This is a genomic window from Rhodanobacter sp. Root561 (assembly GCF_001427365.1).
Classification (GTDB): Bacteria; Pseudomonadota; Gammaproteobacteria; order Xanthomonadales; family Rhodanobacteraceae; genus Rhodanobacter.
Window position 1 is genome coordinate 284,596 of record NZ_LMGH01000001.1, and the last position, 57,671, is coordinate 342,266.

44 protein-coding genes (1 of these 44 running past the window's edge) are annotated in these 57,671 nt (G+C 67.0%); 30 read left to right on the plus strand and 14 right to left on the minus strand.

The window, feature by feature from the left end; genetic code table 11:
• Nucleotides 1-23 precede the first annotated feature (23 nt).
• Both ASD55_RS01210 and ASD55_RS01215 read left to right on the plus strand, forming a co-directional pair.
• Nucleotides 24-2,300, plus strand: coding sequence for a family 20 glycosylhydrolase (locus ASD55_RS01210; protein ID WP_056764400.1), 2,277 nt, complete (start codon nt 24-26; stop codon nt 2,298-2,300).
• A gap of 244 nt (nt 2,301-2,544) precedes the next feature.
• Nucleotides 2,545-3,603: a heparan-alpha-glucosaminide N-acetyltransferase domain-containing protein gene (locus ASD55_RS01215; protein WP_056763151.1), complete on the plus strand. Its 1,059-nt coding sequence runs from the start codon at nt 2,545-2,547 to the stop codon at nt 3,601-3,603.
• On the opposite strand, the gene ASD55_RS18675 is transcribed toward ASD55_RS01215, so the two are convergent.
• Nucleotides 3,600-3,758 (minus strand): hypothetical protein, encoded by a 159-nt coding sequence (locus ASD55_RS18675; protein ID WP_200946047.1) that lies wholly within the window; start codon nt 3,756-3,758, stop codon nt 3,600-3,602. The genes ASD55_RS01215 and ASD55_RS18675 overlap by 4 nt on opposite strands.
• A gap of 4 nt (nt 3,759-3,762) precedes the next feature.
• Nucleotides 3,763-8,436 (minus strand): DEAD/DEAH box helicase, encoded by a 4,674-nt coding sequence (locus tag ASD55_RS01220; RefSeq protein ID WP_056763153.1) that lies wholly within the window; start codon nt 8,434-8,436, stop codon nt 3,763-3,765.
• Between the two features lie 239 nt (nt 8,437-8,675).
• Here ASD55_RS01220 and ASD55_RS01225 point away from each other — a divergent pair, with 239 nt between their 5' ends.
• From ASD55_RS01225 to pbpC, 4 genes are all read left to right on the plus strand, one after another.
• On the plus strand, nt 8,676-10,691 hold the full coding sequence (locus ASD55_RS01225; protein ID WP_235577691.1) for a serine protease: 2,016 nt from the start codon (nt 8,676-8,678) through the stop codon (nt 10,689-10,691).
• Nucleotides 10,692-10,772: 81 nt separating this feature from the next.
• The gene (locus tag ASD55_RS01230) at nt 10,773-11,663 is read left to right on the plus strand and encodes an alpha/beta hydrolase (protein WP_200946048.1); all 891 of its coding nucleotides are present in this window, start codon (nt 10,773-10,775) and stop codon (nt 11,661-11,663) included.
• Nucleotides 11,664-11,819: 156 nt separating this feature from the next.
• Nucleotides 11,820-16,826 carry an alpha-2-macroglobulin gene (locus ASD55_RS01235; protein ID WP_056763155.1) on the plus strand — a complete coding sequence of 1,669 codons (5,007 nt, stop codon included), beginning with the start codon at nt 11,820-11,822 and terminating at the stop codon, nt 16,824-16,826.
• A 203-nt stretch (nt 16,827-17,029) separates the two neighbouring features.
• Nucleotides 17,030-19,381, plus strand: coding sequence for a penicillin-binding protein 1C (gene pbpC, locus ASD55_RS01240; RefSeq protein ID WP_200946049.1), 2,352 nt, complete (start codon nt 17,030-17,032; stop codon nt 19,379-19,381).
• A gap of 29 nt (nt 19,382-19,410) precedes the next feature.
• On the opposite strand, the gene ASD55_RS01245 is transcribed toward pbpC, so the two are convergent.
• Nucleotides 19,411-20,271 (minus strand): hypothetical protein, encoded by an 861-nt coding sequence (locus ASD55_RS01245; protein ID WP_235577692.1) that lies wholly within the window; start codon nt 20,269-20,271, stop codon nt 19,411-19,413.
• A 3-nt stretch (nt 20,272-20,274) separates the two neighbouring features.
• Nucleotides 20,275-21,513, minus strand: a complete 1,239-nt coding sequence (locus ASD55_RS01250; RefSeq protein ID WP_056717648.1) for a hypothetical protein — start codon at nt 21,511-21,513, stop codon at nt 20,275-20,277.
• Between the two features lie 512 nt (nt 21,514-22,025).
• Here ASD55_RS01250 and ASD55_RS18240 point away from each other — a divergent pair.
• The gene (locus tag ASD55_RS18240; RefSeq protein WP_157598730.1) at nt 22,026-26,549 is read left to right on the plus strand and encodes a YadA-like family protein; all 4,524 of its coding nucleotides are present in this window, start codon (nt 22,026-22,028) and stop codon (nt 26,547-26,549) included.
• A complete protein-coding gene (locus ASD55_RS01260) occupies nt 26,543-27,400 on the plus strand; it encodes an OmpA family protein (protein WP_157598732.1) in 858 nt (285 codons plus the stop codon). Before ASD55_RS18240 ends, ASD55_RS01260 begins: the two co-directional genes overlap by 7 nt.
• Before the next feature lie 151 nt (nt 27,401-27,551).
• Here the strand turns inward: ASD55_RS01260 and ASD55_RS01265 are convergent, their stop codons facing one another.
• The 3 genes from ASD55_RS01265 to ASD55_RS01275 all read right to left on the minus strand — a co-directional run bounded on the left by ASD55_RS01265 (nt 27,552) and on the right by ASD55_RS01275 (nt 29,955).
• Nucleotides 27,552-28,472: a helix-turn-helix domain-containing protein gene (locus tag ASD55_RS01265; protein WP_235577693.1), complete on the minus strand. Its 921-nt coding sequence runs from the start codon at nt 28,470-28,472 to the stop codon at nt 27,552-27,554.
• 209 nt (nt 28,473-28,681) lie between these two features.
• On the minus strand, nt 28,682-29,293 hold the full coding sequence (locus ASD55_RS01270; RefSeq protein ID WP_056717645.1) for an acyl-homoserine-lactone synthase: 612 nt from the start codon (nt 29,291-29,293) through the stop codon (nt 28,682-28,684).
• 236 nt (nt 29,294-29,529) lie between these two features.
• On the minus strand, nt 29,530-29,955 hold the full coding sequence (locus ASD55_RS01275; protein ID WP_056763158.1) for a DUF4902 domain-containing protein: 426 nt from the start codon (nt 29,953-29,955) through the stop codon (nt 29,530-29,532).
• Between the two features lie 98 nt (nt 29,956-30,053).
• On the opposite strand from ASD55_RS01275, the gene ASD55_RS01280 reads away from it, so the two are divergent.
• The 14 genes from ASD55_RS01280 to ASD55_RS01345 all read left to right on the plus strand — a co-directional run bounded on the left by ASD55_RS01280 (nt 30,054) and on the right by ASD55_RS01345 (nt 43,641).
• Nucleotides 30,054-30,764 (plus strand): autoinducer binding domain-containing protein, encoded by a 711-nt coding sequence (locus ASD55_RS01280; RefSeq protein WP_157598734.1) that lies wholly within the window; start codon nt 30,054-30,056, stop codon nt 30,762-30,764.
• A gap of 567 nt (nt 30,765-31,331) precedes the next feature.
• Nucleotides 31,332-31,511, plus strand: a complete 180-nt coding sequence (locus ASD55_RS01285; protein ID WP_056717685.1) for a Flp family type IVb pilin — start codon at nt 31,332-31,334, stop codon at nt 31,509-31,511.
• 121 nt (nt 31,512-31,632) lie between these two features.
• A complete protein-coding gene (locus ASD55_RS01290; RefSeq protein WP_082542608.1) occupies nt 31,633-32,166 on the plus strand; it encodes a prepilin peptidase in 534 nt (177 codons plus the stop codon).
• Between the two features lie 95 nt (nt 32,167-32,261).
• Nucleotides 32,262-32,705: a TadE/TadG family type IV pilus assembly protein gene (locus tag ASD55_RS01295; protein WP_056717642.1), complete on the plus strand. Its 444-nt coding sequence runs from the start codon at nt 32,262-32,264 to the stop codon at nt 32,703-32,705.
• Nucleotides 32,706-32,735: 30 nt separating this feature from the next.
• Nucleotides 32,736-33,776 carry a Flp pilus assembly protein CpaB gene (gene cpaB / locus ASD55_RS01300; protein ID WP_056763161.1) on the plus strand — a complete coding sequence of 347 codons (1,041 nt, stop codon included), beginning with the start codon at nt 32,736-32,738 and terminating at the stop codon, nt 33,774-33,776.
• Nucleotides 33,777-33,904: 128 nt separating this feature from the next.
• Nucleotides 33,905-35,113 carry a type II and III secretion system protein family protein gene (locus tag ASD55_RS01305; RefSeq protein ID WP_235577725.1) on the plus strand — a complete coding sequence of 403 codons (1,209 nt, stop codon included), beginning with the start codon at nt 33,905-33,907 and terminating at the stop codon, nt 35,111-35,113.
• A gap of 63 nt (nt 35,114-35,176) precedes the next feature.
• A complete protein-coding gene (locus tag ASD55_RS01310) occupies nt 35,177-36,427 on the plus strand; it encodes a hypothetical protein (protein WP_082542610.1) in 1,251 nt (416 codons plus the stop codon).
• Nucleotides 36,412-37,725, plus strand: coding sequence for a CpaF family protein (locus ASD55_RS01315; RefSeq protein ID WP_056717638.1), 1,314 nt, complete (start codon nt 36,412-36,414; stop codon nt 37,723-37,725). Before ASD55_RS01310 ends, ASD55_RS01315 begins: the two co-directional genes overlap by 16 nt.
• On the plus strand, nt 37,722-38,648 hold the full coding sequence (locus ASD55_RS01320; RefSeq protein ID WP_056764405.1) for a type II secretion system F family protein: 927 nt from the start codon (nt 37,722-37,724) through the stop codon (nt 38,646-38,648). The genes ASD55_RS01315 and ASD55_RS01320 overlap by 4 nt, the downstream gene beginning before the upstream one ends.
• Before the next feature lie 19 nt (nt 38,649-38,667).
• Nucleotides 38,668-39,624, plus strand: coding sequence for a type II secretion system F family protein (locus tag ASD55_RS01325; protein ID WP_056717637.1), 957 nt, complete (start codon nt 38,668-38,670; stop codon nt 39,622-39,624).
• A gap of 5 nt (nt 39,625-39,629) precedes the next feature.
• Nucleotides 39,630-40,508: a hypothetical protein gene (locus tag ASD55_RS01330; RefSeq protein ID WP_082542658.1), complete on the plus strand. Its 879-nt coding sequence runs from the start codon at nt 39,630-39,632 to the stop codon at nt 40,506-40,508.
• Between the two features lie 8 nt (nt 40,509-40,516).
• Nucleotides 40,517-40,966 (plus strand): DUF3613 domain-containing protein, encoded by a 450-nt coding sequence (locus tag ASD55_RS01335; RefSeq protein ID WP_056763168.1) that lies wholly within the window; start codon nt 40,517-40,519, stop codon nt 40,964-40,966.
• 93 nt (nt 40,967-41,059) lie between these two features.
• Nucleotides 41,060-42,763: a TadG family pilus assembly protein gene (locus ASD55_RS01340; protein WP_056763170.1), complete on the plus strand. Its 1,704-nt coding sequence runs from the start codon at nt 41,060-41,062 to the stop codon at nt 42,761-42,763.
• A 131-nt stretch (nt 42,764-42,894) separates the two neighbouring features.
• Nucleotides 42,895-43,641: a DUF2968 domain-containing protein gene (locus tag ASD55_RS01345; RefSeq protein WP_235577694.1), complete on the plus strand. Its 747-nt coding sequence runs from the start codon at nt 42,895-42,897 to the stop codon at nt 43,639-43,641.
• 96 nt (nt 43,642-43,737) lie between these two features.
• Here the strand turns inward: ASD55_RS01345 and ASD55_RS01350 are convergent, their stop codons facing one another.
• Both ASD55_RS01350 and ASD55_RS01355 read right to left on the minus strand, forming a co-directional pair.
• The gene (locus tag ASD55_RS01350) at nt 43,738-44,580 is read right to left on the minus strand and encodes an autotransporter outer membrane beta-barrel domain-containing protein (RefSeq protein ID WP_056763172.1); all 843 of its coding nucleotides are present in this window, start codon (nt 44,578-44,580) and stop codon (nt 43,738-43,740) included.
• A 136-nt stretch (nt 44,581-44,716) separates the two neighbouring features.
• Nucleotides 44,717-45,607 (minus strand): universal stress protein, encoded by an 891-nt coding sequence (locus ASD55_RS01355; protein ID WP_056763174.1) that lies wholly within the window; start codon nt 45,605-45,607, stop codon nt 44,717-44,719.
• Nucleotides 45,608-45,955: 348 nt separating this feature from the next.
• Between ASD55_RS01355 and ASD55_RS01360 the strand changes: the two genes are divergently transcribed.
• The 6 genes from ASD55_RS01360 to mnhG are packed head-to-tail and all read left to right on the plus strand — an operon-like array spanning nt 45,956 to nt 51,896.
• On the plus strand, nt 45,956-48,853 hold the full coding sequence (locus ASD55_RS01360; protein ID WP_056763175.1) for a monovalent cation/H+ antiporter subunit A: 2,898 nt from the start codon (nt 45,956-45,958) through the stop codon (nt 48,851-48,853).
• Entirely contained in the window at nt 48,853-49,188 is a 336-nt protein-coding gene (locus tag ASD55_RS01365; protein WP_007808590.1) for a Na+/H+ antiporter subunit C, read from the plus strand. Before ASD55_RS01360 ends, ASD55_RS01365 begins: the two co-directional genes overlap by 1 nt.
• Nucleotides 49,185-50,783, plus strand: coding sequence for a monovalent cation/H+ antiporter subunit D (locus tag ASD55_RS01370; protein ID WP_056763177.1), 1,599 nt, complete (start codon nt 49,185-49,187; stop codon nt 50,781-50,783). Before ASD55_RS01365 ends, ASD55_RS01370 begins: the two co-directional genes overlap by 4 nt.
• Nucleotides 50,780-51,268, plus strand: a complete 489-nt coding sequence (locus tag ASD55_RS01375; protein WP_056763178.1) for a Na+/H+ antiporter subunit E — start codon at nt 50,780-50,782, stop codon at nt 51,266-51,268. Before ASD55_RS01370 ends, ASD55_RS01375 begins: the two co-directional genes overlap by 4 nt.
• On the plus strand, nt 51,265-51,546 hold the full coding sequence (locus tag ASD55_RS01380; protein WP_056717628.1) for a K+/H+ antiporter subunit F: 282 nt from the start codon (nt 51,265-51,267) through the stop codon (nt 51,544-51,546). Before ASD55_RS01375 ends, ASD55_RS01380 begins: the two co-directional genes overlap by 4 nt.
• Entirely contained in the window at nt 51,543-51,896 is a 354-nt protein-coding gene (mnhG, locus tag ASD55_RS01385; protein ID WP_056763180.1) for a monovalent cation/H(+) antiporter subunit G, read from the plus strand. The genes ASD55_RS01380 and mnhG overlap by 4 nt, the downstream gene beginning before the upstream one ends.
• A gap of 31 nt (nt 51,897-51,927) precedes the next feature.
• On the opposite strand, the gene ASD55_RS01390 is transcribed toward mnhG, so the two are convergent.
• The 3 genes from ASD55_RS01390 to ASD55_RS01400 form a co-directional block, all read right to left on the minus strand.
• Complete coding sequence (locus ASD55_RS01390) at nt 51,928-52,125, minus strand: CsbD family protein (protein ID WP_056763182.1); 198 nt, start codon at nt 52,123-52,125, stop codon at nt 51,928-51,930.
• Nucleotides 52,126-52,389: 264 nt separating this feature from the next.
• Entirely contained in the window at nt 52,390-53,202 is an 813-nt protein-coding gene (locus tag ASD55_RS01395) for a DUF2182 domain-containing protein (RefSeq protein ID WP_235577695.1), read from the minus strand.
• A gap of 9 nt (nt 53,203-53,211) precedes the next feature.
• Nucleotides 53,212-53,976 (minus strand): DUF899 domain-containing protein, encoded by a 765-nt coding sequence (locus tag ASD55_RS01400; RefSeq protein ID WP_056763184.1) that lies wholly within the window; start codon nt 53,974-53,976, stop codon nt 53,212-53,214.
• A gap of 129 nt (nt 53,977-54,105) precedes the next feature.
• On the opposite strand from ASD55_RS01400, the gene ASD55_RS01405 reads away from it, so the two are divergent.
• Nucleotides 54,106-55,326 carry a hypothetical protein gene (locus ASD55_RS01405; RefSeq protein ID WP_056764411.1) on the plus strand — a complete coding sequence of 407 codons (1,221 nt, stop codon included), beginning with the start codon at nt 54,106-54,108 and terminating at the stop codon, nt 55,324-55,326.
• A gap of 211 nt (nt 55,327-55,537) precedes the next feature.
• Complete coding sequence (locus ASD55_RS01410) at nt 55,538-56,170, plus strand: PQQ-binding-like beta-propeller repeat protein (RefSeq protein WP_056763186.1); 633 nt, start codon at nt 55,538-55,540, stop codon at nt 56,168-56,170.
• A gap of 11 nt (nt 56,171-56,181) precedes the next feature.
• Here the strand turns inward: ASD55_RS01410 and ASD55_RS01415 are convergent, their stop codons facing one another.
• Together ASD55_RS01415 and ASD55_RS01420 are read right to left on the minus strand one after the other, a co-directional pair.
• Complete coding sequence (locus ASD55_RS01415; RefSeq protein WP_056763188.1) at nt 56,182-56,811, minus strand: cytochrome b; 630 nt, start codon at nt 56,809-56,811, stop codon at nt 56,182-56,184.
• Nucleotides 56,808-57,671: the 3' portion of a catalase family peroxidase gene (locus tag ASD55_RS01420; protein ID WP_056763190.1), read on the minus strand. It continues 246 nt past the right edge of the window; the window shows 864 of its 1,110 coding nt (coding positions 247-1,110); the start codon falls outside the window, past its right edge — the gene reads right to left on this strand; the stop codon is at nt 56,808-56,810. Before ASD55_RS01420 ends, ASD55_RS01415 begins: the two co-directional genes overlap by 4 nt.

Sequence of the window (57,671 nt, forward strand, 5' to 3'; positions counted from 1 at the left end):
GCCCGACCGTCCTGTTGCGCTGCATGCTGTTCGCCGCGACCTGGCTGCTGGCCAATCCGCTGCTGGCCCGGCCACCCGTCAACTCCCTGATTCCCCAGCCGGTCCAAGTCGACCCGGCAGAGGGACATTTCACCGTAGGCCCGGCCACGCCGATCGTGGTTGCCGACAAAAGCGCGGCAAGCCTGCGCACCGCGCAATGGCTGGCCGACCTCACCGGGCGCACGCGTGGCCTGAAACTCGCCGTGCACCAGCACGCCGCCGTCACTGGCGAGATCGTGCTTCGGCTCGACCCCGGGCTTGCGCCGGCGAATGACGAAGCCTATGTGCTCGACGTGACGCCGCAAGGCATCAGGCTCGCAGCACGCACCGACGCCGGACTGTTCCGTGGCGCGACCACGCTGTGGCAATTACTCACGCCCGATGCGAAACACGGCGCGGTGCAGGTGCCGGCCTTGCACATCGCCGACCAGCCCCGCTTCGCCTGGCGCGGCCTGATGCTGGATTCGGTGCGCCACTTCCAGAGCGTGGACGAGGTGAAACGCCTGCTCGACCAGATGGCCCAGCACAAGCTCAACGTGTTCCATTGGCATCTCACCGACGACCAGGGCTGGCGGATCCAGATCAAACGCTATCCCGAGCTCACCCGCATCGGTGCGTGGCGCACGCCGCCGGACGCCGGCAAGGAGGGCGAGCCGAAACGCTACGGCGGCTTCTACACGCAGGCGCAGATCCGCGAGGTGGTCGCCTATGCCACCGCGCGCCACATCACCATCGTGCCGGAGCTGGACATGCCCGGTCATGCACAGGCCGCGGTGGCCGCGTACCCGCAGCTCGGCGTCACCGGAAAGCGGCCGGAAGTGTCGGTCGACTGGGGCGTCAATCCGTATCTGTACAACGTGGACGATGCCACCTTCGACTTCATCGACAACGTGCTCGATGAAGTGCTGGCGCTGTTCCCCTCCAGATACATCCACGTCGGCGGCGACGAGGCGATCAAGGACCAGTGGCAGGCCTCGCCCGCCGTGCAGGCGAAGATGCGCGCGCTGGGCATCACCAGCGAAGACGCGCTGCAGGGCTGGTTCATCGACCGCATCGGCCAGTACCTCGACCGGCATGGCCGCAAGCTGATCGGCTGGGACGAGATCCTCGAAGGCGAGCACCTGCCGGCCGACGCCACGGTGATGTCCTGGCGCGGCACCGACGGCGCGATCAAGGCGACGATGATGGGCCACGACGTGGTGATGTCGCCCGCGCCTGCGCTGTACTTCGATCACGTGCAGGGCGACCTCGCCGACGAATACGCCGGGCGCATGGGCGTGGAATCGCTGCGCAGCGTCTACGCATTCCAGGTGGTGCCTGCCGTGCTGGGCCCGAAGCAAGCCGCGCATGTGCTCGGCGTGCAGGCCAACGTGTGGGCCGAGCACATTCCCACCTTCGCGCATGTGGAACACGCCGTGTTCCCGCGGCTGGATGCGCTCAGTGAAGTGGCGTGGTCGCCGGCCGGCTCCATCAACTGGCCGCATTTCCTCGCCCGCTTGCCGGCGCAACTTGCACGCTACCGGGCGCAACACGTCGCCTACGCCGACAGCGCGTTCGCGGTGGACATCGCCATTGATCGCACGCTTGCCCTGGCCACCGGCAAGGCCACCGTTACGCTGTCGAACCAGACGGATTTCGGCACCATCCGCTACACGCTGGACGGCAGCGCGCCCACGCAGGCTTCGCCGCGCTACGACGCACCGTTCAACGTGACCCTGCCGACCACCGTGCGCGCGGCCAGCTTCGCCGCCGATGGCAGCGTGCTGGCCACCTCGCGCCAGCGTGTGCTGGATCGCGCCAGCCTGCTCGGCCTCGACGGCAACGACTTGCCGAACTGCCCCGGCAGCGATTTCCGCCTGCGCGTGCAACCGCTGCCCGATGCCGCCTCGGCGTCGCCGGTCTACAGCATCAACGTGTTCAACAGCTGCCAGCTGTATCCCGCCACGCCGCTGGATGGACTGCGCCGCATCCATGTCGAGGCGGTACGGCTCGAACGCAACTTCGCGCTGGCGCACGAGCAGAAGCTGGTGATGTCGCACCCGAACAGGACGCCGTTCGGCGAAATGGTGGTGCACCTGGACACCTGCGCCGGCCCGGTGCTGGCCAGCATGGCCTTGCCCGATCCCACGCACAGCGCCCGCAACTTCACCCTGGACGCGGCGCTGCCCGCGCAGCAGGGCGAACGCGCGTTGTGCCTGATCTACACCGCGCCGACCGACGGGCCGCTGTACGCGCTGGGCCGCGTGGCGTTGAGTCCGTGAGATCGATCGTGCACGCGCGCTGCCTGTCTCCCTCCCCTGCGCAGCAGGGGAGGGTTGGGGTGGGGTTCGCTTTTGATTTTCCCGGCGACCCTGAGCCACCCCCTCCCTTCCTGCATTCGGGCCATCCATGGCCCTCACCCTTCGGGCGGCTGGCGCCGTGCAAATCGGCAGTCCTGCCGATTTGTCCCCTGGAAGGGAGAGGTATCCCGGTGCTTTTGCGCTTTCGCTTTTGCTTGCGCTCCCCATGAAACGCCTCGCCTCACTCGACGCGCTGCGCGGCTGCACCGTGGCCGCGATGCTGCTGGTCAATGACCCCGGTGACTGGGGCCACGTCTACTGGCCGCTGGAACATTCGACGTGGGACGGCTGCACGCCGACCGATCTGGTGTTTCCATTCTTCCTGTTCGTGGTTGGCGTGTCGGTGGCGTTCTCGATCCTGCCGCGACTGGAGCAGGGCGCAGCGCCCGAGGCGCTGATCCGCGGCGCGATGTGGCGTGCGCTGCGCATCCTGCTGCTGGGCGTGGCGATCAATGTGCTGGCGGCGCTGGTCATGCCGCAGGCCCACCTGCGTTTTCCCGGCGTGCTGCAACGCATCGGGCTGTGCTTCGCGGGGGTGGCGCTGTTCGCGGTGTACACGCGGCCGCGCACGCAGTGGACCGCCATCGCCGGCCTGCTGCTGGGCTATTGGGGTCTGCTGGTGCTCGGCGGTTCGCTGGAGCCGTGGACGAACATCGTCAGCCGTTTCGACAGCGCGCTGTTCGGCCGCTTCGTCTACCAGATCGATCCGGTGACCGGCCGCGGCCACGACCCGGAAGGTCTGCTCGGCAGCTTGCCGTCCCTGGCCAGCACCTTGCTGGGTTTGCGCGCAGGCTGCTGGCTGCGCCGCGGGAAAATCCGGACGCTGTTGCTGGCCGGTGTCGCCTGCCTTCTGCTTGGCGCGCTGTGGTCGCTGTGGTTGCCGCTGAACAAGAACCTGTGGACGCCGTCGTTCGTGCTGTGGACGGCAGGCTGGGCCACGCTGGCGCTGCTGGCGTTCCACTGGCTGATCGACCGTCGCGGCTGGCCCGCCCTGGGTCGCAGCTTCGGGGTCAACGCGATCGCCGCCTATGCCGGTTCGGAGCTGATGCAGATCGTGCTGCCCACGCTGGGCCAGGCGTCGTGGTACCGCACGTTGTTCGCCGACTGGATGACACCGCGCTTCGGTCCGTACGTGCCATCGCTGGCGTTCGCGGTGGTGTTCGTGGCGGTGTGGTGGTTGATCGTTCGGGCGATGGATCGCCGGCACATCCATCTCAAGCTCTAGCGCCGCCGCCGCATCGCCCGGACCAGCAGGATCATCAACGCCAGGCCAAGCGTCAGGCCGATGCCGCCGCCCCAGATGCCGCCGACGTCGCCGCCCACCAGATAGCCAAGCCCGAAACCCAGCGGGAACAGCAGCAGCACCGGCAGGCAGCCCATCGCGTCAGCGCGCCGCGGCCACGGCTTCCGGCTGCGAGGGGGGATGGCGCAGCAACACCTGCTTCGCCAGCCGGGCATCGGCTGCCGACAACTCGATCAATGGCACGACCTTGCCGCCGACCAGCGCGGCGATCGGCATGCCGTCGCGATACAGCACGCGCGAGCCGGCCAGCGCCGGTACCTTGTCGCCGACCAGCACGGTGCCGACCAGGTTCAGCGGATCGCTGCCGCTGACGCAGACCAGCTCGCCGTCGTCCGCGCGCTGGCGAATCGCCCGCAGCGGCGCAATCGCCTCGGGCAGGGCGAACTGCTCACCGACCAGGCCTTCGACGAAGCGCCCGCCGCGGATTTCGCCGCGCGCCTCCAGCCGGTGATAGACGCGCAGCAGTTCGCGCCACGACGGCAGCCACGGCGCCTCGCGTTCCAGCAGCTTCCAGAACACCACGCCGTAGCGGCGAAGCAGAGCACGTGCAACGTGCTCTGCTTCATCCGAATCAAGCCGGCGCGAAGCGCCACGTTCGCTTCCTCTCCCCTCCGGGGAGAGGATTGAGGTGAGGGGCTGCTCTCCTCGCGAACCTTCTGACCTCTCCGCGAGCACCCGCCCCTCATCCGACCCCTTCGGGGCCACCTTCTCCCCGGTGGGGAGAAGGGAGGCGCCCCGCGCCAATGCCCAGCGTCCTGCATCCTCGATTCCGCCGAACGCATGCCGGCGCATGCGCCGCTGCCGTGCGCCGTCGCGCTTCGCCGCCGGCAGCAGCAGGGCGCGCAGGCCGGCGAAGCTGTCGGCGCTGATCCGGCCGGCGGCGACCAGTTCACCCAGTGCGTCTTCCAGCTCCGTCCGCAGCAGGCGGGTGTCGGCCAGCAGTTCGTCGAAGAACAGCGCGCCATGTTCGCGCAGCGCGTCGGCCACGGCCTGGGCGCGCGAGGACAGCAGGATGTCCTGCGCGTCGTCGCTGCAGGCGACGGCCGTCCAGACGGCCACCTCGCGCCGCGGCAGCAGCACGATCGGCGTGCTGCGCACCGGGCCGCCGCCACCGCCGCTGCCGGTGCGCAAACGGCTCCACGTGATGCGGCCGGCACGGCACAGTTCGTCCAGCCAGCTGATCGAGTAATCGCTCACGCGCGCTGGCAGGATCTCCGCTTCCCACGCGCCAGCCGCAGCCTCGTAACCTTCCAGCTGTGCCAGTGTGGCAACCAGCGCATCGGGGCCGTTCAAGCGGGTGGCCGCCGACACGTGCTGCCAGTCGAACAGGAAACGCATCAGCGCGCGCCGGCTGACCGGCTCGATCTCGCGGCGCAACCGGCCGATGGTGTAGCGGTGGATGCGCGCCAGCAGATGCCGCTCGCACCATTCGGTGTCGCTCGCATCGGCGGTGAAGCGGCCCTGCATCACGTAGCCTTCGGACTGCAGCCGCAACAGCGCCTGCTCGATCTCGCCCGCGTCGACGTTCATCGACTGCGCCAGCTCGCGCACGGTGACCGGGCCGAGCCCGCCGAGACGGTGGCGCACCAGTTCCAGCAGTGCGTCCTCGCGCGTCCACGCCTGCGCGGCGTATTCGGCCGGTGCCGCGATCGGCGGTTGCATGCTGGCGGCGGGGTGCAGCGCCAGCCACAGTGGCAATTGTTCCGCAGTGGTCCACACGTCGGTGAGGCGTGTCGCGCGCTTCACCCCGGCGAGCGCCTGCAGTCGTTCGGCCCAGCCCGTGTTGGCGTCAACCTCCGCGGCGGTGACGAAACCCAGCAAGGTCAGCGCCTCGTGCATCTCGTCGGCATCGCGCACCTGCGGCCACGCCTCCTCGCGCACCGCGGCGATCGCGTCGGGATCGAGCCGGCCCAGGTCGTCGGCGCTGTCGGCGTTCCAGCGACGGTTCTGCACGGCCTGGGTGCGGCGCTCTTCCAGCGGCGCATCGTCGAGGAAGGCATACGGTGCCGCGTTCAACACTTCGGCGGCGAGCGGGCTGGGTGCGGTGAGATCGCGCGCCACGATGGCGATTTCGCCGGCTTCGAGCTGGCGCAGGATCGCCAGCAGCCCGTCCACGTCCATCGCCTCGCGCAGGCAGTCGTGCATGGTCTGGTTGACCAGCGGGTGGTCGGGCACCTCGCGCTCGCCCACGATGTTTTCCAGGCAGGCGACCTGGTCGGGGAATACCGCGGCGAGCAGGTCCTCGCTCTTCATCCGCTGCAGCGGCGGCGGCGTCTTCTTGCCGCCGGTGAAGCGCGGCAGCGCCAGCGCGGTCACTGCGTTCCAGCGCCAGCGCGCGGGGAACAGCGGGGCGTCGAGCAGGGCCTGTACCAGCACGTGCTCGGCGGTGTTCGAGCGCAGGTAATGCGCCACTTCCTCCAGCGGAAAGCTGTGGCTGGTGGACAGCGAAAGCACGATCGCGTCCTCGGTCGCCGCCGCCTGCAGCTCGAAATTGAACTGGCGGCAGAAGCGCTTGCGCAGCGCCAACCCCCACGCGCGGTTGATGCGGCTGCCCCACGGCGTGTGGATCACCAGCTGGGTGCCGCCGGACTCGTCGAAGAAGCGCTCCAGCACCAGGGTGTGCTGGCTGGGGAGGACGCCGAGCGCGGCCTTGGCGCGGGCGAGGTAGTCGACGAGTTGCCGGGCGGCTGCTTCGCCGAGACCCAGTGTTTCCTGCAGCCACGCGACCGCCGCCGGCACGCCGCCGGCATCGAGTTGTACGGAGATTTCCTCGCGCAATCGCGACACGCCGAACGACAGCTCGTTGCTGCGCCCGGGCGCCTCGCCCAGCCAGAACGGAATGCTCGGCGGTGCGCCGTGCGCATCCTCCACCCGCAAGCGGTCGCGCTCGACGCGCTGGATGCGGTAGCTGGCGTTGCCCAGCTGGAAGATGTCGCCGGCCATGCTCTCGACCGCGAAATCCTCGTTCACCGTGCCCACGATGATCGCCTGCGGTTCCAGCACCACCTTGTAGTCGGCGGTCTCGGGAATGGTGCCACCGGAGGTCAACGCGGTGAGCCGCGCACTGCGCCGCGGGCGCAGTTGCCGGTTCACCGCGTCGCGATGGATGTACGCCGCGCGGGGGCCCTGCCGCGTGGTGAAGCCTTCGGCCAGCATGCGCACCACGGCGTCGAAATCCGCGCGCGAAAGATCGCGATACGGATACGCGCGGCGCACCAGTGCGTACAGCGCGTCCTCGTCCCACTCGGCGCAGGCGACTTCGGCCACGATCTGCTGGGCCAGCACGTCCAGCGGCTGCGGTGGCAGGATCAGCGCGTCCAGCTCGCCGCGGCGCACGCAGTCGAGCAGGGCGGTGCATTCGATCAGGTCGTCGCGGGTGGCCGGGAACAGCCGTGCCTTCGGCGTGCCGTCGATGCTGTGGCCGGAACGGCCGGCGCGCTGCAGGAAGGCGGCGATCGAGCGCGGCGAGCCGAGCTGGCAGACCAGGTCCACCTCGCCGATGTCGATGCCCAGCTCCAGCGACGCGGTCGCCACCAGCACCTTCAGTTCGCCGCGCTTCAGCCGCTGCTCGGCGTCCAGCCGCAGCTCCTTGGCCAGGCTGCCGTGGTGGGCGGCCACGTGTTCCTTGCCCAGCCGCTCGGACAGGTGCCGCGCGGCGCGCTCGGCCATGCGCCGGGTGTTGACGAAGACCAGGGTGGTGCGATGCGCCTCCACCAGTTGGGCGAGGCGGTTGTAGACCAGCTCCCAGCTGTCGTTCGACATCACCGCTTCGAGCGGGACCGGGGGCACTTCGATGGCGAGGTCGCGGGGGCGGGTGTGGCCCGTGTTGATGATGGTGCACGGATCTTCCTTCTCCCCCGTGGGGAGAAGGTGGCCCGAAGGGTCGGATGAGGGGTGGGTGCTCGCGGGGGAGTCACATTCGTGAGCCGCTTTGTTGTGTCTCTTTCGCGACCCCGAACCCTCATCCGCCCTTCGGGCACCTTCATTCGGCACATCCATGTGCCTCACCCTGCGGGCGGCATCCGCCGTGCAAATCGGCAGTCCTGCCGATTTGTCTCCCGGAGGGAGAAGGGAGTGTTGAGCGCCGACCAGAAAGTCGGCGATCTTTTCTATGGGCTTCTGCGTCGCCGACAACCCGATCCGCAGCAGGCGCCGCTGGCACAGCGATTCCAGCCGCTCCAGCGACAATGCCAGGTGCGAGCCGCGCTTGCTGCCGGCGATGGCGTGGATCTCGTCGACGATCACCGAGCGCACGCCGGCCAGCATGGCGCGCCCCGAGGCCGAGCCGAGCAGCACGTACAGCGATTCGGGCGTGGTCACCAGGATGTGCGGCGGCACCTTGCGCAGCAGGTTGCGCTCGACCTGCGGAGTGTCGCCGGTGCGCACCGCGGTGCGGATCGCCACGTCGGGCAGGCCGAGTTTTTCGAGTTCGGTGCGGATGCCTTCCAGCGGCGCTTCCAGGTTGATGTGGATGTCGTTCGACAGCGCCTTCAGCGGTGACACGTAGAGCACGCTGGTGGTGTCAGCCAGCACGCCGCCATGGGTCGCGCCTTCGCGCACCAGTTCGTCGATCGCGGCGAGGAAGGCGGTCAGCGTCTTGCCCGAGCCAGTGGGCGCGGCGACCAGGGTGTGTTGGCCGGCGCGGATCGACGGCCACGCTGCCACCTGCGCCGCGGTGGGCGCAGGAAAGGTGCGGCGAAACCAGGCGGCGACGGCCGGGTGGAATGCGTCCAGCGGGCAGGAGTCGTTGCGCATCGGTGCGGATTCGCGTGACGGTCGGGAAGTGCTCACCGGTCATATATGGGGCCTTGCGGGCCCGAGTCCACCGGTCCGACGGCCATTGTCATGACTTCGGCCGATTGCCGCCATCAGCCCGCCGGTGCAGCGCCGGACCTGTCATGGCAGTATTCGGAATCGGCAGTATCCAGATTCGGCCGTCACAGCCAGGGGCCCGCGGGGGGAATCCGGTGGCGGCGTTCATGCGAAGGACACTCATGCACGTAATGGAATCGCCGCGGCGCAAGCCCGGCTTCATGCGCACGGCCTGCAGCCGGTTCGCGCTCCTTGCCCTGGTGAGCCTGTTCGCTGCGGCCGCCAGCCATGCGGCCAGTCTCGATCCGGCCGTGTTGCCGAAGATCCAGGCGGCCACCTTCGAAGTGGTGGCGGCCAAGCCGGTCAAGGACCCGCTGACCTACGAGAAGCCGCTGCCGCTGGAGCTGCTGCCGTTCCAGGAGCGCAACGACAAGTATTACTCGATCGGCACCGCCTTCGCGCTGGGCAACAACCGCTACGTGACCGCGGCGCATGTGCTGCAGGTGGGCATCGACAGCCTGTGGGGCGAGCCTGCGCTGCGCGATGCCGGCGGCCATGTGTATGCGATCGGCAAGATCGAGAAATATTCGCTGCAGCAGGATTTCGTGGTGTTCAGCCTGGCCACGCAGCCGGCGCAGGCCGCCGCGCTGGAGGTGGACACCACGCCCAGCCTCAACGGCGTGGTCTACGCGGTAGGCAATGCGCTGGGCACCGGCGTGGTGATCCGCGACGGCCTGTACACCTCCGACACGCCGGAGGACCAGGACGGCCGCTGGAAGTGGATGCGCTTCTCCGCGGCGGCATCGCCGGGCAACAGCGGCGGTCCGCTGCTGGACGCGAACGGCAAGGTCATCGGCATCGTGCTGATGAAGTCGCAGAACGAAAACCTGAACTACGCGCTGCCGATCGGCCGCGTGCTGGACGCGCCCGATCACGTTGCCTCGATCGACCAGCGCATGCCCTACCAGTTCGACGTGTTCGACACCACGCTCAGCAACACCTTCAAGGCCGAGTTCAAGTTGCCGCTGAGCTTCGCCGACTTCAGCGCGGCGTTCCAGCAGCGCTTCAACGCCTATGCCGACAGCCAGCTCAAGGCCTTGCTGGCGAAGGAGCCGGAGCGGCTGTTCCCGCGCGGCCAGGGCTCCAACGAACTGCTGCATTCGACGCCGTCGATGGACGACTTCCCCTCGCTGATCACCCGCGACAACGACGGTACCTGGAGCCTGGCGAAGAAGGAGGGCGGCAAGACCAGCCTGTCGAACAATGGCTACGTCACGCCGGGCGTGGTCGGGCGCAACCTGCTGTTCCACGTGCGCCGGCCCGACAACGTGACGGCCGCCGCGCTGTATCGCGACCCGGTCAAGCTGATGGACATGATCGCCAGGGTCGGCTTCCTCACCCGCAACGTCGGCCCCGAGCAAGTGCGCATCACCTCGCTGGGCAAGCCGGTGCGCGACACGCTGTACACCGATGCCTGGCAGCGCCGCTGGCAGGTGCGGGTATGGCCGATACCGGCCGAGAACGCGGTGGTGATGAGCTTCGCCCTGCCAGTGCCGGACGGCTACGCGGTGCTGATGCGGATCGCCCCGGCCAGCCAGGAGCACGACTTCCTGATCAACCTGCAGGCGCTCACCGACTTCTTCTACGTCACCTACGACGGCAGCCTGGCCCAGTGGCAGGATTTCCTGAAGCAGAAGGACCTGCTGCCGGCGGCGTTCGACGACATCGACATCGACATCGACTACGGCCATCGCTTCGCCTACAGCTCGAAGCGGCTGCGCTACGCCTACACCCCGGCGCTGCAGAAGATCGACAAGGACAGCATGCTCACCATCGGCTTCAGCTACTTCCTCGACCACGGCAAGGTGGTGTGGGACGTGACCGACGTGTGGCAGGCGGCCAGTGCGCACGACAAGTACTGGAGCAATTTCGCCCGCGTGGTGGTGCCGTCGGACGACCTCAACGACGACTACAAGAGCAACTGGAGCAAGATCAGCAACCGCCAGCGGCCGTTCGACGGCGTGCCGCGCAGCGAGAACGACGTGATGAAGATCAGCAGCGTGCTGGCCGCGCCGGGCCAGGCCCGGCCCGACGTGCTGTACACCGTCTACCACTACGCCGAGGGCAGCCACCCCGCCGCCGAAATGAAGGCCAAGCTCGACCTGCTGCTGAAGGACGCCCGGGTCACCGAGCACTGAGCTTCGGGCGCATCGGCCGGTGGTGACGACACCGGCCGATCCGGCTACGGTATCCCGTTGAAACAGGCGAGGAGGATGCGGGTGGAACGACGGGTACGGGCGCCGACGCCGGATGCGCCAGCGCAAGACGACAGCAGCATCAGCTGGCTGGAGATGGCCGACGGCCAGCCGCTGTGCCTGCGTGACTGGCCGCTGGCGCAGCCGCACGGCGCGGTGCTGATCGTGCACGGGCTGGGCGAACACGGCGGGCGTTACCAGCGCCTGGCAGCGTGGTTCAACCAGCGCGGCCACGCGGTGCGCAGCTACGACCAGCGCGGCCACGGCCGCAGCCCGGGGCGGCGCGGTGCCCTGCGCCAGGCCGACGACCTGCTGGAGGATCTGGCCACCGTCTACAACGACTACGCCGCCAGCCAGCCGCACCCGCCGCTGCTGCTGGGCCACAGCATGGGCGGCCTGGTCGCGGCGCGCGCGGTGCTGGATGGCCGGGTCACGCCGCCGGCGCTGGTGTTGTCATCGCCGGCGCTGCGCAGCTGGGAGTCGCCCCGGATGATCGCGCTGGCCCGGCTGCTCAGCCGGCTCGTGCCGAACCTGCCGCTGCGCAACGGGCTGGACGCCAGCAAACTGTCGCACGAAGCCGGTGTGGTCGCCGCTTACCGCAACGACCCGCTGCGCCACGGCTGGATCACCCCGCGACTGGCCGACTTCATCTTCCATGCCGGAGCCGCCTGCATCCGCGATGCCGCCGGCCTGGCGGTGCCGACCCTGCTGCTGGTCGCCGACAGCGATGCGCTGGTCGATCCGTCCGGCAGTCGCTCGTTCGCCCGCAAGGCGGCCGGCAGCGGCCAGCTGACCACCCGCTTCTTTTCCACGCTGTACCACGAGCTGTTCAACGAGGCCGAGCCGGGGCGCAGCCAGGTGCTGATGCAGCTGGCCGACTGGCTGGGCCGGCAGGATCTCGCGGCGGCTCCGTAGAGGACCTCGCGGGGAAGCGCGCTGCGGCCCGTTTCCGGCGGGCCGGCTGGGGCACACTGCGTTCGACGCGAAAAAAATCGGCGCGCCCGCTGCGCGCCTCCGGATCGCCATGATTGGCGGCGATACTTCCACGCAAACCTACAGGGAGAAGGTTGCATGTCACTTCGATCGAGCCGGCGCATCTCGCGCCACCTTGCGTGGCGAGTCCTCGCCTGCCTTGCGATCGGCCTGGCGCTGGGCGCCTGTCATCGCGGTGGCGACGACGGCAAACCCGCCCTGCAGGGCAAGCCTGCTGCCAGTGCGTCGACTGCGCCCGCGAAGGACGCCGGCACGGCCGGCTTCGCGCTGGTCTCGGCCAGTTCCACCCCGCGCGATTCGCGCACCGCGCTGATCCTGCGCTTCAACGCGGCACTGGCCTCGGCCCAGGCGTTCGACAGCCTGATCGCGGTGACCGGCCCGAACGGCGAGGTGGTCAGCGGCAGCTGGAGCCTGGACGACGACGGCAAGACGCTGAGTTTCCCGTTCGTGCAGGCCAACACGCGCTACGTGGTGCAGCTGAAGGCCGGCGTGCTGGCCGCCGACGGCCGCACCCTGGGCCACGAGGTGAAGCATGAGGTGTATTCCGGCAACCTGCCGGCGGCGGTCGGCTTCGCCTCGCACGGCAGCGTGCTGCCCGCGCGCGGCACCCGCGGCCTGCCGCTGGTGTCGATGAACGTGCACGACGCCGACGTGGAATTCTTCCGCGTGCATGACGACGCCTTGTCCGACCTGTTCTGCGCCTATCCGCGCAACGGCCATCGCGAGAGCTACGAGCTCGACCACGAGGTCCGCTACTACAACCAGTGCGGCGAAGGCGACGATCGCCGCGCCAGCGTGCCGATCACCGACATCGCCGACTCGGTCTACGCCAACCACTACACGCTGGGTGGCGAGGCGAACGAGCGCACGGTGACCTACCTGCCGGTGCAGAACATCAAGGAGCTGGCCACGCCGGGCGTGTACATGGCCGTGGTCAAGGCCGGCGGCACCTTCAAGGAAGGCTACGACACCGCCACCTTCTTCGTCAGCGACCTCGGCCTGCACCTGCGCGTGTACCGCGACAACGTGCTGCTGCACGTGGCCTCGTTGCGCGACGGCACGCCGGTCAATGCGGTGGATGTCGAAGTGCGCGACGTGAACGGGCGCAGCAAGCTCAAGGCCTCCACCGACGCCGACGGCAACGCGCTGATTGCCTACAAGGTCAAGGCCTCCGACGTGCTGGTGGCGCGCCACGGCAAGGATGTCTCGGTGCTGCCGTTCAACCGGCCGGCGCTGGACGTGTCGAACTTCGACATCAGCGGTCGCAGGCAGGCGCCGTTCGAGGTCTATGCGTGGTCCGGGCGCGACCTGTACCGCCCCGGCGAGACGCTGCGCGCGTCGGCCTTGCTGCGCGACTATGACGGCAAGCCGATGAAGCCGCAGTCGCTGTTCGTGCGGGTGAAGCAGCCCGACGGCCGCACCCTGGTGGAGAAACGGCTGGAGCCGCAGCAGCTGAACTACTTCGAGCTGAGCCAGGCGATTCCGGCCGATGCGCCGACCGGCCTGTGGCAGCTGGAATTCCGCCTCGACCCTTCAGCCAAGGACACCGTGCAGGCGTTCCCGTTCCACGTCGAGGAGTTCCTGCCCGAGCGGCTCAAGGTCGAACTGTCCAGCCCGCAGCAGCAGCTGGCGCCGGACGAGCCGCTGAAGCTCAAGGTCGCCTCCAGCTATCTGTACGGCGCTCCCGCCGACGGCAACCGCTTCACCGCGAAACTGCTGGTGGCGCCGGAGGTGCATCCGCTGGAGAAGATGAAGGACACCTTCTTCGGCAACCCGCTGGTCGAGCTGCCCAAGAGCGCCGACGACGTGATCGACGCCAGGCTCGATGCGCAAGGCGTGCTGGAGCAGGACGTGGCGCTGCCCGACGACGTGCAGCCGGTCGCGCCGCTGGCGGTGACCCTGTCCGGCAGCGTTTATGAAAGCGGCGGCCGCGCGGTGACCCGCCTGCTCAAGCGCAGCTACTGGCCGGCCGACGCGCTGGTCGGCGTGCGCCCGCTGTTCGACCCGAAGCAGGGCGCCGAAAGCGAGGCGCCGGCCGGTTTCGAGATCGTGCGCGCCAACGCGAAGGGCGAGCTGATCGCCGGCAGCCACCTGAAGGTGCGCCTGCAGCGTGAGCTGCGCGACTTCTACTGGCTGTATGAGCAGAACGGTGGCTGGCAGTCCAGCGCGAACCAGCGCCTGCAGCTGGTCGACGAGAAGGATGTCGACGTGGCCGCCGGCCAGTCGGCCCACGTCGAATTCCCCGTGCAGTGGGGCAGCTACCGCGTCGAGGTATACGACCCGGCCACCAAGCTCACCACGGTGTTCCCGTTCTTCGCCGGCTACAGCTGGGATGACGAAAACCTGGGCAAGGAAGCGCGTCCGGACAAGGTCAAGCTGCAGCTGGACAAGGCCCGCTATCGCGCTGGCGACACCATGAAAGTGACGGTGACGCCGCCGCAGGACGGCCCCGGCGTGTTGCTGGTGGAGTCGGATCATCTGCTCTACACGAAGAACATCGAGGCCAAGGCCGGGGCGGTATTCGAGATCCCGGTGACGAAAGACTGGGAGCGCCACGACGTCTATGTCACCGCGCTGGTGTTCCGCGGCGGCGAGGCGGCCGAGCACACCACGCCGGCCCGCGCGATGGGCGTGGAATACGTGGCGATGGACCGCAACGACCGACGCATTCCGCTCAAGCTCGCCGCGCCCGCGCTGATGCGCCCGGGCAATCCGCTCGACGTCGGCGTGCAGGCCACCGGCCTGGCCGGGCAGAAGGCGTTCGTCACGCTGTCGGCGGTCGACCAGGGCGTGCTCAACATTACCGACTACCCGGTGCCCGATGCGTGGGCGTGGCTGTTCGGCAAGCGTGCGTTGAGCGTCGACGCCTACGATCTCTACAGCCGCATCATCGAGGCGATGGACGGCGAGCAGGCCAGGCTGCGCTACGGTGGCGACATGAGTGCAGGCGCGCTGCCGAAGGCGAACCGGCTCAATCCCAAGGTGCAGATCGTCGACCTGTTCAGCGGCCCGGTGGCGTTCGACGCCCAGGGCAAGGCCACCCTGCATGTGGACGTGCCCGACTTCAACGGCAGCCTGCGGCTGGCTGCGCTGGCGTACACCGACAGTCGCTACGGCAACGCCGACGGCAACGTGACCGTGCGCGCGCCGCTGGTGGTCGAGCCCAGCACGCCGCGGGTGATGGCGGCCAGCGACAAGGCGATGATCAGCCTCGACCTGAAAAACCTCTCGGGCAAGGACGGCACCGCCAAGGTCAGCGTCAAGAGTGGTGGCCCGATCACCGTGGACAAGGCCGTGCAGAATGTGGCCCTGAAGGACGGCGCCGGCATCACCTTGCACATGCCGGTGGCGGCGCAGGCCGGTGCGGCGGTGGCGACGGTGGACATCCACGCCGAACTCAACGACTACCGCGTGGATCGTCACTTCGAGTTCGCGGTGCGCCCGGCCTGGCCGGAAACCGTCACCACCACGCCGCTGGCGCTGGAAGCCGGCAAGCCCCAGCGCTTCGGCGCTGCCGCGATCGCCGGCCTGTTGCCGGCCACGGTGAACGCGCGGCTCACCCTGAGCACCTTGCCGCCCCTGCCGTATGCCGCCGCCTTGCGCGACGTCCTGCGCTACCCGTACGGCTGCATCGAGCAGACCACCAGCAAAGGTTACGCCGCGCTGATTCTGGACGGCCAGACGGCCAAGTCGCTGGGCGCACCGGTGATGAGCGATGACGTGCGCAAGGCGGCGGTCGAGGGTGCGCTGTCGCGGATCGCCTCGTTCCAGGCCAGCAACGGCCACTTCAGCTTCTGGGGCGGCAGCAGTCCGATCGTCACCTTCACCACGCCGTACGTGGTCGACTTCATGCTGGACGCCCGCGACGCCGGTTTCGCCGTGCCGCAGGACGTGCTGCAGAAATCGCTGCAGCGGCTCAACGACGACCTGCTGGCCGGCGGCCATCCGTACTACGACTACGAGCACCACGACCACATGCGGCTGGCCGACGAGGCGTACTCCGGCTTCGTGCTGGCCCGGGTCAACCGCGCGCCGCTGGGCACGCTGCGCGCGCTGTTCGACAACGAACGGCAGAAGCTGGTCGCCCCGCTGCCGCTGGTGCACCTGGGTATCGCGCTGAAGCTGATGGGCGACAACGAGCGCGCGCAGAAGGCGATCGACGAGGCCTTCGCGTGGAGCAAGGAACGCCCGTGGTACGTCGGCGACTACGGCTCGGACCTGCGCGACTTGGCCCTGATGGTGGCGCTCACCCACACCTACGGCATGAACAAGCCGGCCTACGACGCCAAGCTGGTCGACTGGGCCCGCAACGCCACCGCCAACGTGCGCCAGCGCCAGCAGCAGGACAAGGACTACCGCTGGTCGTGGTCGTACCTGAGCACGCAGGAACAGGCGGCGATCGCCCGCGTGGCGAGTGCGTTCGACGCGAAGAGCAACGCCCCGCTGGCCGCCACGATCACCGCCGGCGGCAAGACCGAGCAGGCGCCCGACCAGCGCGTGTGGAGCCGCCCGCTCAGCGTGGCCGAACTCGATGCCGGCGTCAGCGTGCAGCCGACCAGCGACGCGGCGATCTTCGCCACGTTCGACGTGGCCGGCATCCCGCAGAAGGCGCCCGCGGCCGACGACAGCCAGATCGACGTGCGCCGCAGCTACTTCACCACCGACGGCAAGCCGTGGACGGGCGATGAGCTGAGGGAGGGCGATACGCTGATCGTCGAACTCGACATCGAGGCGCGCATGGACATCCCCGATGCCCTGGTCACCGACCTGCTGCCCGGCGGGCTGGAAGTGGAGAACCTCAACCTGGGCGGCGCGCAGACCTGGTCCGGCGTGGTGATCGACGGCATCAACCTGGACGAACACGCTTCGGCCGCAGACATCCAGCACGAGGAATACCGCGACGACCGCTACGCCGCCGCGCTGAACCTGCGTCGCGGCGACAAGGCCCGCGTGTTCTACCTGGTGCGTGCGGTGACCCCCGGCAATTACACCGTGCCGCCGCCGCTGGTGGAAGACATGTACCGTCCCGCCGTGCGCGGCATCGGCAAGGTCGAGCCGGCGAAGATCACCGTGGTCGAACCGTAGCTGTGCTTTGCTCCTCCCCCTGCTCGCAGGGGGAGGCCGGGAGGGGGTAAAGCTTTTGATTTTCGCCCGACCCTGACGAAGAGCGACCCCACCCCAGCCCTCCCCTGCTGCGCAGGGGAGGGAGCAAGGCAGCTTCGCCGCAACCTACCGACGCCATGATGATCCCAGCCACAGCGCCTCCTACTGCCACGCGCCGCTCCCGCATGTGGCGCTGGCTGCGTGCCATCAGCATGGCCATCCTCGCCTTGCTGCTGCTCGCCTTCATCCTCGACCGCCTGTTCCCGCTGCACCTGCCCGCCCCCGACACCGGCAGCACCGTGGTGCTGGCGCGCGATGGCACGCCGCTGCGCGCGTTCGCCGACAGCGACGGCGTGTGGCGTTATCCGACCACGGCGAAGCAGGTGTCGCCGCTCTATCTGCAGGCGCTGCTGACCTATGAGGACCGCTGGTTCTACCGCCATCCCGGAGTGAATCCGTATGCGCTGCTGCGCGGCTTTGCCGGTGGCATCCTCCATGGGCACATCGTCTCGGGCGGCTCCACCCTGACCATGCAGGTGGCGCGGATCATCGAACCGATCCCGCATACCTTCCGCGGCAAGCTGGTGCAGATCTTCCGCGCGCTGCAACTGGAAGCGCATCTGTCGAAGGCGCAGATCCTCGACCTGTATCTCAACCACGCGCCGTTCGGCGGGCCGATCGAAGGCGTCGAGGCGGCTTCGTGGGCGTACCTGGGCAAGCCGGCCACGCGCTTGTCGCATGCGGAGGCCGCGCTGCTGGCGGTGCTGCCACAATCGCCCAGCCGGCTGCGCCCGGATCGTCGCGCGCAAGCGGCGCGTGCCGCCCGCGACAAGGTGCTGCGCCGCATGCGCGATCTCGGCGTGTGGAGCGCGGCCGAGGTGCGCGATGCGGCGATCGAACCGGTGGTGGCGCGTTCGCTGCGCGCGCCGCTGTCGGCCGCGCTGCTGGCCGAGCGGCTGCAGCGCCAGCAGCCGGCTTCGCGGCGGATCACCAGCACCATCGACGCGAACCTGCAGCGCGCCGCCGAGGATCGCGTCGGCGCCTACCTGTCGCGACTGCCGCCGCACACCTCGGCCGCGTTGCTGGTGGTCGACAACGCCACGCTGGAGGCGCGTATCTACGTCGGCACCAGCGACTTCGCCAACCCGCAGCGGCACGGCTACATCGACATGGTGGCCGCGCCGCGCTCGCCCGGTTCCACGCTGAAGCCGTTCCTGTACGGACTGGCGCTGGACGACGGCCTGATCACTTCCGAAAGCCTGCTGGTCGACGCGCCGCAGGATTTCGGTGGCTACAAGCCGGGCAATTTCGACGAGGCATTCTCCGGCCCGGTCAGCGCGGCCGAGGCCTTGCAGCGCTCGCTCAACGTGCCGGCGGTGGATGTGCTGGACCGGGTCGGGCCGAGCCGTTTCGTGGCGCGACTGGCCGCGGGCGGCGTCGACCTCGGACTGCCGGCCGGCGCGCAGCCGAACCTGTCGATCATCCTCGGCGGCGCGTCCACCCGGTTGGAAAACCTGGTGGGCGCCTATACCGCGTTCGCCAACGGCGGCATCGCCGGCATGCCGCGTTACACCGCCGACCAGCCCGCCCACCAACGACGGCTGCTGTCGCCGGGCGCGGCGTGGATCGTCCGCGACATCCTTGCGCACAACCCCGCCGACGTCGAAGGCGCGCCGCTGGCCGGCGCGATCAATCGCCACGCCAGCGTGGCGTGGAAGACCGGCACCAGCTACGGCTACCGCGACGCGTGGTCGATCGGCGTCACCGACCGCTGGACCATCGGCGTGTGGATCGGCCGCCCGGACGGCACGCCCTCGCCCGGCCAGTACGGCGCGGTGACCGCGCTGCCGCTGCTGTTCCAGATCGCCGACATGCTGCCGTCGCGGGGCGGTCATGTCGCCGCGCAACCGGCCAGCGTCGGCCAGCGCGAGATCTGCTGGCCACTGGGTGGCGCGCTGGAGTCCACCGCTCCGGCACTGTGCCGTCAGCACCGCACCGCCTGGCTGCTGGACGATGCGTTGCCGCCCACTTTCGCCGAACGCGGCCTCGGCGCGTGGTCGGCGGGCCTGATCACGCTGCGTGTCGACGGCCGCGGACATCGGCTCAGCGGCGCCTGCCATGCGCCGCACGAGCAGACCGTCCAGCTGGCACGCTGGCCGGCGCTGGCCACGCCGTGGCTCAGTCGCGACGACCGGGAAAGTTCGGCATTGCCGCCACTGGCGCCGGGCTGTGCCGCCGACTCACTGGGCAGCGCCAACCCGATCCGCATCAGCGCCCTCGGCGATGGCGTCACCCTGCGCCAGGCGCCGAACAGCGACCAGCCGCTGCGCATCAACCTGCGCGCGCTGGGCGCGCAAGGCCCGGTGCAATGGCTGCTCAACGGACGACTGCAAGGCCGCAGCGAAGCCGCCGAGCCGATGTCGATCGACCTGCCGCAAAGCGGCGATCAGCGCGTCACGGCGCTCGCCGGCGACGGCGCCTTCGCCACGATCCGCTTTCAGGTGCTCGGAGCAGTCGGCGAATCGAACCGCCGCTGAGTCGTGAATCTCCCAAGCCCTCAAGCCGGTCATTCCGACGCGGTAGCGCCGGCGCCCGGCAGTTCCTTGCGTTGGCAGGCAATCGTCTTCACCAGGATCTCGCAGTCCTCCATGAACAGGTCCCACCAGTCTTCCCAGGGTTCGGAGTTCATGCGCGTGATGTGGAAACATACCGTCAACAGCACGTCGGGTAGCAGAACCGTGGTGTAGTTGAGGGTATTCGGCATGCCTTGCATCGGATCCCAGAGGTAGCGCAACCAATGCATGCCATTGCTGGTCAGCGGCTCATAGCTCGAAGGGGGACTTTTCAAGTGGGCCGCCAGAATGTCGTCGATCTGGTATTGCGGCAACGGGGAGCCGCCGATCGTCTTGCCCTTGTACGTCTCATCGCGCAGCTTCCAGTTGGGGCCGCCCTCGGATTCCAGGAAGGCGATGTAGTCATGGCGCAGGTAGTCCTCGAGCATGGCCATGTCATCGGGTTGAAGCTGGATGTCGTGCTTGACCCGTTCGAGTTGCCAATAGGCCGTGATGATGGCGTAGGGCGGATGTGGGACAGGATAGATGCGTGAGCTGTGCAGGCGCGGCAAGTGGTAGATCCAGTTGCTTATCCCCAGCTCGATTGTCCGGTGGCAAGCTCGCCACTCGCCAAGACTCGCGCCGATGAAGTTCATGGCGTCAAGGTTGACGGAATCAGGACCTGCCTCGCTCTCGCCAAAGGCGGCCGAGGGTTCGACAAAGCTCAGGACAAATGGTCCGCAATCGGTCTGCCGAGGCATGACGCGAGCCACCGGTATGCCGCCCTGTGGAGCGCTGAGGGCCAAGGTCAACCGCTTGTACCAGGGTTGCGGACGGCGCTTGAAGGACGTGGTCGGCGGCGAGGACTTGCTCATGATTCAGGCCATCTCGGAAGGGTGAAACTGCTGCGCATAGCGTGCCAGTTCATGGTGCCCGGTGAACCTCAGTTGCTCCACATAGGTTTCCAGGCCCAGATACGGCAAGGTGTGCGGACTGGCCAGCGGACCACCTTTGCCGACCAGGCCGCGGAACTTCCACGACCGCTCCAGCCCGCTAAGACTCCAGTCGTTGGGGCCGAAGATATTGGGCACCATGTCGAACGGGTTGTTGCGCACGCGCTCGATCGTGATGCCTGCACGGGTGCAGGTGAGCTCGGCCTGTCTGACGTTGCAGCCGGCGCCATGCAGGCAAACGCTGTGGCGATCGAGACGGATGCCATAGTGCTGCAGCGCAAACTCGACGGCGGCGATGAAGATGATGGCGCCCTGGCTGTGCGCTACCCAGCGCGTGCGGTGTCCGCGCCTTTGCGCCTCCACCAGCACCGCCGCCAGATGCTGGCTGTTGTTGCTGCACTCCATCAGGTTCTGCTTGTCGAAGGCGCACTCGAACAAGTCCCGACTTAGCCCGTCGGTGGGATTGAAGAACAAGGTGTAATTATCGATGGGCTCAGCTTTGTCCCCGTAAGCGGTTTCGAGGTGCGTACCCATCAGCCAGGCTGCCTTGGCGAGATTGTTCTGCATGCCGTTGACGGCTGCGTGAAAGGTCTCGATGCGGTGGGTAGGCGTGGCATTTTCAGTGTCCCAACTGGCCTCCAGCGCAACGGCGACGTCCTCGGACTTGCTTCCCAATCGCTTGAATTCAGGTGTGAAACTTGCTGTCCCCACCTTGTTCACGCGATACAACGCGTTTCGTTGCATGGAGTCCGGCAGTTTCGACCGCAGCAGATCGTGGTCCAGATAGATATCGACGATCACCACCGGTTTGCCCGGCACGATCGCATAGCGGATCTTGTAGTGGTAGCCCTTGAACGGGTAGCGACTAGGGAGCAGCCGCTGAAACCAGTCCCTGCGGCCAGTGTCGGCGTCCAGTCGGTTCGGGTGCAGGGCGATATCCAGCAGCTCTTCCGTCACCTTGCGGCGGTCGAAGTCATTAAGCGCACGCAGCATGCGAAGAGCCTCATCGCCGAGGACGAGCTTCTTGTCCAGCGTGCGGAACGTGGGGCTTCGGGGTTCGAACAGGGCGGCGATCTGTGGCGCCCCGGCCGCGGCTTCTTGCCACGTATGGCGCCGTGCGGCGCGTTGCTGCAACTGTTCGCGACTCAACGACTGTCGGCTCATCGGCACCTCTCCTTGTGCGCGCGGTCATCGAGAGCGGCCACGCAATCCTGGTGGCCATGGTATCCCGGCGTGCCTGTGGCAGTTTCGCCCTTTCACCTGTAGGACAGTTCCCACAGTCACCGATCCGGTGCTCTCGCTGGACGATTCGTCGGGTCTTGCTGTCGCAACCTTCCGTAGTGGATTGCACACGCCGAAGGCCGCCGAATTTCAGGTCGAGACGGGTGGGCCTCGCCGTGGTTGTCGCCCGGCAAGGTGCTGCGAAGAACGATGTCGCGCTCATCGGGCGAAGGTTTTGCTGTCCCGGTAGAAAGTCCATTCGAACCGGGAAGGGGCGGGTGATCTTCTGAATCGAGTTCGTGTTGCGGGCTGACATTGCCGTCAGTCAGCCCATCAGTGCCGCGTGGTTGAGCGAGGGGAGCTGCCAACTAATTGCCGTATTCGTGCATGTCCTTGCCGGATACACATAGCGCAATGCCGGATTGACACATTGGATCAGTTGCGGGAGCGGTTCAATGAAGGTCAGCGTCGCGGGTATGGGCGCCTCAATCATCGGACGGCTTGGGCACAGATGTGCAGGTCGGATGCCGACCATCGGCAAGAGGGGTTTCCTAATGAATCGCATTTATCGTCTGGTCTGGTGCCGTTCCATCGGTGCCATGGTGGCGACATCGGAACTGGCCCGTGCAAGTCGCCGGAGCAGTTGCTCCGGTTCCCGTGTGGTGGGCAGGCCGTCGCTGCTGCTTTCGGCGATCATGCTTGGCTTTGCCGCCTTCCTGCATGGTTCGGTGGCGCTGGCACAGGATGCCAAGCTGGCGGATCTGCAATCGGTGATGGACAGGTATGACAGCAGCCATGCGGCCGTGCCGGTGGCGACGGCTGCAGCATCGCGGCCGTACTCGTCAGCCGCGCGCGTGGCGCCGCCGATGCCAGTGGCGGTTCGACCAGGGCATCGCCAACCAGCTGTATCGGCCGGGCTTCGCCACACCGGCGAAGTGGCCATGTCGGCGCGCGGATCGCGTGCCGTGCATGGAAGCAGACCCCGCAATGAACTGGCGACAGCGACAGCAACGCGCGGGCAGGCACCGACGGCAGCGATGGCGCAGCCTGGCAGGGCTTCGAGCCTGCAAGCTGCTGCAAGCCCGCAGGCGATTGCACCGCATCGCGAACTCGTTTCGCTCAAGGCGACGGACACCGCTCGGGAGCCAGTTGCGGATACCGCTCTGGATCGTCGCCGCGTGCACGCCACCAGGAAGATCGACAAGGATGACAACGGCGAGGATGTCGATGACGACGTTCTGGCCGCCGCAGAGGAGGACAAGGCAACCGCATCAGATGGCGCAACGCCGCCGACCCCGTCGCTCTCCCCGTATTCGTCGCCAGTAATTGCGAACGCCACCTTGTCGCAGGTGCAGTCCGCCCCGATGCCGACGGCCGAAAGCATGGCAATCGTCCAGCCGCAGGCGGTGCCCGTGGTACCGCCCCCCGGGCCGACACCCACCGGGCTCATCGTCGGCAATGGTGGCGTGGTCGGCACCACGACCGACCTGCTCGGTTCGACACCCAACGCGCTGTTCAACAACACGGACGGCTATGTCACCAGCGGCAGCCTGCGGGTGGACAACGCCAACTTCACCCAGGGCTATTCCACGCTCAACCTGCTTGGCCTTCCTGTGCTCAACCTGACACCTGTCGGCACCGTGCTCACGGCCACCAACGGTGACCTGGTTGGTGGCACCGGCATCAACTCGCATCTCACCTTGCTGGGCGGGGTCAGTTCAGGCAATTACATCAACAACATCAACAACGGTGCGGCAGGTGGACTGCTTGGCCTGGTGCTTCCCGGCGGCGCGCCGGCATGGTCATCGACTTGCCTCAACGTGCTTGGCGTGCTTACCGAGTCCTGCTGGGGCGTCAACGCGGCACAGGACTATCAGGTTCTGGTGGGTGATGGCGCCACGGCCAATGGCTCGAAGGAAGTGGTGATCGGCACGAACGCCAGCCATACGTTGGCTACGGTCGATGCCGACACCGTTTTTCCGGGCGATGGTCGCGACGACCCGAACAACCCGAGCGGCGTGCCGACGGCAGACTACGGCGCGCGCTTGGGCCACTCGGTCGTGATCGGAGATGACGCAGCGGGCACGGCCAATGCCCAGACCATCATCGGTGCCGAGGCCACCGCTTCCGTAGCCAACAGCGTTGCCCTGGGTTACCAGTCGTCGGCCACGCGCGGAGCGCAAGCCGGCTACACGGCATACGGCCTGGCGGCGCCGCAGACCTCTGTCGGCGAGGTGTCGATCGGTTCACCGGGCAGCGAGCGCCAGATCACCAACCTGGCTGCCGGCAGTGCCGACACCGACGCGGTGAATGTGGCCCAGCTCAAGAGCGTGAGCGCGCTGGCCGGCAACTCGGTGCAGTATGACGACGTCGGCGAGACCAGCGTGACGCTCGGCGGCACGACCAGCACCGACGGCGGGGTGACCAATGGCACCACCATCAGCAACGTGCATCAGGGGGATGTCAGCGCCACCAGTACCGATGCGGTCAATGGCGCGCAGCTGTATGCGACCAACACCAGCATCAACAACATCTACGATGTCGGTACCAAGTATTTCCAGGCGAATTCGGCGCTGGCTGCCGCCGCAGCCACCGGTGCCGACAGCGTTGCCGCCGGACCTGCGGCGATCGCCGGGGGAGACAGCAGCGTGGCCGTCGGCAACGGGGCTACGGCCAGCGCCAACGATGCGTTGGCCTTCGGTGCCGGTGCCACGGCCAGCATGGCCAACAGTATCGCGCTGGGTGCCGACTCGGTCACGCTGGTTGGTGCACAGACCAACTACACCGCCTACGGCCTGACCGCACCGCAGACCTCCGCAGGCGAACTCAACGTCGGCAATCGCCAGATCACCGGCGTGGCCGCCGGCAGCGCGCAGGACGACGCGGTGAATGTTGCCCAGCTGGAAGGGGTGGCCGGGGTGGCCAACAATTCGGTGCAGTATGACGATGCCAGCAAGGCCCATGTGACGCTTGGCGGCACGACCAGCACCGATGGTGGGGTCACCAACGGCACCGTCCTGGGCAACCTTCACCAGGCGGACCTCAGCGCCACCAGTACCGAGGCCGTCAACGGCTCCCAGCTGTATGCGACAAACAACAGCATCACCAACATCAACGACAACGGAACCCGGTACTTCCACGCGGAAAGTAGCGGCACGGACAGCATGGCGGTGGGCCAGGACAGTGTGGCGATCGGCATGAATGCGGTGGCCACCAATAGTGACGATGTCGCGCTTGGTGCGAATTCGATCACGTCGGCACCCCATACGGGAGACTTCGCCTTCTACGGTGGCAGCGCAGCAGGCAATGCCTTTGCAGCGTTGTCGGTCGGTGCCCCAGGCCAGGAGCGGCAGATCCAGAACGTGGCGCCAGGCGTGCTTGCCGCAACCTCGACCGATGCGGTCAACGGCTCGCAACTGTTCTCGGTGGTCAGCGGTGTGAACACCCTGGGTACGTCGCTGGCCAGCTCCCTGGGTGGCGTCTCGACCTATGACAGCGGCACCGGCATGCTGACCGCGGGCCTGAACTACGGCGGTGGCAGCTATGACTCGGTGCAGGCGGTCTTGGATGCGCTGACTGGTGGCGGCAGCAGCCAGGGAATCAAGTACTTCCACGTCAATTCCGCTGCGGCGGATGGCGGTGCCAGCGGCAGTGACAGTGTTGCTGTCGGCCCGCAGGCGGATGCCAGTGGCGCCAGCAGCGTGGCCATGGGCGACGGTGCCAGTGCAAGCGCCGACGATGCGCTGGCCCTTGGTACCGGCGCCAATGCCAGCATGGCCAACAGCATTGCGCTCGGTGCTGGCTCCATTACCTCGGTGGGTGCGCTGACCAGTTACACCGCCTATGGGCTGGTATCACCACAGACCTCGCTGGGCGAGCTGAACGTCGGCGATCGCCAGATCACCGGCGTGGCCGCAGGGTCGGCCGACGACGATGCGGTCAACGTGGCCCAACTCAAGGCGGTCGGCGACCAGGTCGATTCGGTCGACAAACTGGCGGTGAAATACGACGCCGACAGCTCGGGCAATGCGACCAACACCATCACCCTGCTCGGCGATGGCAGTGGCGCACAGGTGAAGGTGAGCAACATGGCCGCCGGTGATGAAACAACGACCAGCACCGACGCGGTCAACGGTTCACAGCTGTGGCACTGGACCCAGGACACCAGCAACATCTACAGCAATTACAACCTGTACAACGACATCGCAAGCCTCACGCAAGGTTCGGGCACCATCAAATACTTCAACGTCAACTCGACGCTCGGGGACTCCACCGCAACCGGCTCCGACAGCGTGGCGATAGGACCTGTGGCCGAGGCGTCCGGCAGTGACAGCGTGGCTATAGGCAACGGTGCCGCGGCAAGCGGCGACAATTCGGTGGCGATCGGCGCGGGATCGGTTGCGGACCGGGACAACACGGTCTCGGTTGGCAGCGACGGCAACAGTCGCCAGATCACCAACGTTGCGGCCGGTACCGAGGGCACCGATGCGGTAAACCTCGACCAGCTCAATGCCTCGATGACCGCGTCGACGCAAGGTTCGGTGCACTACGACACCAACGGCTCCGGCGGCATTGACTACGGCAACGTGACCCTGGGCAACGGCGGCGGCCCCACCACCATCCACAACGTGGCTGCAGGTGTGGCCGATACGGATGCCGTCAACGTCGGTCAGCTGAACACCGGCCTTGCGCGGGCCGTGAACTGGGCCAATTCGTACACCGATCAGCAGGTGCGCGAGCTCGGCAACCGCGCCAACGCCGGCGTCGCGGCCGCGATGGCGATGGCGGGGATGCCGCAGGCCTACGAACCGGGCAAGAGCATGGCGGCTGTATCGGCAGGCACCTTCCGCGGCGAATCGAGCCTGGCGATTGGCGTGTCCACCATTTCCGAAGGAGGGCGCTGGGTCTACAAGCTGACCGGTTCGACCGATACCCGCGGTGACGCCGGGGTATCCATCGGCGCCGGCTTCCAATGGTAGATCCGCAGTCGGTTATCCGCGGCATACAACGGAGTGGAATGCACATGATGAAAGTACGCCAATTGACGTTGCCGACTGTGCTTGCCGGCCTTCTGCTGGCCGGATGCGGCAGCAATCCGTCGAAGACGTCGGGGGCTGGCGACGACGTGGTCTTTCCGGATCCCGCACGTGCGACAGTGCCGGAGGGCAGCTTCGTCAACATCGAGAACCTGCGCAAGGTCGCACCGGGTGTCAGCAAGCGGCAACTCTACGCAATGCTGGGTACCCCACACTTCAACGAAGGCGTGTTCGGCGTGCGCGAGTGGAACTATCTGTTCGACTTCCGCAAGGTCGATGGCGAATCGTTCAGCTGCCAGTATCAGGTGCACTTCGATAAGGATGGCAAGGCCAGTGCCTTCTACTGGAAGCCCGCCTCGTGCAAATCGGTGATCGATCGGCCGGTCGAGCCGGTGGCGGCGCAACCGTCAGTGGCCTTGCCGGCGCAACCGATCAGGCTTTCTTCCGATGCCCTGTTCGCTTTCGACAGTGCGATGCTTACCGAGCAGGGCAGGGAACACCTTTCAGGTCTGCTGAAGCAGGTGCAGTCGGCCAGCCAGATCGAAGACATCCTGGTGGTCGGTTACACCGACCGCATCGGGACCGACGGCTACAACCGGGCGCTCTCGCGGCGTCGCGCCGAATCGGTTCGCGATTACCTGGTCAGCGGAGGAGTTTCCGCTGAAACCATCCAGGTGGAAGGACGCGGTGAGGCGGATCCGGTTGTCCAATGCACGGACCACGAACACGCCCGTCTGATTGCCTGTCTGGCTCCCAATCGCAGGGTGGAGCTGTCGGGAAGCGCCCGCTCCTGAACGTCCCGAGTTGTGCTGTTGCGATCGACGCCGTGGATGGCTGCTCCCTCTGTCGGCGCATCATCATCGGCATCCCATGCGTGGATGTGCCGGGGCGTCGACCGCGACGACAGCAAGCGACGGACGGGAACATCCCCATGTCGGGCTGACTTCAGTACGGCAGCGGTTCCGTAACCGGTGTTCGCATCAGCGTGTCGTGCGGCAATTCTCCGAACACGCGGCGATAGCTGTCGGCGAAACGCGACAGATCCCATAGTCCGCAGCTGAGCGCCACCGATTTCACCGAACGCCGGCTGACGTCGGACGCTGCCAGGCTCCGGCAGGCAGTACACAATCGCAGCATGGACAGGTAGCGGTTCGGCGAAATGCCAAGCATGTCTTCGAAGGCATATCGCAAGGCTCGTTCGCTCACTTCGGCGGCGTTGCACATCTCGTTGACGTAGATGTCGTTGCGCAGGTTGGCGCGCATGAACTGCTCGGTGCGCTGCATGATCAGGTAATGCCTTCGTCGACCGCGCGAACAGTTCGGCAAACTGTCCGCAGTTACGGCAAGACTGGCTGCAATGTGTGCCTCGAGCAGTGCCTCCACGTCGACGCGGGTTCGGCTGGCGGGCACGTCCGCCACGGATGGTGCGGCGGGTGTGGCGATCTGCCGGCACGTGGTCTCGTAGGCCGTCCTCAACTTCTGCGCGGCCGAAGATTCGGCAAGGCGGAATAGTGCATGCGGTCGGGAGGGTGCTGCTGAAGGGCGCGGGTCCATCTCCGAGAATTTCTCCCGAAGCCGTTGCAGCGGCAGCATCAGCAGCGTGAGCCGGCTGCCCGCCGTGAACATGAATTCGCTGTTGCCTTCGGGGAACAGGGTGAACGTCGTATCCGTGGCGAGCGACAGTCCGTGGCACCAACTGCTGTCGTCCGTGTGATGGATATAGCCGAGCAGACACCAATTGGCTGGCAAGCTGAGTCGGGCGCGGAACGAGAACGCCGATTCTGCGGTGCACAGGAAAGCGTCGTCTTGCGCAATGGTGTCCACGATGGCTCGCGGACCATCGGCGTTCAGGAGCACCATTTCCATGTTGCAGACCCGAAGGGTTCCGCTGAGGGAAACCAGGTCGCATGGAAGCAGAATGCCGTCGTCCCTGTCTAGCATGATAAGGAGCCCCCTGTGGTTCCTGTCTCCTGCTGATCCGAGTGGCGTTGTCGCTGCAGGCCCGTTCCGGATGGCTCAAGAAGGCTCCCGTCGACCGCCCCGTTTTCGGAGTCCTGCCGACGGCCCCTTGCGTGTCAGTGCGACAACCCGTTAGATGGTTGCCACGCGATGCCCAGTGCGGCACACGTCTGTTCGTCCAGTTCGATCCACATGGCCAGAACCGGTTTGCCGTCGATGGGTTGCGGAGGGCCGACACGGTGCGCATGCATGCCGATGCTCCGCAAGATGCGTTCGACGCCCATGGCGGTGAACGTGACGAGGCGGGTTGCGCCTTGCTCCAGCGCGGCATTGACCACGGCGGCGAACAGGATGCAGAAGCGGGCTCGCGCCTCTTCTCTCGACAGCGGCTTGAGTTCGGCCGTGTCCTTGACGGAGAAGCGTGAGAGCTCCCACACCCGCGGGTCGTGCGGGGCAGGCAGACCATTCATCAAGCCCGGGAAAACTTCGTCGAGCAGGTACGCCTTGGTGGTCGGCAACAACCGTGCGCAACCACAGATCCGACCCTGTCCATCTCTTGCAATGACGTAATGCGTGTCGGGACGATCGAACTGGTCAAATTCGCGCCCGTTCTCGGCGGGAAGTTGCCACTGCAGCGTTTCCACGAAAATGGCGTAGCGGTAGCTGGCAAGTTCCGTCTCGACGTCGCTGGAAAGCTGACTCCTTGTGCTGCTGAGCACGGTCATCATCACGCCTTCACTCCAGCCATGGGACGGATGGCATTAGAGGGAGAACAGCGTTCAGGCGATAACTGTAGAGACTTACAGCTGGCTCAAGGGGCTGGCTTTGAACGATGATGCAAGAGCCCGTGCAGATGCCACGCGGATGCACGATATCCGCCCAGGCAGTTTGTCCGATGGAATGGCTGTCGGGTCCGAGCCTGCCTGATCGCCCCGATCAGGCAGGCTCAATCGACCTGGCCCGGTCAAGTCATTCGAGGCCATGGGCGGCCGCCGTTCCAGGCAGTCGCCTCCGGTTGCCACTGTTCGCCAGTCAACCATGATTGCAGCAACTCGTGGGTCTTGTGGAAACCCAGATCATGGAAGCCCGCGGCCACCAGCATGACGTTCGTGTTTATGCCTCCGGGTGCCAGCAAGGTATGTCCGTCTTCCGAGCGGAACCATGCCCAGCCTACGCTGACTTGGTCCGGCAACTCTTCCGTCGCCCATTCGCAATAACCTGCGTTGAATGCGGGGATGTCGTCCTGGACAAGCTCCTCACACAGCGCCGGATCCTCCCATATAAGCCGCTGGGGAAAGTCCAGACTTGAAAAGGCATCGAAAGTAATGCGTATATAGCCATCGAAGGATCTGGACAGGGACATCCCCTGGAGAGGAGGGACGGAGATCATGGCGCTTCCTCTTCAAGTCGGGCAGCCATGCATAACCTATCCATACCAAACCGCGGAAGCCAGCTGTCAGATTCTGCAGATTGACAGGAGTCACAGCAGTGAAAGGGTGGCGTGAAGATTGTCTGGCCCGATTGACGTCAACGACGGGCTCCGTCGGTGACGTCGTTCAAGAGCTTGCGGTCATTGTCGGGCAGCTCGGATTCGAATACTGCTCCTATGTCATGCGCATTCCCTTTCCGATTGGAAGCCCCCAGGTCAGCTGGTCGAGCACCTACCCCAGGCGTTGGCTGGACCACTACTTCTCGCATGACTATCTCGAGATTGACCCGCTGCTGCAGCGGGTGGCGCGCGATCCTTCGCCGGTTGTCTGGAGTGACGAAAGCCTGCCTGGACAGCGAGGTTTCTGGGAGGAAGCCCGCGCCCATGGCATACGGCACGGTTGGGCGTTGAGCACGCAAGGCATGCACGGCACGGCTGGCATGCTTTCCCTGGCCCGGTCTCAGCAACCAGTGACCGAGTCCGAGCTGGCTCTCACGGAAATGAAACTGGTGTGGCTATCCCATCTGGTACATGGCCTGATCAGTGCAGCGGGGCCGGGTGGGCCGCAGCCGCTGGAGCAGGAACTTACCCTGCGCGAACGTGAAGTTCTGCGCTGGACCGCGGCGGGTAAGACCGCCGACGAAGTGGGGTCCATTCTCGGCATTTCCGGACGGACCGTGACGTTTCATATCTCCAGCAGTCTGGCGAAGCTCAATGCCGTCAACAAGACGCAGGCGGTCGCCAAGGCGCTTCTGCTGGAGCTCATCTAGCAGCGGAATCCGCCTCGACCGGGCGGCGGGCGAAGCCGGGGCGTCCTGGCCGGTTTTATCGCTTTTCCGCGCACCGCAGAAATCGCCGGTCCATGTCGACGACTCGTTGTCGGGTTCTTCCATCCGTTGCTGTTTCCGGGGATTGCACGTTTTCGGCAAGGCTTTCAGCAGATGCCGTTTTTGTGCACCTCACGAACGGCAATGACGAAAGAATCAAATCCGAGGTCGTTGTTCGCAGGAATTCGACATCGGGTCAAAGGGGGCTCGTCGTCGCGAAGGATCGGATTGGCAGGCAAGGCTCGCGGTCACGTCCTGACGTGATCGACACCATCTCCGGCCAGACGATCCGACTCGCCGCCCGATTCGCGCAGATCAATCGCGCTCACGCCACCCTCCAGAACCCGAGCACCGCATGCAGGCGCGGGAGCGGAGTCCTCGATCACGCGATTCAGGGCCGTGGCGACTTTCGTCGAGGCTCTCGGGCAACCCGGACGGTGTGTCACCGAGTGGGCATCATCCGGGATCGTTGGCAACGTGAGGAGCCTGGTGCTCCATGAGGGATCAGTCATGAACGTATCGGTCAGAGAGTTTCTGCGCGAAGAGGACGGCATCACGGCATTGGAATACGGGATTCTTGCGGCGCTCATTGCCACCCTGCTGGTTTCCGTGTTCGGACCGGGCATCTCCGGGGTATTCACCAAGATCATGACGGCACTCAGCGCGGCGGTGGATTCCGCCACGGCGTAGGTTCTCTTCGCGCGGCAACTCCCGTGAGGCCGCGGATGGTGACGAGGCACGACCAAGTTGCGTGTCGCTTGCAGCTAACCACCATCCGTTGTCTCCCGGACCAGGGATCAGGAGTCCGTAGATGTCCGAACCTCTGCAAGCACTGATCGTCATGCTGTGCGGGCTGACCATCTTCAGCGATCTGTACGCACACCGGGTACGCAATGCCTGGCTGCTGCTGGCGTTGCTGTCGGCCGGCGGCTGGCTGTTGTGGTCGTGGGCACGAGGTACGGCTGGTCCGCCTTGGCCGTCGCTGGCGGGTTTGCTGATCGGACTGGGTGCGTTGCTGCCTTTCTACATCGTTGGTTGGATGGGGGCGGGTGACGTGAAATTCTTCGCGACGCTCGGCTTCCTGCTCGGCGGTGAGGCGTTGCTGCCGATATGGATCATTGCGAGTCTGCTCGGCGGTATGCATGCCATCGTCATCACGGTGGCGCGGCAGAAGACCCCCCTGGCGTCGGGACCGGTCGCGATGGTGCAGACGATGTCGCGCGAATCGCGACTCTGGCAACGAGTGATGACGGCTCGCCAGGGGCGCAAGGGAATTCCCTATGCGGCTTACATGGCGATCGGCGCCCTGTTCACGCTGTACGCGCCCAACGTCGTGCACTGGTGATCCGGATGACCTGCCAGGGAGCTCCCTTCCGCCCCCGTGCGCCGACCAGGGCCCTGGCTTGCCGCCACGGCCGGAAGTCGCGGCAGCGCGGCGCGATGGCGGTGGAGTTTGCACTCATCTTTCTTCTGGGTGTGCTTCCGTTGCTGCTGTTGACGGTGTCGGGCGTACTGATCTTCGCAGCGAAGCAGTCGCTGACACTGGCAGCCTCCGAAGGGGCGCGCGCGGCTCTGCGCTTCGGCGTCCATGGTTCGATCGCCGAACGCGAGGTGTCGGCGTGTCTGGCGGCGAAGGAGTCCATGCAGTGGCTGCTGGCCTTTTCCGGCGAGACTCCCGATTGCAGCACGCCGGGGAATACGTCGCCCATCGCCATCACGGCCATCAGTTGCCCCGCCGGTGGCGCCCAGTGCGTGCAGGTGGTCACCAGCTTCGATTACGACGCCCACCCGCTCATTCCCGGCACGGTCACCGTCTATGGCTGGGTGCTGGGCAAGACCATAACCAGTTCCGCCGTCGTGCACCTCGACAGCGTGGGCAGCTGAATATCCGTCACGGCCATCAGGAGGCATTCGATGCAAAGGATCACCCGCGTTGCTGCCCTGGCTCTGGTTGCGATCGCGATCGTGCTGGCCATCGTGGCGTTCGGCCTCGGTCGCCGCGCGTCAAGACAGCCTTCGGTCAACACTTCGGCGCCCCGGCCTGCCATGACGACCGCGGCTTCGCAGCAGGGGTTCGATGTGGTGGTCGCGGCGGAGACGTTGAAGGAGGGCGTGATCATCCATCGCGAGGAACTGCGCGTGGTGAAGCAGATGCAGCGACCCTCGGGCAGTTTCGCCGACGTCGCAGAGCTGGCAGGAAGTGTTCCGCGCATCGACATTCCCGCCGGCATGACGGTGACGGACACATTCCTTGTCCAGGGAATGGCCAAGCTCCTGAAGCCGGGTGAGCGTGCGCTGGCCGTGCCGGTGGACGAGCAGGCCGGCGTTGGAAACCGCGTGCTGCCCGGCGACTACGTGGATGTGTTCCTGAGTCTCAAGCCGCCGCCGGTGACCAGCCTCGGGAAGCAAATCGTCGACGGAACGCAGACCCGGTTGTTGCTGTCGCACCTGCGCGTGCTGGCGTACGGTGATCAGAATCTTCCGCACCCGCGGGTCGTCGCGAGCGACGCTGCCGCTGGTGACGACAGCAAGGGCGCAGGCCGTGCTGAAAAGCAGGTCTCCCTGTCGAGGCGGGAAGGCCCGCCGGCGGCGCCCCGCACCGCGGTACTCGCCGTGCCGCTCGAGGATGCAGACCGTTTGCTGCTCGGCGTGCAGAACGGCAGGCTTGCGCTGGCATTGCGGCCGGCCGGTGACGACAGTCAGGCGGATCGCCAACTCTTCGAACAACCGGGTGGCGTGCTTGCCGCGCGTCCCGATCTTGACGCCGACCAGCATCAGGCGCTTGGTCAGCCGGAAAACCGCGCCTACGCGGGCATCAACGGCCCGGGGCTGGCTGGTCTGACCGTTTCGGGGGCGCGCTCGCGGCCCTACCGTCACGAACGACCAACGGGCCTCGAAATCATCCGTGGTTATGCGAGCGAACCCGCACGGGACACACGGAAGGATCTCCCATGAAGACGCCGAGGCTGTGCATGACTTTCCTTTCGCGAGCCGCAGGCTCGGCACGACCGTGGATGGTGGCGGGCCTGGTGCTGGCATTGTCCTGGCAGGTGTCATCGAACGCGGCTGCAGCGGCGGCCGGGATGGACTTGCAGACCCATGAACAGCGACCGTGGCATCTGCCGGCCGATCTGGAGCGGGTGGCCATCGCCGATCCCGCCGTGGCCGACCTCATGATGCTGAAGGGACGGCATGAGGCACTGCTGATCGGCAAGCAGCCCGGCCAGACCACCTTGCTGCTCTGGCACCGCGGCCAGCCCGAACCGCAGCGTCTGCTGGTGCGTGTACGCAGCGCCCTGCAGGCACAGCTGCAGGATGGTGCTGGCGTCGGGCTCACCGTGCACGATGGCGCTGCGATGTTGCAGGGCAGTGCCCCGGACATGCTCGATCATCAGCGGGCGATCGACGCGGCCGGCATCGCCGTGGGTGCCAAAGGCGACGTGGTCGATACCTCGACCATCGCCAGTGGCGGGGTGGTGCAGGTCGATGTGAAGGTGGTCGAGTTCGACAAGACGACGCTGAACCAGTTCGGGCTGAACTTCCAGAACATCAACAATGGTTTCAGCTATGGGATAAGCGGTCCGAGCAGCAGCTCGAATACCTCATCTGGCGGAGTGCTCTCCTCTGCGTTCAGCCTGGTTGCCCACTCGGCTACCGGACAGTGGAATGCCAGCCTTGACCTGCTCAAGAGCGACGGGCTCGCCCGGGTGCTGGCCGAGCCCACCCTGGTGGCGCTGTCGGGTCAGAGCGCGAGCTTTCTTGCCGGCGGCGAGTTGCCGATCCCCGAACCGCAGGGTCTGGGCGCCACCACCATCGTATTCAAGTCGTTTGGCATCGGTCTCACCGTGACGCCGACGGTACTTTCCCCCGGCCGGATTGCCCTGAAGGTGGCGCCGGAGGCGAGCGAGCTGGACTACGCCAACGCGGTGGTGTTCAACGGCGTATCGGTACCGGCGATCAGCACGCGTCGTGCCGACACCACCGTGGAACTGGGCGACGGCGAGACGTTCGTGATCGGCGGCCTGGTGAGCCAGCAGGTCATGAGCAAGGTCAACAAGATTCCGTTGCTGGGCGACATACCGATACTCGGCGCGTTCTTCCGTGACGTCAGCTACAGCCGCCAGGACAAGGAGCTGGTGATCATCGTCACGCCGCACATCATCAAGCCCTTCGCGCCAGGGACCCACCTGCCGCTGCCGGGCCAGCGGGAAGTCCGGCGCAACCTGCCGGTATGGGGTTCCTTCCTGCTCAATCCTGCCGGTGCGGATCAATTGCCGGGCTTCTCACGCTGACCGCAGGCCATGGACATGCACGTATCCGCCTCGTCGTCACTTCTCGGAAAGCCGGAGCCCGGAGTGGATCTGCAGTTCTACTCGCCGGATCAAAAGCGCGCGCAGCGCCTTTCCGCCAGGCTGCGGAATTTCGCCACCGTTCACTGGATAGACCGTGGGCCATCCGCGCTGACCGACGAGTTGCCACCCGCAACTTCGTCAGGTCTGGTGTTGCTGGACTATTCGCTGGACGCGGCCGAGGAATCATCAACGCTGGCGCGTCGATTGATCGTGCACGCGCCGGATTTGCCGCTGGTCGGCGTGGGTTCCACAGGCATGGATCGCGCCACGGGCGTGCTGGCGGCACTGCGTGCCGGCGTGCGCGACTTCCTGGACCTGGATGCCACGGATGAAGAGCTGCGCCATCTGCTCGCGCGCGTGCAGAGTCAGGCCGAGCTGGCCCGCATGGCCCGCACGCGGACCATCCCGGTGCGGGCGCCGGGACAGGTTGTGGTGGTGCTTGGCGTCAGGCCCGGCGTCGGCACCAGCACCCTGGTAGCTCACCTGGGGGCGCTGGCGATGGCCTCCGGGCCGGAGCCGGCAAAGTCGGAGGTCGGTGAAGCGTCAAGCCAGGTATTGCTGCTCGACCTTGGTCGTCCTTTCGGCGATGTCGCGCTCTACCTCGGCGTGGATGGCGATTTTCACTACGACGACGCCTTGCGCAGCGCGAGGCGGATTGACCCCATCCTGATCCGGACCGCGCTTGCGCATCATTCGAGTGGCCTGGCGCTGCTTTCACAGGCGGCGGAAGCCAGCGGAACACAGGCTGTGGATACCGAAGCCGGGATGCTGATCGACCGCTTGCGTGATCACTTCGGCCTGCTGCTCTGCGATCTCGGTGGCCTGCCTGTCGGCGCGGCACCGTTGCCGCTGCTGCGCAGTGCCGGGCAGATCTGGCTGGTGGCCGACCAGGGCATTGGGTCGCTGGTATCGCTGGACGCCACCTTGCGCGAACTGGAGCGGCTCGGGCTGCGCGATGGCCGACTGTCGCTGATCATCAACCGCTACGGCGAGTACGAGGGAGCCAGCGCCACGCAACTGGCCGACCGGTTCAAGTTGCCTCTGCTGGCCACCTTGCCGGAGCGCACCCGCGCCCTGCGCGGCTGTACCAACCGCGGCCAGCTGCTGCATCAGGTCGCTTCGCGGGATCCATATGTGCGCGCACTGCGACCCCTGCTCGAAAAGATGCAGGTGGGTTCTGCCGGTACGCCGGCTTTGACCGGCTGGAAACGGCTATTGCCCCATCTGGGAGGTTTCCGATGGACGACCAGGTAACACCGTTCGAACAGACGCAGCAGTTTCACGACGTCCTTTCGGCGGCGCACGAGTTTCTGCTCAACCGGATCGAGGACCAGCACCTCGACGTCGCTTCGTGGTCGCACGAGACGGCAGCAAAATACGTGAGCATCGAGACGGCCACCTTCGTGCAGGAATGGCGGATACCGGTCAACGAGTCGGAAATGCACAAGGTGGCGGTCGCGCTGGTGAAGGAGGTCACCGGGTTCGGGCCGCTGGACGACCTGCTCGCCGATGGCGAGGTCGAGGACATCCTCGTCAATGGCTATGAGAACGTATATGCCTCGCGGCACGGCATCCTGCAGCGCGAACCCGTCCGCTTCAGCGACAACCGGCATGTCGTGCGCATCGTGCGGCGGATACTGGCGCCGCTCGGTCGGCGGCTGGACGAAGCCAATCCGATGGTCGACGCACGCCTGGCCAATGGCGGGCGACTGAACGCCATCATCGAGCCGCTGTCGGTGACCGGCCCCACCGTGTCGATCCGCAAGTTCCGGCAGGATCCGTTCACGCCGGAGCAACTGGTCGGCAACGGCACCTTCGATCGCTCGATCCATGCCCTGCTGCAGGCCGCGGTGGCAAGTCGCTGCAACATCCTGATCTCCGGCGGCACCAGTTCGGGCAAGACCTCGCTGCTGAACGCGCTGGCCAGTTTCATCCCCGATGCGGAACGCGTGATCACCATCGAGGACACCGCGGAACTGTCGCTGAGTCATCCTCATGTGGTGCGCCTGGAAAGCCGGCTCGGTGGCTTCGACGGCGGCGGCGCCGTCGGCATCCGCGAACTGGTCCGCAACAGCCTGCGCATGCGCCCCGACCGCATCGTGGTCGGCGAGGTGCGCGGCGCCGAGGTGCTGGAAATGCTCCAGGCAATGAACACCGGTCATGACGGATCGATGTCCACCGTCCATGCCAACTCGCCGCGCGACGCGTTGTACCGGCTGGAGATGCTGGTGGGCTTTGCCGGCTTCCAGGGCAGCGAGGACAGTCTGCGCCGCCAGATCGCCAGCGCCATCGATTTCGTCGTCCAGATCGCCCGACTGAGCAGCGGACGCCGCGTGATCACCTCGGTCACCGAAGTGACCGGGGTGAGCGACAAGATCATCACCACCCAGGAGATGTATCGCCACGAAACCCGTGTCGGCAGCGACGGCAAGGAACAGGATCGCTGGCCGGGACTCGGCTTCCATCCCAACACGCGCAAGCTGGAGCCGTTCCGCCAGTTCCTGCAGGACGCCGTGATGGAATCCCAGCGCCAGGAGGGGTGGCCGCGATGAACGTCGCGTTGATGCTGGTGTTGTTCAGTGCCATCTCGTTGCTGTTGGCCGGGGCGATCGAGTTGTGGTGGGGCAGTCCGTTGCGCCAGCAGCAGCGGAAGAGTTTTGCGGCGATCGAGAAGGCGCTGACCGGAACGGCGCCGTCGTCGGTCAGTCCCGTCACCGTTGCCAGGACAGCGCCTCGGGAGGGTCTGGTCACCGACCCGTTATGTCTACGGGCCGGTTTGCCGGTCGGCTGGACGATGCCGGTATTTCTGGGGGTGCCCGCGGTGGTGCTGGTGGCACTGGGCGCGTGGCGCCTGGGTACCGCATGGGCCGTCCCGGTGCTGCTCGTCGTGTACCTGGTGCTGGCATGGCTGTGGCTGCGCTCGCGCATCGACAAGCAGCGCAAGCAGCTGATCCGGCAATTGCCTGACTTCCTCGACGCGATGGTGCGTCTGGCCAGCATCGGCAACAGCCTGCCGATGGCGTTCCAGACGGCCGCCCTTTCGGTGCAGATGCCGCTGCGTGCCGTGCTCGATCGCACCATGCTTTCGGTGCGATCCGGTCAGGAACTGGACTACGCACTGCAGTTGGCGGCGCGGCCCTATCGGCTGGAAGCCATGGACCTGTTGCATGTCGTGCTGGGTACCGCGGTACGTATGGGCGGACGCGCGGATCACATCCTGCAACGAATGAGCGACTTCATGCGCGATCTGGCACATGCCCAGCAGGAACTGCACGCAATCACCGCCGAGACGCGCATGTCCGCGTGGGTACTGGGCCTGCTGCCGGTGATCGTGTCGGTCCTCATGACCCTGCTCAACCCGGCCTTTTTCGGTCCGATGTTCAGCCATGCCCTGGGACACCGGATTCTGCTTGCCGCGCTGGCGCTGGAATTGCTCGGAGGCTTCCTGTTGTATCGACTGGCCAGATCGCTGTGACGAAGAGGGAGGACGGGTGATGACGGCAGGATGGTTCATCGCATCAGCGGTATTTGCTCTGGCACTGGGAATCGCCTTGCTCGGCGTGAGTCTGATCCAGCGTGTGAGGGAAGAAGAGCAGCAGGCACACGCGATCGACCGGGCATTGGCGCGCGTGCAGCGACGGATGGTGGAGGACGGTCCACACGCCACGTCAGTCAGGAACTGGTGGGGCGCAGTTGTGCAGTGGCTGGAGTCGGTCGGCCGCCATTTCGAGAACCGTCAGCTGGGCAAGGCGCTGCTCACCGCCGAAGATCGCCTGCTGCTGGATCAGGCCAATCGCAATACGGTATCCGGGCGTGCGCTGTTCCTGGGCCTGCGACTGGTGATGGCCTTGCTGCTGCCCGTGCTGGTGGCCATCTGGATGCGGCCAACCGGCGTCAAGGCCGTCACCGCCTTGCTGGCCGCACTGGCCATCGGCGTGTTGTTGCCGAAATTCCTGCTGAGCAGTTGGGCATCGGAGCTGCGCCGGCGCGTCGAGAACGAGCTGCCACTGCTGATCGACTTGCTGCGGCTGCTGCAGGGCATCGGCTTCAGCATGGACCAGAGCCTGCAGATGCTGGCCGAGCGCTTTCATCCCGTGCTGCCGATACTCGGCCGCGAGATCCGCGATGCGAACATCAACTACATGCACGGGCGCTCGCGCGATCAGTCGTTGCATCGTCTGGCCGAGTCCTTCGACAACGAGGATCTGAAAAGCCTGGTGCAGATCATCCTGCAGGTGCACCAGCATGGCGGCGCCGTGCAGGAACCGCTGCGCCAATTTGCCGAACGCCTGCGCGAGCAACGCAAGATGAAGATGAAGGAGAAGGTGGGCAAGCTCTCGGTGAAGATGACGGTGGTGATGATGCTCACCCTGCTGCCGGCACTGATGCTGGTGCTGGCGGGGCCAGCGGCGATCTCGCTGATCGAGACAATGGTCAGGCTGAAAGGATGAAAAGCATGACGAACGCGTATCGCTTTCCGTTGTCCCGTTCCGCGATCCGGCGGCTGGCTGTTGCAGCTGTACTGGGCGGCGCCTGCCTGCTCGCGGCATGCGCGCCCCGCAGCGGCTACATCAACCATCTCCAGCCGGACATCGGTCCTGCGCCGAAACCGGGCAAGAGCAGCAGCGGCATGTACCTGGACCTGATCCGCCAAATGCAGAAGCAGGGCTCCTATTACGCCTCGCTGGCCAACATCGAGGCTTTTCGGCAGCGCTACGGCAATCCGCCCGCACTGCGGCAGTTGCAAGGCGATGCGCTTCGCTCCACCGGGCAGACGGATGCGGCGCGAGCCGTCTATCAGAAGCTGCTCGATACCGATCAGGCAGCGTCTGCCTGGCATGGTCTCGGTTTGATTGCGGCCAGCGAAGACCGAAGCGACCTGGCCGAGCACGCATTGTCGCGCGCCGTGCAACTGGATCCGGTCAATCCCGGTTATCTCGGTGACCTCGGCTTCGAACGTCTGCGCACGGGGCAGCTGGTGCAGGCACGCGAACCACTCGCCAAGGCGGCGGAACTGGCGCCGGAAAGCGTCAAGGCGATCTCCAACCTGGTGCTGTGGATGCTGCTCAATGGCGAAGCGGCGCGTGCCGACGACACGATGCAACAGGCCGACCTGCCACAGCCCGCGCGCGAGCAGATCATGCGGCTTGCCGCGGAGATACCCGCACGGCGCCATGACGTCGCCTCTTCGGCGAAGGTTGCGGCACCACGGACGACCGACCGCCGCACGGCGGTCCCTTCAGGCTTGCCTGATTCCAACCAGATCATCGGTGTGCCCGATTCCATGCTGGAGCGGTTCGGCGCAGCGTCCACGCCAAACGAGGTGAATCCATGAAGGCGCGAATGAACGCGATGCAGGCAGGCTGGATGATGTCGTTGCTGCTGTTGGTGACCAGCGCGGCCTGTGCCCAGCAGCGCCCGTTGACCGGGCAGATGATGGGCGGAGATCCATCGACGCCTGTGCAACCCGCGCCGCAGGCTTCCGCGGCTGGACCGCTGCGCCAGGTATCGGACCATCAGCCGCCGGTCACTCCGACCGTGGTCGGTGCGGATGACCCGGTGGCCACGACGGGTGACGAAACGGGGCTGGCCGGGCAGCCCGCCAACGAGATCGGCGATGTCACTCGCAGCTTGTTGCAGATGCAGGTGGACGCCCGTCGGCCCGGCCAATCCCTGCCCATGCTCGGCGATGAGGCAACCCTCGCCTACCGGCGCTATCGGCGCAGCTTCAACCATGACATTCCCGAGTTCTACGAGGCAACCATCGGCAAACACGGCGATGAAGGGAAGTAGCCGCTGATGCGTGCGGCCGTCGAAAGACGTGGCGGGGTCGGTGCCGGGCGGTTGCGCGCCGGCGGGCGAGTCGCTCGCTTTCAGCGCGGCTCGATGGCTGTGACCATGCTGTTCCTCCTCCTGGGCCTGGTCAGCATGCTGGGGCTGATCGAGGTCGGCTATCTGTACTGGGCGCGTCGCGATACGCAAAAGGTCGCCGACCTCGCCGCGCTTGCCGGTGCGCAAAGGCTCGACACCTGCAGCGCCGACAACAGTGGCAACGCGGCTGCCTCGGGCAATGCGCTTGCGGACAACGGCTTCGCCGGTTCGGTGGTGGCCACCTGCGGTCACTGGGACCCGACGCTGCCCGGCGAACAGCACTTTGGCGCGGCGAGTACCACGCAACCGGTCAACGCCACCCGCGTGGAAGCGCGCAGGTCGCTGGTTCCGTTCCTGGGCTTTGCCCATTATTCCGGCGTGGCCGCGACGGCCGTCGCGGCGAAGCGTGGGCCGCCCATAGCGGTCTTCTCGGTGGGTTCCAGTCTGCTCGACCTCAATACGAACGCGGCATTGCAGAGCCTGCTCGGAAGTTCGCTGGGTACCTCGCTGGGCCTGCAACTGCTCAGCTATAACGGCATAGCCAACGCGCGCGTCTCGCTGCTTGGGCTGAAGGACCTGCTGGCGCCGGATGTGGGCACGGTCGATGGAGTGCTGGCGACCCAGGTGACCATTAGCCAGTTTCTGGACGCCTACGTGCAGGTGTTGAGCCAGGGGCCGGACGCGGCCAATGTCGATCTCGGTTTCGTCCAGCAGCAGATTGCGGTCATCGAAGCCCAGCTGGGCAATGTCCCGGTGAGCCTGGGCGACATTCTCGACGTCCATGCGGATACCGACGATCCCGATGCCGCGTTGGATGCCGAGGCCAACGCGCTGGACGTGCTCAATGCCGTGCTGCTCGCCGCCGATGGCAGGAACGCGGTGGCGCTGCCGGCTGCCAGCATCGACGTCCCGGGCGTGGCGAACGTGACGCTGACGCTGAGCGTGATCGAACCGCCGCAGATCGGCGTCGGCGGCGTGGGCGCCACCGCACGCACGGCCCAGGTCCGCCTTGGCCTGAAGGTCTCTGCGCTTGACACCGCGCTTGGCGGGAACGAGTCGTTGACCCAGGTGCCGCTCTACCTGGAGGTCGCACCTGCCGAGGCGACCATCACGGCACTCGATTGTGGCGTGTCGAACGGGGCCGGCGGAAGCACCGACAACGTGACGATCACCACCTCACCGGGTGTGCTGAATGCGCTTGTGGGTGCGCCGACGGACGATCCCGTCATCAACAGGAACGAAAGCTGGGCAGCGATCGTTGCCGGACTCAAGACGGCGCCACTGGTGAATGTCAATCTCCTGGGCGTGCCGGTGGCCACGCTGAACCTGTCGTCCAGCGTTTCGCTGGTCACCGTGGCACCGTATGCGCACACCTTCGCCGTCGACCCGGCCACCCCGGTGGCCGGTCAGCCGGGCATGACGTGGCCGCCGCCCTCGGCAACACAAGCTCCACAATTGGGGGCCGTGATCACCAGCCTGCTTGGCTCGACCAACCTGAAGACCGACGACACCTTGCTGGGCGTCCCGCTCGGCATCAACCTCGGCCAACTGCTGTCGGGGCTGACCACGGTGCTGCAGCCGGTGCTGTCGCCGTTGTTCGATGCGCTGGACACTGCCCTGGTCGGCCCGCTGTTGCAAACGCTTGGCATCGAGATCGGCACCGCCCGGGTCAACCTGCGTGACCTCGACTGCCAGCACGGCGTGCAACTGGTGTTTTGAGATGAACATTCGTCCACGACGACGGCCCTTGACCGGTCGAGAGCTGCATTTAGACTGCATGGATTCCGGTATGCGGGCTTGTCGGGCCGGCATCGGCAAATCACTGATACGCCAACACGAAGGATGAGGGGATGAACTCAATGATTCGCAGCGCGGTTGCGCGTGGCCTTCGCATGCCGCTGGTCACGCTTGCCCTCATCGCGCTCTCGGGCGGGGTGCAGGCTGCGCAGCCACCGCAGGCGCACACCAGCGACGTCACCGCCGCGCAGGGGGATGCTGCGGGCAGCACGGTGAGCTACCTGCGCGAACTGATGGACAGCCATCAGCTCACCGAGCTGCGCACCACCTACAACGGCACCTATGGCGCCAGTCTGTTGTTCCAGGCGGACAAGCTGACCTATTTCGTTGCGCTGTTCCACGACAAGGCCTTCTGGCGCGTCATACGCACCGATTCGGAGAAGGATGCCGACAGCATCTACCGGACCTTTGCCGCCCAGACCGAAAAGCTGGCCCAGGTCGACATCGACGCCCTGCGCCTGCAGGCCGGCAAGAAATACGCCGAGCAGATGGTCGCACTGAACGAGCAGCGCCTGTCGACGCTGCGTCAGGACGCGGCGCGCAGGCAGCAGCAGGCCCAGCAAGTGGCGGCGTTGCAGCAGCAGGCCAGGCAGCAGGCGGTATCGCTCAGCAGCGATCTTCGCGCCACCAGCAACCAGCTCACCACTGTGCAACAGAACATCCGCCAGCTGGAAGCGCAGCAGGACAATCCCGAGCTGATCCTGCCGACGTCCGCCGCGGATGTTCCGGCCGACGGCGCACCTGTGGCCGGAACCGCATCGACGCCCGCTGCCCAGTCCGGGGACGGCGTTTCCCACTGACCTGGGCCGCCATCGGATGAGGCGGAGCAGGTCGTTCGCAGGTGGCGTGGTCGTCAGGCGACCACGCCACGCCGAATCACCTCGCGGTGAAAGCGCTCAGAAGCGGAAGCGCACGAACAGCGAGGGGCCGTCGAGCTTCATGTCGAGGTTGGCGTTGTAGTCGTGCTTGCGCTGATGCAGCACGACGCGGCTGTAGCCGTATTCGGCGCCGAAGCCCACGTTCTTCCACGGGAAATACTCCACGCCCAGCGCGGCGTTGACGATGTGTCCGTTGAGGTTGCCGCCGTTCTTCTTCACGCCGGCGGCGTCGATGTACATGCGCCACTGGTCGTTGAACGCATGTCGCCAGCCCAGCTGCAGCATCGGCGCCCAGGCGCTGTCGGTGGTGCTGGACGAGGCCTGGCCCACGGGATCGCCGTTGACGCTGGCCTCGCCGCTGATGCTGGCGTGCACGCGGTAGTAGGCGCCGCCCAGGCCCAGGCCAAACACGTCGTTGCCGTGGCCGAACCACCAGCGCCAGGACGCGCTGCCGAAGTCGAAGTTGAGCTTGCCCTTCACCGTGGCCGCCGCGCTGTAGTCGTTGCCGGCGTAGCTGATGTCGCGCGCCAGCGACTTGCTGCGGGTGCGATTGACGCTGTAGTGGTCCAGCGAGAATCCCTGGCTGTCGCCGACCAGGAAGTCGAGCCGGGCACGGGGCACGGTCTTGCGGTCGGGAAAGCCCAGGTCCTTTTCGAGATTGAAGTCGCCGTTGTACTGGCCGCTCTTGTCGCTGGCGCCGATGGTGGTATCGGCGTTGGCACTGTAGGCGCCCAGCCAGACGCTGACGCGATCCAGTGCCGGCGACTGCTGCGCGCTGGCGACGTGGCAGGTGAGCAGCAGCGGGACGAAGGCGAGCATCCCGCCGGCACGGCGAAGCCGACGTGGCTGTCGATGGGTCATGTTGTTTTCTCCGGGGTCGCGGAACGGATGGGAAGGCTTGGCCGGTCAGGCCATCCTGGGGATTCCCGCGTGCATGGTACGAAGCCCGGGCGTGCAGGCTGCGTGCACGCATCGTGACAAGTGAAGCCGGCCGCGTTTATCCGGTGGCGGGCGTCGCGCGCACCACCAGCAGGTCGCCGGGCACGGCCTGCACGATCCGTTGCGCGGTGCCGCCGATCAGCAGGCGAAAGGCCAGGCCGCGATTGAACGCGCCGATCACGGTGAGGTCGGCGCCTTTCTCCAGCACGTACTGGCGCAGCATGATTTCCGGATGGCCGTGCTCGACCAGCGGGTGGATGCGTTGGCGCGCCGCCTCGGGCAAGTCGCTGTCGGCCAGGAAGGCCGCGACCGTGGCCATCTCCATCTCGATGAATTCCTGGCGGCGCGCGGCATCGAGCCAGAGCGACTGGTAGGGAATGTCCAGCGCGTGCATCAGCACGATGCGGGCCTGCGGAAACAGCGACGCGGCGGCACGCAGCCCGTCCCGCGATTCGACGGTGAAATCGGTGCCCACCAGGAGGTGCCGGTACGCACCACGCGGCCGCTGCCTCACGATCAGCACGGAGGCTGGCGAGGCGCGCACCAGCCGTTCGGCGGTACGGCCCGGCGAGCCGTCGGCGAAACCCGCGCGGTCGGAGCCCAGCACGATCAGGCCATGACCTTCGCGACGGGCCAGTTCCAGGATGACGTCGGCGGGCTCGCCTTCGGCCACGTGGATGGACAGCCCGGGCAGGTCCTCGCCCAGGTCCTGGCGCAGTTGCCGCTCGATCGCTGCCGTCCGCTCCGGTGGCTGCCTCGGTGACGCGTCGTGGGCGGAGGTCGGCCACGCGTCCACCGCGCCAGCCGGCGTCGCATGCACCACCGACAACGGCAGCTGCCATTGCCGCGCCAGCTGCGCCGCGCGATCCATGGCGCGGTCGCAGCCCGCGCCGAGGTCGGTGGCCAGCAGCAGCCAGTCCGGCCGGGTTGCGCCAAGGGGTTCGCTCATGTCCGATCTCCCGCCGGGTCGATGCGTCGCGACGCGCATTGCGTCGACCATTGCACAATCGACGCCGCGCCGCGACCGCCCGCATTGCCCGTCGTTCGCGCCGGGCGATAGACTGCGGGGGCAGCGGGCGAGACGCGCGCTGCAGCAAGTCCCGAACGATCCTGTCATTCCCGTTCGAGGGGCTGCGCTTGTCGAGCGCAGTGCCATGGCGGATCCGAAACGTTGTCCGCGGTCACCGCTGTCGCCGAGGTTTCAGCGACCCAGGTGCGCGGACGCTCTTGAAGTGCCAGGTTTCGCCGCCTGGGTTTCTTGCCGGAGACACCGACAAATCCCAGGAGCCCGTGACCGATGCCGCACTACCTGCCCAGCCTGATCCTCTGCCTGCCCTTCGTGGCCAGCGTGGTGGCGTGGCTGATGCGCGGTCGCGGCCACAACCGGGCGGCGTGGCTGATGACCGCCACTGCGCTGCTCGGCCTGCTGCTTTGCCTGTGGCTGGCCCCGTTGATCCTCGCCGGCGGCGTGCTGCGCCAGGTGATTCCGTGGGCACCGGGGCTGGGCCTGGACCTGGTGCTGCGGATCGACGGCTTCAGCTGGCTGATGATGCTGCTGGTCTGCGGCATCGGCGCGCTGGTCGGCCTGTACGCCCGCTACTACATGTCGCCCGACGATCCGCTGGCGCGCTTCTTCGCGCTGCTGCTGGCCTTCATGGGTTCGATGCTGGGCATCGTGATGTCGGGCAACGTGATCCAGCTGGTGTTCTTCTGGGAGATGACCAGCCTGTTCTCGTTCCTGCTGATCGGCTACTGGCACCGCGGACCTTCTGCGCGCGACGGTGCGCGGATGGCGCTGATCGTCACCTCCGGCGGTGGCCTGTGCCTGTTCGGCGGCATGCTGCTGCTGGGCCACATCGCGGGCAGTTACGAGTTGGACGCGATCCTCGCCGCAGGCGACACGGTGCGCGCGCATCCGTGGTACACGCCCACGCTGCTGCTGATCCTGCTGGGCGCGTTCACCAAGAGCGCGCAGTTCCCGTTCCACTTCTGGCTGCCACAGGCGATGTCGGCGCCCACACCGGCCTCGGCGTATCTGCATTCGGCCACCATGGTGAAGGCCGGCGTGTTCCTGTTGGTGCGCTTCTGGCCGGTGCTGGGCGGCACCGCGGAGTGGTCGTGGATCGTCGGCGGGGTGGGCCTGGTCACCCTGATCCTGGGCGCGTACGCGGCGATGTTCGAGCAGGACCTGAAAGGCGTGCTGGCCTATTCGACGATCAGCCACCTGGGCCTGATCACCATGCTGGTGGGGCTGGGCAGCGCGCTGGGCGTGGTGGCGGCGATCTTCCACATCGTCAACCACGCCACCTTCAAGGCCTCGCTATTCATGGCCGCCGGCGCGGTCGACCACGAGGCCGGCACGCGCGACCTGCGCAAGCTGGGCGGCCTGCGCCGGTTCATGCCGATCACCGCCACGCTGGCGCTGGTGGCCGGCGCGGCGATGGCGGGCGTGCCGCTGTTGAACGGCTTCCTGTCCAAGGAAATGTTCTTCGCCGAGACGCTGGCCGCGCGGCAGGGTCCGTTGCTGGACGCGATCTCGGTGGTGATCGCGGTGGCGGCCAGCGCGTTCGGCGTGACTTATTCGATCCGCTTCGTGCGCGGCGTGTTCTTCGGCCGCACGCCGGCCGAGCTGCCGCGCCAGCCGCATGAGCCGCCGTTGTGGATGCGCTTCCCGATCGGCTTCCTGGCGCTGACCTGCCTGCTGGTGGGCGTGCTGCCGGCGCGGGTGATCGGACCGACCCTGCAGGCGGCGGCCGGTTCGGTGCTGGGCAGCGACTTGCCGGTCTACAGCCTGGCGGTGTGGCACGGCGTGACCACCCCGCTGCTGATGAGCGTGTTCGCCTTCGTGGCCGGCTGCCTGCTGTTCGCGGGCCTGCGCCGTCGTTTCGCCGAGCGCGAGTCGGCACCGCTGACCGGCCGGCTCAGCGGCAAGCGGATCTTCGAGCGGGTGATGGCGGTGCTGGCCGCCGACCTGCCGCAGCGGCTCGAACGGCTTTATCCGAGCCGGCGGCTGCAATCGCAATTGCTGTGCATCGTGCTGCTGGCGCTGCTGGCCGGCACCCTGGCCGCGACCGGCGCCTCGCTGGACATGGAGCTGCGCTGGTCCAGCATCGACCCGGCGTTCGCGTTGCTGTGGCTGCTGGGCGCGGCCTGCGCGATCGGCGCGGCCAGCCAGGCGAAGTTCCATCGCCTCGCCGCGCTGATCCTCACCGGCGGCGCGGGGCTGGTCTCGTGCGTGAGCTTCGTGTGGCTGTCGGCGCCGGACCTGGCGGCGACCCAGTTGCTGGTCGAAGTGGTCACCACGATCCTGATCCTGCTCGGCATGCGCTGGCTGCCCAAGCGGATCGAGGGGCTGTCGGTGGAAAGCCGCCGGCAGCGCTTCCGTCGCCGCCGCGACGTGGTGATCGCGATCGTGGCCGGCCTGGGCGTGGCCAGCCTGGCCTATGCGGCGATGACCCATCCGGTGGCCGATTCGATCTCGCGCTTCTTCCTCGAACGCGCGTACACCGAGGGCGGCGGCCACAACGTGGTCAACGTGATCCTGGTCGACTTCCGCGGCTTCGACACGCTGGGCGAGATCAGCGTGCTGGCGATCGTGGCCTTGACCGTGTTCGCCTTGCTGCGACGGTTCCGCCCCGCTGCCGAGAGCATCGGCGCGCCAATGCAGCAACGCCAGCAGACGGCGCTGGACGCGGCCGCGCCTGATCGCGCCGCCGATCATTCGCTGACCGACTATCTGATGATCCCCGGCCTGATCATCCAGCTGATGTCGCCGGTGATCCTGCTGTTCGGCCTGCACCTGTTCCTGCGCGGCCACGATCTGCCCGGCGGCGGCTTCGTCGCCGGCATCACCGTGGCGGTGGCGCTGATCCTGCTGTACATGGCCCGCGGTGCGCGCTGGGTGGAGACCCGCCTGCGCGTGCTGCCGGTGCGCTGGCTCGGCGCGGGGCTGTTGCTGGCGGTGCTGACCGGGTTGGGCTCGCTGGCGTTTGGACGTCCATTCATGACCACGTACTTCCAGTACCTCGACCTGCCGCTGCTGGGCCGCGTGCCGCTGGCCACCGCGCTGCTGTTCGACCTTGGCGTGTTCGCGGTGGTGGTGGGCACCACCATCCTGATGCTGATCGCGCTGGCGCACCAGTCGCTGCGCCGGCCGCGCCAGGCGCCCGCGCCCGTCGCGGAAGGAGAGCGCTGATGGAACTGGTACTGGCAGCCGCGATCGGCATCCTCGCTGCCTCCGGCGTGTGGCTGCTGCTGCGCCCGCGCACCTTCCAGGTGATCATCGGGCTGACCCTGATCTCCTACGCGGTGAATCTTTTCATCTTCTCCATCGGCGGCCTGCGCACCGGCGCCGACCCGGTGCTGCATGGCGGCGACATCGCCCAATACACCGACCCGCTGCCGCAGGCGCTGGTGCTCACCGCGATCGTGATTGGTTTTGCCACCACCGCGCTGTTCCTGGTGGTGCTGCTGACCTCGCGCGGGCTGACCGGCAACGACCACGTCGACGGCGAGGACGGCACGCCGTGAGCAACCACCTGATCATCGCGCCGATCCTGCTGCCGCTGCTGGTCGCCGCGCTGCAGTTGCTGGTCGGCGAGAAGCGGCGACGTACGGTGCTGGCGCTGAGCATCGTCTCGTGCGCGGCGCTGGTCGCCTGCGCCGCCGCGTTGATGTTCGCGGTGTCCGCCGACGGTGCGCTGGCGGCGGTCTACCGCATCGGCGACTGGCCGGCGCGCTTCGGCATCGTGCTGGTGGCCGACCGGCTGTCCGCCCTGATGGTGCTGCTGACCTGCGTGCTGGCGCTGGCCGTGCTGCCGTACGCGCTGGGCCGCTGGCAGCATCGCGGCAGCCATTTCCAGCCGCTGCTGCAGTTCCTGCTGATGGGCTTGAACGGTGCCTTCCTCACCGGCGACCTGTTCAACCTGTTCGTGTTCTTCGAGGTGCTGCTGGCCGCGTCGTACGGCCTGGCGTTGCACGGTTCGGGCGCGCGGCGGGTCAGCGCGGGGCTGCACTACATCGCGGTCAACCTGACCGCCTCGATGCTGTTCCTGCTCGGCGTCAGCCTGATCTTCGGCGTCACCGGCACGCTCAACATGGCTGCGCTGGCCGAGCTGATCCCGCACGTGCCCGAGCGTACCCGCGCGCTGCTGCACGCGGGCGCCGCGATCCTCGGCGTGGCGTTCCTGATCAAGACCGCGATGTTTCCGCTGGGCTTCTGGCTGCCGCGCACGTATGCCGCCGCCTCGCCGGCGGTGGCGGCGATGTTCGCGCTGATGACCAAGGTCGGCATCTACGTGCTGTTGCGCCTGGGCCTGCTGCTGTTCGGCGACGACGCGGGCCCCGCCTCCGCCCATTTCGGCAGCGACTGGATGCTGTGGGGCGGCGTGGCCACGGTGGTGGCCGGCATCGTCGGCATGCTGGGCGCGCGCGACCTGGCCAAGCTGGCCGGCTACAACGTGGTGATTTCCTCCGGCACCCTGCTCGGTGCGATCGGCCTGCAGCAGCCGGCCGTGACCACCGGCGCGCTGGCCTACCTGGTGATCTCCACCCTGGCGATCGCTGCGTTCTTCCTGGTCGCCGGTCTGCTCGCCTCCGACGGCGACGACGACACCGACGACACGCTGAGCCTGGAGCCGTACGAGCAGGTGGGCGAGAGCGTGCCCAACGAAAGCCTGTACGCGAAGGAAGACGAGAGCCGGGTGGTGATCAGCGCCCCGATCGCGATGCTGGGGTCGAGCTTCTCCGCCTGCGCGGTGCTGCTGGCGGGCTTGCCGCCGCTGTCCGGCTTCCTGGCCAAGTTCGCGCTGCTGGCGCCGATGCTCGAAGACAGCGCGCGACCCGGCGCGGTCGTGCTGTTTGCGTTGATCATCGTGGCCGGCTTGTGCACGGTGATCGCGCTGTGCCGCGCCGGCATCCAGATTTTCTGGGTCGAGCCGGAGCGGATCTTCCCCAGGGTGCGCCTCACGGAAGCGGCTTCCATTGCGATCCTGCTGGGGCTGTGCCTGCTGCTGACCGTGCTGGTCGAGTCGCCGCTGCGCTACCTGCGCGACACCGCCAGCCAGCTGCACGCGCCGGCCAGTTACATCCATGCAGTGCTGCCATCGGCGGAGGCCGCGCCATGATCCGCCGCTGGCTGCCGTACCCGATCCTGTCAGCGCTGCTGCTGGTGATCTGGCTGTTGCTCAACCAGAGCGTGGCGCCGGCCGCGATCCTGCTGGGCACGCTGCTCGGCATCGCGCTGGCAAAGGTCTTCGGCCTGTTGCGCCCGCCAAAGGCGCGCGTGCGCAACCCGCACCTGCTCGGCCTGCTGTTCGCGCGCGTGATGCTGGACATCTTCCGCTCCAACCTCGCCGTGGCGCGGATCGTCCTGCGCCGCGAACGGGGCATGCACTCCGGTTTCGTGGCGATCCCGCTGGCGCTGACCGATCGCCACGGCCTCGCCGTGCTGGCCTGCATCATCACCTCGACACCCGGCACGATCTGGGTGAACTACGACTCCACCGCCAACATCCTGCTGATCCACGTGCTCGACCTGGTCGACGAACAGGGCTGGATCGACACCATCAAGCAACGCTACGAACGCCTGCTGCTGGAGGTCTTCCAATGAGCCACGGCCTGCTCCACGTCGCCATCATCGCGGCGCAACTGTTGCTGCTGCTGGCGATGAGCTTCTCGATCATCCGCATGGTCCGCGGCCCGCGCGCGCAGGACCGCGTGCTGGCGCTGGACGCGCTGTACGTCAACGCGATGATCCTGCTGCTCACCATCGGCATCCGCAGCGGCAGCATGCTGTATGTCGAGGCCGGCCTGATCATCGCCCTGCTCGGTTTCGCCGGCACCGTGGCGCTGTCGAAATTCCTGATGCGCGGGCAGGTGATCGAATGAGCCACCTCGACGCCCTGCCGCCGTGGGCGGCCATCACCGTCGCCGTGCTGGTGCTGCTCGGCGCGCTATTCGCCTTCGTCGGCTCGCTCGGCCTGCTGCGCCTGAAGAACTTCTACCAGCGCGTGCACGCGCCCACCCTGGGCACCACGCTGGGCACGTTCTTCATGCTGGCCGCCTCGATCACCTGCTTCTCGGTGTTGCACGGCCGCCCGATCTTCTACGAGATCCTGATCGGCATCTTCCTCACCCTGACCACGCCGATCACCCTGATGTTGCTGGTGCGCGCCGCGCTGTACCGCGACCGCGAGGAAGGCTCGCAGGACGTGCCGCGCGAGACGAGCCAGGAGTAGCCGCGTCGGTGCGGCACTTCGCCTCCCGGGACTACAGCATGTTTTCGAAATCCCTGACCTGCCTGGCCGCCTCGTCCCTGGCGATGCCATAGCGCTCCTGCAGCTTGCCGACGAGATACTCCTGATTGCCTTCGGCGACGGTCAGGTCGTCGTCGGTCAGGTCGCCCCACTGGGCCTTGATCTTTCCGGCCAGCTGTTTCCAGTTGCCTTTGATGCGATCGTTGTTCATGAGTCGTGACTCCATGGTTGAGAGGACATGCGACAGGCGTCGGCTAGCGCCTGTGCGCCAACCACTCTCCGCAGTCGGTGTGAGTGGCAGGTCGTCAAGACGTTCATGGGGGAAGCCTTCGTTCACAATCTGTGCAAGCTAGGCGAGCTTCGAAGAGGGAGTCGCCACCGATGAAGAGGTCGAGGTACCGGTCTTCGAGCCAGCCGCGATGGAGATAGGAATCGGGGGTGGTTCGGCATGCCCACGCACGGCGGCGGGATCGTTTCACCCCGGCCAGGCCGCGTGCGTCATCATCAGCAGTCCCGCCACGGCGAACGCGGTGCCGACGGTTCGCGCGGCACGCCTTCCGTCGGGGGCCAGGCGCTCGATGGTGATCGCCATCGTCACGATCGCCATCATGCGCAAGTCCATGACCCCGCCGACCAGCAGGATCGCCATCGGGCCGGCGCAACTGCAGCTGCAATGCAGGCCCAGGCGCAGGCCATGTCGCCAGCTTGTGGCGAGCCGCGGTGCGATGACCGGCGTCGCGCGGCAGCAGGCGAGATGGCGGGCTTTCCACGCGGTGAACTGCAGCGCGCCGGCGGCGAGGACGACCGCGGCGGCCGCGATCGGCATGGCGCGCGCCAGCGCCGGCCACTGCATCACGACGGTGGCGAGCAGGGCACCGAGCGCAAGGACACCGGTGCCGAGCACGAGCCACACCGTGAAATACGCCGCGCCCATCAGTGCGATCAGCCGGCCCGCGGGTGAATGACCGGGCCTATCAATGGCTGCGTGAGAGCGCCACAACACCGGCAGCAGGGACGGCAGCATCATCGCCACCATCATCGCTAGCCACATGCCGAGAAACGCCGCCACGACGTCGGGCCAGGCCTGGCCGCACATCGGCATCCACGCCATCGACAGCGTCCAGCCGCCGGGCATCGGCAACTCGCCCATCGATGCCATGGCGGTGCAGCCGGTGATCGTCAGCGTGGCGCTGGCGGCAAACAGCAGGGCGGCGACGCCGAAAAAGCGCAGCGGGAGGTTCGTCCGGCAAGCCCGGGTCGAAGCGATCCCCATGCTGTGCGCATCCACGGGGGCGGCTCACTTGCTGCCGTATTCGTCATGGCGACGCCACCACACACCGGTCTCGTTGCGCCCCAGCGGCGCGCGATCGAGCCACTGGTACATGCCCCACAGGCCGTCCAGGCCGCGCGCGTAGGTGGAGTAGGTGTGGTAGATCACGCCGTCCTCCTGCACGAAGGCGCTGAGGCCCGGCCGGTCGCGCGTGTAGGTGGGCGCATCGGTGCCGCAGCTGGCGGCCATCTGGATGACCGGCGCGGGGGCCGAGGTCGCGTCCATGGCGTGGCCGTCGCGCCGATAGTTGTATTCGATGTCTCCGGCGCGCTGCTCTGCTTCGGTGAACGAGACGTTGAAGTCGAAGTTGAAGTCGCCGTCGGACGAAGACGCCCAGGGGAAACGCCAGCCCATGCGCTGCCGGTACGCCTGCAGTTTCGCGAGTGGTGCCCGCGATACCGCCGACAAGGTCACGTCGTGATTCGCCAGGTGCACGGCGAAGCCGTCGAAGCCGTCGGCAATCGACGAGCACGAGGGACAGCCCGCGCTGTAATCGGTGCCGAACATGAAGTGGTAGACCAGGAGCTGCGAGCGGCCCCGGAACAGGTCGGCCAGCGAGGCGCTGCCTTCGTCGGTGTCGAAGCGATACGCCTTGTCGACCTTGACCCACGGCAACGTCTGGCGTTGCCGGGCCACTTCGTCGCCGCGTCGGGTCAGCTCCTTTTCCGCATCGAGCAGGCCGAGTCGTGCCTCCAGCCATTCGTCGCGGGTTCCGGTCGTGTGCATGGTCATTGCGTTCTCCCAATGAGTTCCGGCATTCGTTCGGGGATCGATGCGACTTGCCGGTGGATCGTGGGCTAGATTAGAAACGGGACATCGAAGGGTGGGAGTGACAAGCGTGGCGCGATGGGTTCCGGTCCGATGGATTCGCTGATCACGGCGGCGGCGCGTGCGCTGGCGGCGGGCGACCCGCTGGGCGCGCTGAACCGGATCGCCTTGCGCGACGATGCACCCGCGCTGGCGCTGCGCGGCATCGCGATGGCGCAGCTCGGCGATTTCGTGCGGGCGAAGGCGCTGGTGCAGCGCGCGGCGCGCGCGTTCGGTGCGAGGGAGCCAGTGGCCCGCGCGAAGTGCGTCATCGCCGAAGCCGAGATCGCGCTCGCCTCGCGCGAGTTGGGCTGGCCGGTGAAGGCGCTGGATGCCGCGCGGGCGATGCTGGAGGCGCACGGTGATCCGGTGAACGCGGCGCATGCGCGCTATCTCGCGGCGCGGCGCCTGCTTCTGCTCGGCCGCCTCGACGAGGCCGAGCGGGCGCTGGCCGGATTCGATGCCGCGCCGCTGCCACTGGCCTCGCGCGCGGCCCGCGAGCTGGTCAACGCCGGCATCGCCCTGCGCCGCCTGCGCACGAAACCGGCGCGTGCGGCGCTGGCCCGGGCCAGCTACGCCGCGCGCCACGCCGGCATCCCTGCGCTGGTGGCGGAGATCGACGATGCTGCCCGCATGCTCGACGCGCCCGCGGCGCGGCTGATCACGCGTGACGGCGAACGGCTGATCAGGCTGGAGGACGTTGAGGCGTTGCTGGCATCGAACGCCTTCGTCATCGACGCCTGTCGTCACGTCGTCTGCCAGTCCGGCACGCGGGTGGCGCTGGCGAGGCGGCCCGTACTATTCGCGATCGTCCGCCTGCTGGGCCAGGCATGGCCGGGCGACGTGTCGCGGGACACGCTCATCGCCGAGGTCTTCCGCACCAGGTTCGCCGACGAATCGCATCGGGTACGCCTGCGCGTCGAAATGGGCCGGCTGCGTACCGAGCTGCAGGCACTGGCCGGCGTGGGCGCGACGAAGCGCGGCTTTGCGTTGGCGCCGCATCGGGCCGATCAGGTCGTCGTGCTGGCGCCGCCGCTCGACGAGCGCCACGCGGACGTGCTCGCCCTGCTGGCCGACGGCGAGTCGTGGTCGAGTTCGGCCCTGGCGCTGGCGCTGGGCGCCAGTCAGCGCAGCGTGCAACGCGCGCTCGATGCGCTGGCAGCGGCCGGCAAGGTGCAATCGTTCGGCCGCGGGCGGGCGCGCCGCTGGCTGAGCCCGCCGGTGCCCGGATTCCCGACGAGCTTGTTACTCCCCGCGCCGCTGCAGGGCGACTAGGCTGTCTGCATCGAGACACATCAGATAGACCGGCGCGCCAACCACGAATCCCGGAACTCCCCCATGACGTCATTCCCGCGAAAGCGGGAATCCACCTTGATCTCCCAACAACACGCCCTGGATGACCTGCTTCGCCGTTGATGCAGCACCTCCCGACTTCGCAGGAGTGACGGCGCGGAAGCAGGTTCCCACGGCTCCATCAGGAAGCAGCATGAAACGATCAGCCGCCCGAATCGTCCGCGAACAAGGCCCCTTTGCGGGCGTCGACGGCGTGCATGGCGTCACCTACGACGGCCGGCACGTGTGGTTTGCCTCAGGCGACAAGTTGAACGCGATCGATCCGGCGAGCGGCCAGACGCTGCGTTCGATCGACGTGGTCGCCCATGCGGGAACGGCGTTCGACGGCCAGCACCTGTTCCAGCTTGCCGAGGACCGCATCCAGAAGATCGATCCGCACAGCGGCCAGGTGCTGGCCACGATCCCCGCGCCCGGTGGTGGTGCTGACTCGGGGCTGGCCTGGGCCGAAGGTTCGTTGTGGGTGGGACAGTACCGCGCGCGCCAGATCCACCAGATCGATCCGGCCACCGGCGCGATCCTGCGCACCATCGAATCGAACCGTTTCGTCACCGGTGTCTGCTGGGCCGACGGCGAACTCTGGCACGGCACCTGGGAGAACGACGAAAGCGAACTGCGCCGCATCGATCCGCGCAGCGGCGAGGTGCTGGAAATCCTCGAGATGCCGGCCGGCACCGGCGTGTCGGGACTGGCGTCGGACGGCGGCGGTCAGTTCTTCTGTGGCGGCGGCAACAGCGGCAAGCTGCGAACCGTGCAGCGCGCCGGTTGAGCTAGAAGCCGTCACGAGTCCGCGTCGTTGCCGCCTTCGTCCCGTGGCGACACGCTGACCGGCTCCGGCGCGATGGACGCAGGCGTCGGTGATGCGCCGCGCGCCATGCTGGGGAACACCTCGTCGCGCCGCACCCAGGCATGGAACAGCGCAGCGGCCAGGTGCAGCAGCACGGTGGCGAACAGCAGCAGGGCAAGCCAGGTGTGGGCGCCGCGCAACGCGGCGTAGACGCTGGCGTCGTGGGGCATGATCGGTGGCAGGTTGAAACCCTTGAACATGGTCACCGGATAGCCGCCGGCAGACAGCATCGACCAGCCGATCAGCGGCATCGCGAACATCAGCGCGTAGAGCAGCCAGTGCGAGGCCTTCGCCGCCAGCACCTGCACCCGGGGCAGGTCGGCCGGCAGCGACGGCGGGCGATGGCGCAGCCGGTTCACCAGCCGCACGATCGCCAGCAGCAGGATCGCGATGCCCAGCGGCCGGTGCAGGCTGACCAGGGTCGGGCGCAGGCTCAGCGAAGCGACCATGCCGATGCCGACGAACAGCATGGCCAGGATCGCCAGCGCCATGCTCCAGTGCAGCACGCGCGCGGTGAGGTTGAAGTGCCGCGGAGCGGGCCTGGCGGGATGAAGATCGTTCATGGCCTGGTCTCCGGTGCGGCGGGCTTGCCGATGGCGGTGTCCGCCTTGCCGCTGGCGATGTCGTGTTCGCGGCGGTTGAAAGACACCGAATAGACGGCCGAACGGGCGGCCAGGATCGGATCGTCCGAACCCTGCACGCCGGCCGGCAGCACCAGCGGGTCGTAGTTGATGTCTCGGCAGGCGCCGGTGGCCTGCGGCGTGCTGCTTTCGATCACCACGGTGCCGACGGTGACGTGCTGGCGATCCCGGGGCCAGGGCTGCGCCGGATCGGCCGTGGGATCGCCGGGCTGCGCCAGGGTCACCACCATGTCCCAGCGCAGCGGCGCATGGGCCAGTCGCGCCTGTAGATCCTCGCTGAGGAAATTGCCGTCGGCGGCAGCACGCTGCTCTGGCGTCATCGCCGCGAAGGCCGCCTGCGGCTGCATCGACCAGCGCACGTTGCGCACTTCGCCACGGTCATTGGTGAAGCGGAAGGCGTTGACGCCGTTGAACGTGGTGTTGGCCCAACTGGTCGACCACGGCGCGGTCTTCGCCCAGGCGGCGAAGCGGGCGAATTCCGGATGGGCGCGGACGAAGGCGGCCTGCTTCGCCGGATCGGGCTTGCCGGTGGCGGGGTCGGGGGCATTGGCGCGGGTCTGCTCGTAGAACGCGGGCACCGTGGACACGCCGAAGAACGGGAAGCTGTTCATCGCCATGCGCCACTGCTGGCCGTCGTCGCTGTTCAACTCCAGCGCCATGCTGCGCACGCGCGCCTTGCCGTCCAGCCCGTAGGGCGCGCCGCCGGCGATCGACAGGCGCCCGGTGAACGGCGTGCGCACCGGCGCAAACAGCCGCGCGCTCGACAGCGCCACGCCTTGCCC

Coding starts and splice junctions, on each gene's coding strand:
- ASD55_RS01225 (WP_235577691.1), top strand. CDS start 8,676: ATGCACGTAATGGAATCGCCGCGGCGCAAGCCCGGCTTCATGCGCACG.
- ASD55_RS01210 (WP_056764400.1), top strand. CDS start 24: ATGCTGTTCGCCGCGACCTGGCTGCTGGCCAATCCGCTGCTGGCCCGG.
- ASD55_RS01325 (WP_056717637.1), top strand. CDS start 38,668: ATGACGGCAGGATGGTTCATCGCATCAGCGGTATTTGCTCTGGCACTG.
- ASD55_RS01275 (WP_056763158.1), bottom strand. CDS start 29,955: ATGATCTCCGTCCCTCCTCTCCAGGGGATGTCCCTGTCCAGATCCTTC.
- ASD55_RS01320 (WP_056764405.1), top strand. CDS start 37,722: ATGAACGTCGCGTTGATGCTGGTGTTGTTCAGTGCCATCTCGTTGCTG.
- ASD55_RS01350 (WP_056763172.1), bottom strand. CDS start 44,580: ATGACCCATCGACAGCCACGTCGGCTTCGCCGTGCCGGCGGGATGCTC.
- ASD55_RS01290 (WP_082542608.1), top strand. CDS start 31,633: ATGTCCGAACCTCTGCAAGCACTGATCGTCATGCTGTGCGGGCTGACC.
- ASD55_RS18240 (WP_157598730.1), top strand. CDS start 22,026: ATGAAGGTCAGCGTCGCGGGTATGGGCGCCTCAATCATCGGACGGCTT.
- ASD55_RS01315 (WP_056717638.1), top strand. CDS start 36,412: ATGGACGACCAGGTAACACCGTTCGAACAGACGCAGCAGTTTCACGAC.
- ASD55_RS01265 (WP_235577693.1), bottom strand. CDS start 28,472: ATGGAAATGGTGCTCCTGAACGCCGATGGTCCGCGAGCCATCGTGGAC.
- ASD55_RS01400 (WP_056763184.1), bottom strand. CDS start 53,976: ATGACCATGCACACGACCGGAACCCGCGACGAATGGCTGGAGGCACGA.
- ASD55_RS01335 (WP_056763168.1), top strand. CDS start 40,517: ATGAACGCGATGCAGGCAGGCTGGATGATGTCGTTGCTGCTGTTGGTG.
- ASD55_RS01365 (WP_007808590.1), top strand. CDS start 48,853: ATGGAACTGGTACTGGCAGCCGCGATCGGCATCCTCGCTGCCTCCGGC.
- ASD55_RS01235 (WP_056763155.1), top strand. CDS start 11,820: ATGTCACTTCGATCGAGCCGGCGCATCTCGCGCCACCTTGCGTGGCGA.
- ASD55_RS01270 (WP_056717645.1), bottom strand. CDS start 29,293: ATGATGACCGTGCTCAGCAGCACAAGGAGTCAGCTTTCCAGCGACGTC.
- ASD55_RS01415 (WP_056763188.1), bottom strand. CDS start 56,811: ATGAACGATCTTCATCCCGCCAGGCCCGCTCCGCGGCACTTCAACCTC.
- ASD55_RS01245 (WP_235577692.1), bottom strand. CDS start 20,271: ATGAGCAAGTCCTCGCCGCCGACCACGTCCTTCAAGCGCCGTCCGCAA.
- ASD55_RS01390 (WP_056763182.1), bottom strand. CDS start 52,125: ATGAACAACGATCGCATCAAAGGCAACTGGAAACAGCTGGCCGGAAAG.
- pbpC (WP_200946049.1), top strand. CDS start 17,030: ATGTGGCGCTGGCTGCGTGCCATCAGCATGGCCATCCTCGCCTTGCTG.
- ASD55_RS01215 (WP_056763151.1), top strand. CDS start 2,545: ATGAAACGCCTCGCCTCACTCGACGCGCTGCGCGGCTGCACCGTGGCC.
- ASD55_RS01375 (WP_056763178.1), top strand. CDS start 50,780: ATGATCCGCCGCTGGCTGCCGTACCCGATCCTGTCAGCGCTGCTGCTG.
- ASD55_RS01295 (WP_056717642.1), top strand. CDS start 32,262: ATGGCGGTGGAGTTTGCACTCATCTTTCTTCTGGGTGTGCTTCCGTTG.
- ASD55_RS01360 (WP_056763175.1), top strand. CDS start 45,956: ATGCCGCACTACCTGCCCAGCCTGATCCTCTGCCTGCCCTTCGTGGCC.
- ASD55_RS01380 (WP_056717628.1), top strand. CDS start 51,265: ATGAGCCACGGCCTGCTCCACGTCGCCATCATCGCGGCGCAACTGTTG.
- cpaB (WP_056763161.1), top strand. CDS start 32,736: ATGCAAAGGATCACCCGCGTTGCTGCCCTGGCTCTGGTTGCGATCGCG.
- ASD55_RS01285 (WP_056717685.1), top strand. CDS start 31,332: ATGAACGTATCGGTCAGAGAGTTTCTGCGCGAAGAGGACGGCATCACG.
- mnhG (WP_056763180.1), top strand. CDS start 51,543: ATGAGCCACCTCGACGCCCTGCCGCCGTGGGCGGCCATCACCGTCGCC.
- ASD55_RS01220 (WP_056763153.1), bottom strand. CDS start 8,436: ATGCGCAACGACTCCTGCCCGCTGGACGCATTCCACCCGGCCGTCGCC.
- ASD55_RS01345 (WP_235577694.1), top strand. CDS start 42,895: ATGAACTCAATGATTCGCAGCGCGGTTGCGCGTGGCCTTCGCATGCCG.
- ASD55_RS01260 (WP_157598732.1), top strand. CDS start 26,543: ATGGTAGATCCGCAGTCGGTTATCCGCGGCATACAACGGAGTGGAATG.
- ASD55_RS01410 (WP_056763186.1), top strand. CDS start 55,538: ATGAAACGATCAGCCGCCCGAATCGTCCGCGAACAAGGCCCCTTTGCG.
- ASD55_RS01250 (WP_056717648.1), bottom strand. CDS start 21,513: ATGAGCCGACAGTCGTTGAGTCGCGAACAGTTGCAGCAACGCGCCGCA.
- ASD55_RS18675 (WP_200946047.1), bottom strand. CDS start 3,758: ATGGGCTGCCTGCCGGTGCTGCTGCTGTTCCCGCTGGGTTTCGGGCTT.
- ASD55_RS01330 (WP_082542658.1), top strand. CDS start 39,630: ATGACGAACGCGTATCGCTTTCCGTTGTCCCGTTCCGCGATCCGGCGG.
- ASD55_RS01355 (WP_056763174.1), bottom strand. CDS start 45,607: ATGAGCGAACCCCTTGGCGCAACCCGGCCGGACTGGCTGCTGCTGGCC.
- ASD55_RS01305 (WP_235577725.1), top strand. CDS start 33,905: ATGGACTTGCAGACCCATGAACAGCGACCGTGGCATCTGCCGGCCGAT.
- ASD55_RS01405 (WP_056764411.1), top strand. CDS start 54,106: ATGGATTCGCTGATCACGGCGGCGGCGCGTGCGCTGGCGGCGGGCGAC.
- ASD55_RS01340 (WP_056763170.1), top strand. CDS start 41,060: ATGGCTGTGACCATGCTGTTCCTCCTCCTGGGCCTGGTCAGCATGCTG.